Below are 57,671 nucleotides of genomic sequence, written 5' to 3'. Positions count from 1 at the left end.
CGAGGAATCATGAATACGCCCTCGCCATCACCCTTGCCATCGCGCGCCGGGCGCTGGCTGCCGCGCACGCTGGGCGCGCGGGTGCTGTTGATACTCGCCACCGGCCTGTTGCTGGCGCATGCGCTGTCCTTCGCCCTGCTGTTCTACGAGCGCGCCGCCGCGACGCGCTCGATGATGCTGACCAGCCTGGAGCAGGACATTCCGTTGAGCGTGGCGCTGCTGGAACGCCTGTCGCCGGCCGAACGCGCGCGCTGGGTGCCCCGGCTGGAGCGTCGCACCTACCGCTACCTGCTGCGCCCGGCGCAGCCCGGCACGCCGCTGGCCAACGATCGCGCGCGGCAGGTCACCGCCGCCATCGACGATGTGCTGATGCACCGCTATGCCCTGCGCCCGCGCGCGGTGTCGAGTTCGCCCGAGCGCTACGAGGTGGAACTGACCCTGGCGGACGGGCAGCCGCTGACCATCGAAGTCACCCCGTCGCTGATGCCGATCGCGCGCTGGTTGCCGTGGGTGCTGGCGGCGCAGGTGCTTCTGCTGCTGGGCTGCGCCTGGATCGCGGTGCGCCTGGCGACGCGTCCGCTGGCCCGCCTGGCCGCCGCCGCCGAGGGCATGGATCCCGCCGGACCGCCCGAACCGGTATCGCAGGAAGGTCCGGCGGAAGTGGCCAAGGCGGCTCGCGCGCTCAACGTCCTGCAATCGAGGGTCGCCGCGCACGTGTCCGAGCGCACCCAGATCCTGGCCGCCATCTCCCATGATCTGCAGACCCCGATCACGCGCATGCGGCTGCGCCTGGAAGCGATGGACGAAAGTCCGTCGCAGATCCGCCTGCTCGAGGACGTGGATCAGATCAGCCAGCTGGTGCGCGAAGGCGTCAACTACGCGCGCGGCGCCAATGTCGCCACCGGGCCCGCGGTGCGGCTGGACGTGGGCGCGTTCCTCGACAGCCTGGTGGGCGACTACCAGGACATGGGCAAGCCCGTGCAACGCCTGGAAGGCGACAGCGCGTCTTTGAAAACCCATCCGCAGGTGCTGCGCCGCGTGATGCAGAACCTGATCGACAACGCGCTGGCGTATGCCGGCGGCGCGGAAACGCGACTGCGGTTGGATGACGCGGGGCGCGTATGCATCGACGTGCTCGATCGCGGCCCCGGCATTCCGGAGGACAAGCTCGACCTCGTGCTGGAACCCTTCCAGCGACTCGAACCCTCACGCGGCCGCGCCACCGGCGGCACCGGCCTGGGCCTGGCCATCGCCCAGCAACTCGCGCGCGCGCTGGGCGGCCAGGTGCAACTCGGAAACCGGGAAGGGGGTGGTCTGCGGGCGACGGTGGTGCTGGGTGTGTCTCTATGACCTGATGAGTCGGCTGATCAGGTCGGAACGCGCCGACTCGACCCTCAGTGCCGTTCGATGGCGGCCAGAATGGCGACCTGCGAATCCGGTCGTAGCTGACCGCGGCGTGCTTCCAGCAGAGTCAGCAGCGTCTGGCGTGAATGGGAACCCAGTGGCACGTGGCGGTCGCTCGTCTTGACCCAATCCGAGATCGCTTCATCCCACCAGGATTGGCTCTTTTCGCTCGCGGTCGGGAATTGCAGGAGCAGCAACAGCCCTTGCCAATGGTTGAGTTCCTTCAGGAGCTCGCGCAGGTTTCCGGGTGCCATGGAAGAAACCGAGGACATACCCACAATGGTGAGGACACGACTGACGTCCATCGAAACAAGCCCGGCGCTCACGAGCCTGCGTAATGGGCGCAAGAGGCGGTTTCCACCCATCTCGAGAAGCATTGCGAGTTCCGCATCGTTGGGTTGGCCTCCCGCCTTTACGAGGCCACGCAAGGCGTGTGCGCGGGTCAAGCCGCCGGGTACCGAAAGCCAGCGCCGCATTCGTGCGTCGTCCTGTGGCTGCGCATGATCCGCCAAGGCGGCCAAGGCATTTGCCGCCATGGGCGCATCGGTATCCAGCGTCGCGCGCCAATGCTGTACCGGATCCTCGGCGAATCGATTTTGAAGAATGAAACCCGCGCGTGACCGCACGCCCGCCGAGCCATCCAGCAGCAAGGGAAGCAGGCTGTCCCGAGAAAGGCCACCCTCGAGTTCGGACAGCAATTGCAACGATTCCCGTCGGATGATCGGCGACGAGGCTGTCAGACCAGACGCAGCGCGGGCCCGGATGCCGGCATCATCGTCTCCTGCGGATTCCCTGACATAGCGAAGCGCGTGCAGGCCGATGCGGGGATCGACATCACGGATCGCCAGATCGACAAGGTCGAGGCCAAGCTCTATTTTCGCTTCCAGGCTGCACTTGATGGCCCAGGCGCGTATCGGCGCGTACCGGCTGCCGATCATCTTGCGCAGCGATGACCGAGACTGCTCGCGAAGCATCCAGCCTTCCACATGTTCCCGGAACCAGTGTGGCGAGACGCGTTCGCGGGACCGCAGCCTGAGCACCATCGGCCAGATGGCAACGACATCCTCGTCGTCGCAAAGCGGAAGCAACCGCTCGACGGTCTCCTGTGCCCCCCGCTGGACCTCGTCAACCCAGTCGGCGCAGCGGATCAGCGCGGCGGCCAAGGTCAGATAACCGGGAAAAGAGGGAAGAACGCGGAGGGCCGCCTCGCGTACCCGGCCGTCGGGATGTCCTGCCGACAAGAAGAGCAAGGATTGGCGGAGCAGCGGATCGACTCCGGAATTCAGAAGATGACGGACTCCGTCGCTTGGCCAATCTCCGTAGAGCGGAGATGTGTATCCACGCAAGCGCTCATCAACGTCGAAAAGCCTGTTCGGCGGCAGACTCGGCAGATAGCTTCGCACTTCATCCACCCTCAACCCGGCTCCAGGTTTCGCGGAAAGCCAGGCGACGCAGCTACGCAGGCTTGATTCCTGTGTTTCCGCAAAGCGCGAGGCCATCGGGTTCGCGCCAAGACCCGAGAACCAGGTGCGCAAGCGCTCCATGCTCATTCGACTATTCCTCCCGTTCAACGCGTTGAAGCCGACAGCAGACAATGGCCCCGGCGCATGGGGTGCGTTCCGATAGGCCCTGCATGCACCATAAGGCAGGCGAGCCGGCAGCGCACGCCTGCGGACACGGTGCCTGTCGTCCCCGGCTGTCAGGTAAATGCGGATCCCTTGTGTCCCGCGCCGCGTGGTGAGCCAGTCAACGAACCACTGCGCGATGCGGTAGGATCCTGTGCCCCGCAAGCAGGTTTTCGATGCCATGAGCCATTCCGACGACAAGCCCGGCAAGGTCAGCCAGGAGCAGGCCGAGGACGCGGTCCGCGTGCTGCTGGAGTGGGCCGGCGAGGATCCGGCGCGCGAGGGCCTGCTGGACACGCCCAAGCGGGTGGCCAAGGCGTATCGCGACTGGTTCAGCGGCTATCGGATGGATCCGCGCGAGTATCTGGCGCGCACCTTCGAGGAAGTGGCCGGTTACGACGAAATGATCGTGCTGCGCGACATCGAGTTCGAGAGCCATTGCGAACACCACATGGCGCCGATCATCGGCAAGGCGCACGTGGGTTACCTGCCCAACGGCAAGGTGGTCGGCATCAGCAAGCTGGCACGGGTGGTGGACGTGTACGCACGCCGTTTCCAGGTGCAGGAGAAGCTGACCGCGCAGATCGCGCAGTGCATCCAGGACGTGCTGCAACCGCGCGGCGTGGGCGTGGTGATCGACGGTGCGCACGAGTGCATGACCACGCGCGGCGTGCACAAGCGCGGTGTCAGCATGGTCACCTCCAAGATGCTGGGCGAGTTCCGCGAGGACGCGCGCACCCGCGCCGAATTCCTGCGTTTCATCGAGACCGGCGGCCGCCGCTGAGTTTCGCCGGCCAGTTGCGCGCGGCTGTTTCGCGGGCTGGCCCGGACAGGTTCGCGAGGCCGGCCTGCCGCGAGGCGCGCGGACATGATCCCCACGCAATGCCATCGGAGGGCTGTCGCATGATCCACCCCGTATCCATTCGTTTTCGCCTGCTGGCATGCCTGCTGCCGGTGTTGCTGGCGGCTTGCGCTTCTCCCACGTCATCAGGACCGGTGACTCCGGCGGGACCGCTGGACGTGACGGCGCTGTTCGCCGACGCGTTGCATTGCCGCACCGATTTCCCGGATGGGCGTGATCCGGCACTGGCCGAACGCTTGCGCGCGGCCGGTGTCGAAATCACCGACCGTGCGCCCGGCGAGATCATCGACCTGCTGTACCGGTTCCGCGAACCGTTGAAGATCGACGGCACCGAGATTCCCGCCATCGTCGTGCGCGGCGACAGCGGTGTGGCGGTGATCGCACAGGCGCGCGGCGACATGGAGGGTTTCGTCCGTCGTGTGCAGGCCACGCCGCACGCACCAGAGCGGGCGGCGATCGACGGTTTCGGCGAACTGGATGTGCAATACAGCCGTGCCATGCCGTTGCGTCCCGGCGTGGATGCGACCGCACCGCGCCTGGTGATCGGGCGCGGCATCGAAGCTGCCGCCTACGCGTTCCGCTGGGGTTGCCGTTCCTACGACGGTTGAGCGTATTCGTCCCTGCGGGTGTGATTTTCAGATGCGGCGCGTGACATTGAAGAGTCCATCGACTCGAACCGGGCGTGGCGCCCGCACAATGGCGCTTTGTTTTCAGGAAATGCCGATGCCATGGCGTCATGCCAAGCCGGCTCGCATCTTGCGCCTTCTGGCCTGCGGACTGGGTCTGCTGGGAGGGACAGGGGCCGCGATGGCCGCCGATGAGCCCTACCTGCAACTGGAAGCGCGGCTGGCCGATGAGCCCTACCAGTGGCAACTGCCCGATGGCACGGTGATCCGCAAGGGCCTCAGCGACACGGCCGCGCGGGTCACGGTGGCGCCGCGCGAGGGTCACGAGGACTACGTGCTGGAGATGATCTGGGGCCGCTTTCCGGTGAAGGTGCCGGCGCACTGCTGGCCGTTGCCGGCGGCCCGGTTCGAAGGTTGCGTGACCATCCGCCCGCGCGAGGATTCGGCGTGGCAGCGCGAGCAGGCCGAGACCTTCGAACGACAGGACGCCGCGCGCCGGCAGAACCGCGAGACACGCGTCGCCTGGGCGAGCGAGCGTGTCGGCCTCAAGCAGGTGCCGCGCATCCTGGAAAACTCGCTGGCCGCGCATCGGCGCTGGCTGGCGACGGACGCGGGGCGCGCCGGTCCGGATGCGTTTTCCTGTGGCCGGCTCAAGCCCGCCGTGGCCACCGCGCCCTCGCAGGACGCGTTGCCGCGCCAGGCGATGCTGGATGACGAGCCCGGTGCGGTCGCCGCATACGCGCAGGCCGCACGCGGCGGCAACTGGCGCGCCGCCGCGGGCCTGTTCGACGCGATGCTGGCGGACGAGGATTTCGAATCGGCCCAGGTGGTCGTGGCCTGGCTGCTGAAACAGGAGGTTCCCGCCGGCTACAACAAGCTCGCCACGCTGCTGGCGGCGACGTCCGGGTATGACGGCGGCTCCGGTGGCGCTAGTGCATTGGTCGAGGGCCTGCGCCGGCATGCGGCGTGGCTGGGGGATCCGGCCGCGCAGATGGATCTGGCGAATCTTCTCGACGACGCGGGCGACGAAGCCAATGCCGCCCGTCTGCGTGACTGCGCGGTTGCGCAGAACCCGACGCTGGCAAGGTAGGGCGCGCGACACCGGTGGCGCGTGCATGGATGCCGCGCCGCTGCGATGATGGCGCGGATGAAACCCGTTCCCGATGCCTGTCCCTGCGGCTCCGGCACCGCCCATGCCGCCTGCTGCGGCCGATACCACGCCGGTGAAGCCGCGCCTGACGCCGAAGCGTTGATGCGTTCGCGTTACAGCGCGTTCGTGCGCGGCGATGAAGCCTACCTGCGCGCGAGCTGGGATCCGGCGACGTGCCCGCCGGACCTGGGACTGGACGCGCCCGGCGGCGTGCGCACCCAATGGCTGGGCCTGACGGTGAAACAGCATCGCCTGACTGGCGAGAACGCCGCCGGGGAACGCACCGCCGAAGTCGAATTCGTCGCGCGCTATCGCGTGGGTGGCGGCGCGGCGGTGCGTCTGCATGAGCTCAGTCGTTTCGTGCAAAGGGATGGCCGCTGGTTCTACGTGGACGGCGATCACCGCTGAGCCGGGGCGTCGGGTGCGGCACAGCGCGCCGTTCAGGCATGTGGTCGCCAATCGACAACGGGCAGGGCAGAGTAGGGTTCCCCACTGGCCAGGGAGGCCCGCCGATGAAACCGCTGCTGCTGTGGGCGCTGCTGGCGCCGCAGGATCCGCCGCCGCTTCCACCCCCCGCGCCACCGGTGGGTCCGCCGGCGCAATCGACGTCCGCGCCTTCACCGCCCGCCGCGCCTCCCGTGCCGGTGCGGCGGGACCCGGTATTCGACGCTTGCCTGGCGAAGATCCGGCCGTTGGCCGCGGCACGCGGAATCACGGCGGACAGCTTTGATCGGCTGACCGCCGATCTGGCGCCGGATCTGTCCGTGCTGGATCTGCTGGATGCGCAGCCGGAGTTCACCACGCCACTATGGGACTATCTCGCCGGGCTGGTCGACGACCAGCGCGTGGCCGATGGCCGGGCCCAGCTCGATCTGCATCGCGATCTGCTCGCCACGGTGGGCACGCAGTCGGGCGTGGATCCGGCGACGGTGGTGGCGGTATGGGGCGTTGAGAGCGACTACGGCCGGGTGTCGGGCAAGCGCCCGCTGCTCGTTTCGCTGTCCACCCTGTCCTGCTTCGGCCGCCGGCAGTCGTTCTTCCGCGGCGAGTTGCTGTCGCTGCTCGGCCTGCTGCAATCCGGCGATCTGCGGGATCCGAACCTGACCGGTTCCTGGGCGGGGGCGTTCGGGCATACCCAGTTCATGCCCTCGACCTATGCGCGCATCGCGGTGGATCAGGATGGCGATGGCCGGCGCGATCTGGTCGACAGCATTCCCGACGCGCTGGGTTCCACCGCGGCCTATCTGCAACGCGCGGGCTGGCGCAGCGGCGAGCCGTGGGGCTACGAGGTGAAGCTGCCGCCGGGTTTCGATGCCTCGCTGGCGGGCCGCACGAAGCGGCGGCCGCTGTCGGACTGGCTGGCGCGAGGCGTCGCCCGCGCCGATGGTGGAGCGTTGATCACGGCGGATACGCCTGCGGCATTGCTGTTGCCGACCGGCGCGCAGGGTCCGGCCTTCCTGGTGTTCCGCAACTACGATGCGATCTACGCCTACAACGCCGCCGAAAGCTATGCGTTGGCGATTGCGCTGCTGTCCGATCGCTTGCGCGGCGGCGCCGGCCTGCTGACCCCGTGGCCCACCGACGATCCCGGCCTGTCGCGCGTGCAGCGCAAGCAGTTGCAGATGTTGCTGCTGGCACGCGGCCACGCGATCGGCGCGGCCGATGGCATGATCGGCACCAATACCCGCCGCGCCATCCAGGCCGAACAGCAGGCCCTCGGTCTGCTGCCCGCCGATGGCCGCGCCGGGCAGAAAATCCTGACCGCCCTCGAACGCGCCGGCCCGCCGGTCGCACCGCCCAAGAGTCCACCATGACCTCGACGCCCGCTTCCATCCACCTCGGCGACTTCAACGGCATTCCCGCCTGGCGGATCGACACGTCCGCCGTGCGCGCGACGGTCAGCGTCCAGGGTGGACAGTTGCTGGCCTGGCAGCCGGCGGGCTTCGACGAGGTGTTGTGGTGCTCGCCGACCACGCGCCGGCCACCGCAGGCGATCCGCGGCGGCGTACCGGTGTGCTGGCCGTACTTCGGTCGCGACGGGCAACCCGCCGACGCGCCGCAGCATGGCCATGCGCGCATCTCGGCCTGGCAGTTCGTCGACGCGGTGGAAGAGGACGACACGGTGGTGCTGGATCTGGCGTTGCCGCCGGATCCGCGCACGCCCTTGCGCCTGCGCCAGCGGCTGCGCATCGGCGCCGCGCTGGAGCAGACGCTCATCACCACCCATGACGGTGACGCGGATATCGCCTTCACCCAGGCGCTGCACAGCTACTTCGCCGTGGGCGATGTGCGGCAGGTGTCCGTTTCCGGCGTGGATGGCCTGCGGTACGCCGACAAGTTCGATGGCAACGAGCACGCTCAGGCCGGCGACTGGCGGCTGGACGAACCGCGTGATCCCGGGCGCAGCGACCGCATCTACGCCGATGCCGGCGCGCGCTTCACCCTGACCGATCCGGTTGGCCGGCGCCGCATCGCGCTGGAAACCCGGGGCAGCCGGTCGCTGGTGATCTGGAATCCCGGCGAGGCCGGGACCGCCGCCATCGCCGACCTGCCGGCGCAGGGCTGGCGGGAATTCCTGTGCGTGGAAACCGCCAACGCCGGCGCCGATGTCGTCCGTCTGGCGCCGGGTGCGGAACATCGACTGGGGCAGCGCCTGTCCGTCTCACCTTTGTAGACGAGAGATCCACTACACTGCGGCACCTTTTTTCCGCCGTGCGTATCCCGTGACCGATGCCCCGCCTGTCAGCGGCCGCCGCGCCGCGCTGATCTTCATTTTCGTCACCGTCCTGATCGACATCCTGTCGTTCGGCGTGATCATTCCCGTGCTGCCCGGCCTGGTGCGCGAGTTCGTCGGTGGCGACTTCGCCAAGGCGGCCTGGTGGGTCGGCATCTTCGGCACCCTGTTCGCGATCATCCAGTTCGTGTCCTCGCCGATCCAGGGCGCGCTGTCGGATCGTTTCGGCCGCCGGCCGGTGATCCTGCTGTCGTGCTTCGGCCTGGGCGTGGACTTCCTGCTGATGGCGCTGGCGCAGTCGCTGCCGTGGCTGCTGATCGCGCGCATCTTCTCGGGCGTGTTCTCGGCCAGCTTCACCACCGCCAACGCGTACATCGCCGACATCACCCCGCCGGACAAGCGCGCGCAGGCGTTTGGCATGATCGGCGCGGCATTCGGCGTGGGCTTCATCATCGGCCCGATCATCGGTGGCCAGCTGGGTGCGATCGATCTGCGCCTGCCGTTCTGGTTCTCGGCCGGGCTGGCGCTGCTGAACTTCCTGTACGGCTGGTTCGTGCTGCCGGAATCGCTGCCGAAGGAAAAGCGCACGCCGCGCTTCGACTGGTCACACGCCAATCCGATCGGTTCGCTGGTGCTGCTGAAGCGCTACCCGCAGGTGTTCGGCCTGGCAGCGGTGGTGCTGATCGCCAACCTCGCCCACTACGTGTACCCGAGCATCTTCGTGTTGTTCGCCGAGTACCAGTACAAGTGGAATGAAAGGCAGGTGGCGTGGGTGCTGGCGATCGTCGGCGTGTTCAGCGTGATCGTGCAGGCGGGGCTGGTCGGACGGATCGTGCCGAAGTTGGGCGAGCGCCGCACGCTGCTGTTCGGCCTGGCCTGCGGCGTGGCCGGATTCTTTATCTATGGGCTGGCCGAAGCGGGTTGGATGTTCCTGGTCGGCCTGCCGATCAGCGCGCTGTGGGGATTGGCGGGACCGGCGACCCAGGCGCTGATCACGCGCCAGGTCGGTCCGGAAGTGCAGGGCCGCATCCAGGGTGCGCTGATGAGCCTGGTCAGCCTGGCCGGCATCGCGGGCCCGATGATGTACGCCAGCACCTTCGCCCTGTTCATCGGCAAGAACGCGCCGGCGCACCTGCCGGGCGCACCGTGGATGCTGGCGTCGCTGCTGCTGTTCATCGGCCTGCTGGTGGGGTGGCGTTTCGCCCGGCCGGCGCCGGTATCGCACGCCTGATCATCCGGACCCGCCGAGGGACTCAACCTCCGGCACTGTTCGCCGTGCCCGCGATGGGAGATGCTCGCGCCGGAGACATACGACGAGGTGACCCCATGCGCGGAATGATGTTGCTTGCCCTTGCAGTGGTGCTGGCCGGTTGCGCCAGCCAGCCCGAGTACTACGACACCAACGCGGCGGTGGACATGAATCCGCTGTGCGCCGGCCGCCCGGACAATCCGAATGATCCGGTGTCGAAGGACTGCGAACGCACCAGTGGCGTGCGCTGGTCGCAGGATGAGAAGAGCAGCCAGCCGCTGGATCTGAGCGGGGCGAAGAAAAAGGACGACTGAGGCGCGTCGCCCGGCGAGCGCATTCCGCGCCGGGAGGCGGCCTGCCGGCGCGCAGGCCGGAGGCCACCTCCCTCCACCGCCGACCACGCCCCGGACGGGAGAGAGACTTCATTCGGGGCGTAGGCCGGCGATGCCGCGTCAGTCGTTTTCGACGTGGACGATCGCGCCGCTGGTGGCGTCCAGATGGATCTCAACGTCATTGCCGTCGGCGCGCTCGGCCTCGGCCTTCCACATGCCGTCGTCGAAATCGACGTCATGCACCTTGGAGTAGCCGGCGGCGGCCAGTTTCGCCTTGATGTCGTTCTCGCTGAAGTTGGACACCAGCGCCTCGGCCTTAATGTCGCCGTTGGCCGGATTCACGCGCACGTCGACGCGATTGCCGTCCGCACTGGTGGCGTCGGTCTCCCACATGCCGTCCTCGAAATCGAGGTCGTCCATGCGGGTATAGCCTTTCTCGGTCAGCAGCGCCCGTACCTGCGGTTCGGTCATCGCGGCCTTGGCGGGATCCTGCGCCTGCTGGGTTTGCGCCTGCGCCAGCAGCGGTGTGGCGGCCAGCGCCAACGACAACAACCAGAGCTTGCGGGAAGGGCGGATGAAGGAAAGCGTCTGCATGGTTCGCTCCTGTCGGGAGGGAACCCAATCCTGCCGCCGTCGACTTCACCGGCGGATGAACCCGCTGGAAAGACGGCGTGAACCGTTCGGCGAAATGAAAACCGCGTGAGCGCGGCGTTCTATCCGCGTCGCCAGATCAACAGCGTCACGACGCCGGCGATCAGACCCCAGAACGCCGATCCGATGCCCGCGATGGTCAGGCCCGAAGCCGTCACCAGGAAGGTGATCAACGCGGGTTCACGATGCGATTCCTCGCGCAGCGCCGCCGACAGGCTGTTGCCGATCGTGCCCAGCAGGGCGATGCCGGCGATCGCCATGATCAGTTCCTTCGGGAACGCGGCGAACAGCGCGGCCACGGTGGCGCCGAAGATGCCGACCAGCACGTAGAACACGCCCGCCGCGATCGCCGCGACGTAGCGCCGATCCGGATCCTCGTGGGCTTCGCGGCCCATGCAGATCGCGGCGGTGATCGCGGCCAGGTTCAGCGCGAACGCGCCGAACGGCGCCAGCAGCAGGTTCGCCACGCCGGTCCAGCCCACTGCCGGCGAGATCGGAATCGCATAGCCGGAGGCGCGGATCACCGCCACTCCGGGCACGTTCTGAGACGCCATCGTCACCACGAACAGCGGCAGCGCGATGCCGAACAGCGCGGGCAGCGAGAAGCTCGGGAAGATGAAGATCGGCTTCGCCAGTTCCCAGCTCAGCCCGTCGGTCTTCAGCTGGCCGAGCCCGGCGGCGAAGGCGATGCCGACCAGCAGGGTGAGGATCACCGCGTAGCGCGGCAGCAGCCGGCGCGCGAGCAGGTAGACCACGAACATGGTCAGCGCCATGCCCAGCTGGGTCTTCATGGCGACGAAGGCGTCCAGGCCGAAGCGCAGCAGCACGCCGGCCAGCATGCCCGAGGCCAGCGACACCGGGATGCGGCTGATGGTCTTCTCGAACAGGCCGGAGAAACCGGCGGCGGTGATCAGCCCCGCCGAGATCAGGAACGCGCCGATGGCATCGGACAGAGGCAATCCCGCCGCGCTGCTGATCAACATCGCCGCGCCCGGCGTGGACCAGGCGGTCACCACCGGCATGCGGTAGCGCAGCGACAGGCCGATGCAGGTCAGGCCCATGCCAAGGCCAAGCGCCCACATCCACGAACTGATTTCCGCCGGCGACGCGCCCAGCGACTGCGCGGCCTGGAACACGATGACCGCCGAACTGGCGAAGCCCACCAGCACGGTGACGAAACCGGCGGCGACGGCGGACAGGGAGAGATCGCGCAACAGGTGGCGCGGCGGGGAAGCGTTGGACATGGCGATGCCGCTCAACGGAACCGGAGCATTGTCGCTCAGGGATGCGGGGGGAAGAAGGTGTGGAGTGGTTGGGCAGGTGGAAATGGGGGGAATGCCGGGTTCCTGGTTCGTTTCACTTTGCGGGTGGGGAAGGTGGTAGTGCGGTTGTGTTGGGTTGCTGAGGGGTGGAATTTGTACGGCTGGCCCCCACCCCAGCCCTCCCCCGCGAGCGGGGGAGGGGGTTGTGTCCTGGTGGTGATATGGAGATGGAGCGCAGCCGCTTTGGCCCCTTCCCCCGCTTGCGGGGGAAGGCTGGGATGGGGGCGCTCGCAGGAAGCGTGGCCCGCAGCATCGGAGCAAGCTCCGCTCTACGCGATCAAACCGGGATGCGCGATCAGCGTTTCGTCGCGCGCAGTGCCACCGCCGCCAGCCAGCGCCTGGCCACCATCGGCGAGGTCATGCACACCGCTTCGTCGGTGACGGTGGTGACCGCGCGCTCCAGCAACTGGATGTCGGCTTCGTGCTGGCGCGCCACGTGCGGATCCTCGAAGAAAATCACCCGCTGGCAGCGATGCTCCAGCACGCGATCGGCAATTTGCGCGTCGCCGCCCATCGGGCCGCTCTGGTAGCGCTCGGCCCAGGGTTTGTCCTGCGGCCAGCCGCGGCTCCACGCCAGTTCGTTGAGGCGTTGGCCGGTGGTGCCGGTGGCGACGCGGTGGGCGAAGCGCGAGAGCTGATCGAAATGCTCGGCGGCGAAGGCCAGCATCTGCGGCTTCATCGCGTCGTGTGCGATCAGCGCCAGGGTCTGGTCCTCCAGTGCGTGGAAACGATCGGCACCGGGATCCGGCACGAAGCCGGCATGGATGCGTTCCATCTCCACCCAGTCGCGCGCCGAGGCGACGGTCGACAGGAACGGCTTGCCGTGGATCACGCATTGCCGCTTGAGCGCGATCGCTTCGGGAAAGATGGAAGAAGGATCCACCGGATCGATCAGGTAGATCGCGCCATCCAGATTGCGCTCGGCGCCTTCCAGCCCGACCACTTCCGCGACCAGCTTCATCAGCCCGCCTTCGCGGCCATAGGGATAGCGGCGCAGTTGTGGATAGTTCGCCAGCATGCCGGCGGCGGCGATCGCGTCGTAGGTGCGCCCGACCGCATGCAGGCCCAGCTTCAGTTCGCGGATGCCGGACTCGCTGGCGCGCAGCCAGCGGAACAATGCGGCGTCTTCGTTGTGGTGATGCAGGCGGTTGGCGGCAAGACCCAGGCGCATGGACGGGGCGTCGAAGGGAAAGCGCTAGTCTAGCGATCCCGCGTGTGCGGCACAGGTGGGCTCCGGCCCACCATTGCCATACCAATTCAACAACGCCCGCGAGTGAACGCGGTGGGTCGGTGTGAAGACCTATTCCGCCAGCATCTCCGCGATGCTTGCCGCCGCGTCGCGCCCTTCGGCGACCGCGGTCACCACCAGATCCGCGCCGCGCACCGCGTCGCCACCGGCGAACAGCTTCGGGTTCGTGGTCTGGAACGGCAGGCGATCGCCGCCACCGGCGACGATGCGTCCGTTCGGCGTGCCTTCCACGCCCTGCGTGGCCAGCCATTCGGGCACGGTCGGCGAGAAACCGAACGCGATGATCACCACGTCGGCCTCCAGCAGCGATTCGCTGCCCTCGATCGGCACCGCGCCCTGGCGGCCGCGCGCGTCCGGCTCGCCCAGGCGCGTTTCGACGACCTCCACGCCGACGACCTTGCCGTCGGCGTCGCCGCGGATCGCCAGCGGCTGGCGGTTGAACAGGAAGCGCACGCCTTCCTCGCGCGCGTTGGCGACTTCGCGCGCCGAGCCGGGCATGTTGGCCTCGTCGCGGCGGTAGGCGCAGGTGACCTTGGCCGCGCCCAGCCGGATCGCGCTGCGCACGCAGTCCATGCCGGTGTCGCCGCCGCCCAGCACCACCACGCGCTTGCCGGCCAGATCCGGCAGCGCCAGCTTGTCTTCCCAGCCGGCGATCGGTCGACCCCAGGGATCATTGCCGCCGACGATGCGGCCGTTCTGCACCAGGAACGGCAGCGCCGGCAGCACGCCGTCCAGATCCTGCCCTTCCAGCCCGCCATCGGTGTAGCGATAGGCGCCGGTGCCGAGGAACACCGCGTCGTAATCGGCCAGCAGTTCCTCCAGGCTCACGTCGCGGCCCACTTCCACGCCCAGGCGGAACTCCACGCCCATCCCTTCCAGCACCTCGCGGCGGCGGGCGATGACGCTCTTCTCCAGCTTGAAGGTGGGAATGCCGAATTGCAGCAGGCCGCCGATCTGCTCGTAGCGGTCGTACACCACCGCGTGGATGCCGGCGCGGGCCAGCCGATCCGCGCAGCCGATGCCCGCCGGACCGGCGCCGATCACCGCCACCCGCTTGCCGGTCGGCTTGACGTCGCTCAGGTCCGGACGCCAGCCGTTGGCCAGCGCGGTGTCGGTGATGAACTTCTCGACCGCGCCGATGGTGACCGCACCGAATTCCTCCAGCGTGCAGGCGCCTTCGCACAGGCGATCCTGCGGGCACACGCGGCCGCAGACTTCCGGCAGCGGGTTGGTCGAATGGCAGAGCGCGGCGGCTTCCTCGATGCGGTTTTCCTGCACCAGTTGCAGCCACTGCGGAATCGCGTTGTGCACCGGGCATTTCCAACTGCAATACGGATTGCCGCAATCCAGGCAGCGCCCCGCCTGGTACTGCGCCTCGGGCTTGTCGAATTTCCCGTACAGCTCGCCCCAGTCGCCGGACGTGCGCAGTTCCAGCGGAATGCGCTGCGGCATGGTGCGGGGCAGTTCGAGGAACTGGAAGACGCTTTTCTTGCTCATGGCTGGACTCTCTGCCCCTTCCCCCGCGTGTGGGGGAAGGTCGGGATGGGGGCGCTTTTGCTTTCAGCAGTACGGGAGCGGGGCGTGCACGATGGCCCCCACCCCAGCCCTCCCCCGCAGGCGGGGGAGGGAGCTGTATCCGTGCGCGGTCGGGTTCTTCCAAAAGAAGCGGAAGGTGCCGTGCTCATGCACCGCCCCTTCCCCCGCGTGTGGGGGAAGGTTGGGATGGGGGCGCTTTTGCTTTCAGCAGTACGGGAGCGGGGCGTGCACGATGGCCCCCACCCCAGCCCTCCCCCGCAGGCGGGGGAGGGAGCTGCATCCGTGCGCGGTCGGGTTCTTCCAAAAGAAGAGGAAAGTGCCGTGCTCATGCACCGCCCCTTCCCCCGCGAGCGGGGGAAGGTTGGGATGGGGGCAGGCTCGCGATGCATCAGGCCGCCCTGCGCAGCGAATCCGTCAACGACTCCAGGCTGGCCGCTTTCGGCTTCACCAACCAGAACTTGCCGACGTAGTCGCGGAACTCGTCCAGGATCTGCTGCGCCCAGATGCTGCCGGTGAGTTCGCGATGGCGCTGGATCAGCTTGTGCAGGTGCTGGCGGTGGCTCTCGAAGCCTTCCGGCGAGATCCGGTGGATGTCGATCAGCTCGTGGTTGTAGCGATCGACGAAATCGCGATCCAGATCCAGCACGTAGGCCAGGCCGCCGGTGAAGCCGGCGCCGAAGTTCAGGCCCACCCGGCCCAGCACCATCACGATGCCGTCGGTCATGTATTCGCAGCAGTGATCGCCTGCGCCCTCGATGACCGCCAGCGCGCCGGAGTTGCGCACCGCGAAGCGCTCGCCGGCTCGGCCCGCGGCGAACAGTTCGCCGCCGGTGGCACCGTACAGGCAGGTGTTGCCGATGATCGGCGTATTGCGGGCTTCGAAGCGCGCGCCGCGCGGCGGACGCACCACCAGCCGGCCGCCGGCCATGCCCTTGCCGACGTAGTCGTTGGCTTCGCCTTCCAATTCCATCTGCAAGCCACCGGCGTTGAAAGCGCCGAAGCTCTGCCCGGCGGTGCCGCGGAAGCGCAGGTTGAGCGGCGCGTCGGCCATGCCCTGGTTGCCGTGCATGCGGGCGATCGCGCCGGACAGGCGGGTGCCGATCGAACGGTCGGTGTTGTGGATCAGGAACCGGTGCTCGCCGCCGGCCTTGCGCCGGATCGGTTCGGCCAGCAGGCCGTCGAGCTGGGTGGCCAGGCTGTCGGGCGACTCGTACAGGCGCTGGGCCGCGCAGCTTTCGCTGCCGGTCTGCGCGCCCTGCAGCAGGCGGGCCAGATCGATGCGCACGCCGGCGCGCGGCGAGGCGTCGATCTGCTCCAGCAGATCGGTGCGGCCGACGATCTCGTCCAGCGAACGCGCGCCCAGGTAGGACAGCCACTGGCGCACTTCCTCGCTGAGCAGGCGGAAGAAGTTCTCCACGCGCTCAGGCAAGCCGGTGAAGTACTGCGAGCGCAGGCGTTCGTCCTGCGTGGCCACGCCGGTGGCGCAGTTGTTGAGGTGGCAGATGCGCAGGTACTTGCAGCCCAGCACGATCATCGGGCCGGTGCCGAAGCCGAAGCTGTCCGCGCCCAGCAACGCCGCCTTGACCACGTCCAGGCCGGTCTTCAGGCCGCCGTCGGTCTGCAGCACGGTGCGCTCGCGCAACTGGTTGGTGACCAGCGCCTGGTGCGCCTCGGCCACGCCCAGTTCCCACGGCACGCCGGCGTAGCGGATCGAACTGATCGGGCTGGCGCCGGTGCCACCGTCGTGGCCGGAGATGGTGATCAGATCCGCGCCGGCCTTGACCACGCCGGCGGCAATCGTGCCCACGCCCGCGTGCGAGACCAGCTTCACCGAGACCAGGGCCTGCGGATTGACCTGCTTGAGGTCGTAGATCAGCTGGGCCAGATCCTCGATGGAGTAGATGTCGTGGTGCGGCGGCGGCGAGATCAGGCCGATGCCCGGGCGCGCGTAGCGCAGGCGGGCGATCAGTTCGTTGACCTTGTGGCCGGGCAACTGGCCGCCTTCGCCGGGCTTGGCGCCCTGGGCGACCTTGATCTGCAGCACCTCGGCATTGACCAGGTACTCGGGGGTGACGCCGAAACGGCCGGAGGCGACCTGCTTGATCTTGCTGCGCTTCTCGGTCCCGTAGCGCGCCGGGTCCTCGCCGCCCTCGCCGGAGTTGCTGCGTCCGCCCAGGCGGTTCATCGCGATCGCCAGCGCTTCGTGCGCTTCCGGCGACAGCGCGCCCAGGCTGATCGCGGCGGTGTCGAAACGGCGCAGCAGATCGCCGGCTTCGGCCACTTCCGACAGCGGCGTCGGGGTGGCGGCGGGCTTGAGACGCAGCAGGTCGCGCAGCGCCGAGGGCGGACGCGAGTTCACCGCGTCGGCGTACTGCTGCCAGTCGGCGGCCTCGCCGGTGCGGGTGGCGCGTTGCAGCGTCGTCACCACGTCCGGGTTGTACATGTGGTACTCGCCACCGTGGACGTACTTGAGCAGGCCGCCGATTTCCGGTTGCGCGCGATCGTTCCAGCCGCGCGCTTCCAGTTCGCGCGCCTCGGTGTCCAGGCGTTCGAAACCGACGCCGCCGATGCGCGCGGGGGTGTCGGCGAAGCACAGCTCGACCACGTCCGGATCCAGGCCGACGATCTCGAACAGCTGCGCGCCGCGGTAGCTGCTGATGGTGCAGATGCCCATCTTGGAGATGATCTTGGACAGGCCCTTGTAGATGCCCTTGCGGTAGCTGCGGCCGATCTGGGCCTGTTCGCCGCCCTTCTTCAGTTGCAGGATGCCGCGCCGGCCCAGGTCGAACAGGGTCTGGTAGGCCAGGTACGGATACACCGCGGTGGCGCCGTAACCGATCAGGCAGGCGATGTGGTGGGCGTCGCGAGCGGTGCCGGTCTCGATGATCAGGTTGACGTCGCAGCGCAGGCCTTCGCGGCACAGGTGGTGATGGACCGCACCGGTCGCCATCAGCGCATGCACCATCGGCCGGCCCTGCTGTGGCCGGCGATCGCTCAGCACCACCATGACCATGCCTTCGCGCGCGGCCTGCTCGACCTCGGCGCAGATGCGCTCGATCGCCGCCTTCAGGCCTTCCTCGACGCTGTAGGACAGGTCGATGTAGCGGTGCTTCTGATCGTACGGATCCATCTTCAGCAGCTGGCGCAGCTTGCGCTGGCTGAGCACCGGCGAATTGAGGATGACGTGGCTGACCGTCTCCGGGCCGGCGTGGAAGATGTTGGTCTCCTTGCCGAGCTGGGTCGCCAGCGACATCACGCAGTCTTCGCGCAAGGGATCGATGGGCGGGTTGGTGACCTGGGCGAAGCCCTGGCGGAAGTAGTCGTACAGCGGCCGGGTCTGCCGGCTCAGCACCGCCATCGGGGTGTCGTCGCCCATCGAGCCGGTGGCTTCCTGCTCGGTCTCGGCGAGCGGGCGCAGTACCTGCTCCACTTCCTCGCTGGTGAGCTGGAACAGCTTGTGGAAGCCGCGCAGGGTCTTCTCGTCGAACGGCGCGTCGGTGAGCGACGGATCGATCAGTTCGGTCTGCAGGTAGGTGACGCCATGGTGCAGCCATTGCTTGTATGGCGCGCGACCGCGGTTGATGCGATCCACCGCCTCGCTGTCGAGCAGGTCTCCGCGCTTCAGGTCGATGGCCATCATCTCGCCGGGGCCGAGCTTGCCCTTGCGGGTGACGCGTTCGGCGGGCACTTCCCACACGCCGGCTTCGGAGGCGACCAGGAAATGGCGATCGCTGGTCAGCATCCAGCGCGCCGGGCGCAGGCCGTTGCGATCCAGCATGCAGGCGGCGTAGCGGCCGTCGCAGGCGACGATGCCGGCGGGACCGTCCCACGGCTCGGTGTTGAGGCCGTAGAACTCGTAGAACGCGGCCAGGTCGGCGTCCTTGAATTCCAGCGACTGGGTCGCCGGCGGCACCAGGATGCGCAGCGCCTGCAGCAGATCCATGCCACCGGCGATCAGCAGCTCCAGCATGTTGTCCAGGCTCTGCGAATCGGAGCCGTGCATGGAAATGACCGGATCGAATTCGGCGATGTCAAAGCGCGGGGTCTTCCACACCTTGCTGCGCGCCTGCGCCCAGCGGCGGTTGCCTTCGATGGTGTTGATTTCGCCGTTGTGCGCGAGCAGCCGGAACGGATGCGCCAGCGGCCAGCGCGGCAGGGTGTTGGTGGAGAAGCGCTGGTGGAACACCACCGCGCTGCTGCCCAGGTCGCTGCGTTGCAGGTCTGGATAGAAGACCGGCAGCTTGTCCGGCAGCACCATGCCCTTGTAGCCGATGGCGTGCGGGGACAGGGTGACCACGTAGAAGTCGGAGACGTCCTTGCGCAGCTGCTGTTCGCCGCGACGGCGGGCGAGGAACAGGGCCAGGCCGAAGGCATCGTCATCCTGCTGGTCGCCGGCGTCGACGAAGATCTGTTCGATGCGCGGCAGGGTTTCCTTGGCCAGCACGCCGCAGACGCTGTCGTCGGTCGGCGGCACGCGCCAGCCGCGCGGCGTCACGCCGACGCGGCGCAGTTCGGCTTCCAGGGTGGCGCGACATCGATCCGCCTGCGCGGCGTCGTGGGGCAGGAACACCAGCCCGGCGGCGAAGCGCGCGCCGATCGTGATGCCGGCTTCCTGGGCCAGCGCGCGCAGGAAGGCATCGGGTTTTCGGATCAGCAGGCCACAGCCATCGCCGGTAAGCCCGTCGGCGGCGACGCCGCCGCGATGGGTCATCCGCGAAAGCGCGGCAATGGCGGTGTCGACCAGCGCACGCGAAGGCTGGTCATCCAACTGCGCGATCATGCCGAAACCGCATGCGTCGCGTTCGTCGTTCGGGTCGTAGAGCCCGTGGCGACTGCGAGGGGCCATCTCTGCCTCAAACCTTGCTGACGGCGACACCGTGCCCTGCCCACGCAGCGGCACTTCGAAATGTCACCGGAGTCCCGACTAAAGCACAGATGTTGCGGTGCCGCAACAGCGTTCCGACGAGTACGACGATAGTTACAGAAGCAACTTTTCCAGTGGATTTTCTTTGGTCTGCTGCGCGCGGCACGCGCGCCTGTTCACCCGCAGCCGACGCGCGCGACGCGTCGCTGCGTGTCGAGATACAGGTTGAGGCGGCCAGCGCGGAAATCCTGCACGCCGACCTGATCCACGCGCACGGCGCGCGCCATGTCGGCGCCAGCGGCCGCGCGCGCTTTCTCGATCACGCCGGCATCGATCGGCAGGCCGATGACGAGCTGCGCGGCGGAAGGATCACAGCGTGGCGGCAATGGGGCCCGGGCTACGGCGGCGGGCGGCGCGGATTTCGGCGGAGGCGTGGAACCGCAGCCTGCGAGCGCGGCGGCGAACAGCCATGCGAGGGTGCGGAGCTTGCTGGCCATGCGGGATCCCTTCCCGGTGCGTGCCGACGCCGGTGGCGTCGATGCGAATGGCGAGGATCTTAAGTGTTTCCGGATGCGCGTGATCGCGCGGGAAGTCATGGGGGCACGTTTTGCCCCCACCCCAACCCTCCCCCGCAGGCGGGGGAGGGAGTCGTGTCCGTGTTCCGATTCTTTTCCCGCGAACCGCGGAATGCCCGAACGATGGGAGAGGAAGCCGCGTCCGGGCCCGCTCACCTTCCTCGTGCGGGATCCGCCCCTTCCCCCGCCCGCGGGGGAAGGCTGGGATGGGGGCACTTTTTCCCGGGTATCGAAGCCCGATCAGCCGCAACGAACCGCCGTCACCACACCCTTGTCATCCAGGTCGATGTTCAGGCGACTGGGATTGAAGTCCATGGTGGCGGCCTCGCCCGGCTTGAGCGTACGCACGGCGTTGGCCTTCGCGTCCTTGCCGGCCTGCTCGGTGTCGGCGGGCGTGGCGGCCTTGCCGATGATCCACTGCGCCTGGGTGTCGTCGCAGCTGCCGCCGGGCGCGGGTGCGGTGCCGGTGGGATCGCTGCCGGGTTCGGGCGGTTGCGCGGCGGCGGCGGCGGCGGCCTGCGACTGTTCCGTGGCGGCCGTCTGTTCGTCGGGCGCCGGCGCCGAACAGGCGGCGAGCGTCAGGGAAAGCAACAGGGCGGGAATCGCGTAACGGGACATGCAGGCTCCAGTGGCAAACGGATGATGGGCCAAGCATCGCCCAGCTCACATTCGCATGTCGTTAACCGCACTCGTCGGCAGGATTGGGCATGCCCGGATCTCCCGAAGTCTTGAATGCTCTCGCCGACGCGGCCGCGCAGGCGCGCGAAGCCGGCCTGATTCATGTCAGCGATGCTGAACCGGGGATCCGCCGCCGGCGTGCCGGCAAGGGTTTCGTTTATCTGGACCCGGCGGGCGCGCGTGTCCGCGATGCGGCGACGCTGGAACGCATCCGCGCGCTGGCCGTCCCGCCGGCCTATACCGAGGTGTGGATCTGCCCGCATGCGCGCGGCCATCTGCAGGCCACCGGACGCGATGCGCGGCGGCGCAAGCAGTACCGCTACCACCCGCAATGGAGCGAAGTGCGTGGCAATGGCAAGTTCACCCGAATCGTTGCCTTCGGCCGTGCTCTGCCGCGCCTGCGTCGCCGGGTTCGTGCGGATCTGGCGCGGCCAGGCCATCCGCGCGGGAAGGTGCTGGCGATCGTGGTGGCGTTGATGGGCGCGACGCTGGTGCGGATCGGCAACGCCGGCTACGTGCGCGACAACGGTTCCTTCGGCTTGACCACCCTGCGCAATCGCCATGTCGAGTTCGTGCGTGGGGGCCGGGTGCGGCTTCGCTTCGCCGGCAAGGGCGGACAGGTGCACGACATCGCGGTGGATGATCGACGGCTGGTCCGCCTGGTGCGTGGCTGCCGGCAACTGCCCGGGCAATTGCTGTTCCAGTACCGCGATGACGATGGCCAGCTGCATCCGGTGGATTCGGGCGCGGTCAACGACTACCTGCGCGAGGCGATGGGCGAGGCGTTCACCGCCAAGGATTTCCGCACCTGGGGCGGGACCCTGGCCGCGTTCCAGCAGCTGGCGGCGATTCCGTTGCCGGCGCGCGGCGGTGAGCGCGCGCTGGCGCGGGTGCGGCAGACGGTCACCGAGGCGGTGGCCGGAATGCTGGGCAACACGGTGGCGGTGTGCCGCAAGGCCTATATCGACCCGTGCGTGTTCGAGGGCTGGCGCGACGGCCGGGTGGCGCGCTGCGCGGGAGACGCGCGCGGGCCCCGGCAATGGGAAGGCGCCGCGCTACGTTTTCTCAGCCGGGCCCACCGCGACGCCGCGCGTGCGGCGTCGGGCGGGAAGCGGAAAACGGCGAACGGGAAATGATCAGCCGCAGGCGACCCGGGTGATCTTGTTGTCCTTGTCCAGGTGCACGTTCACCCGGTCCTCGCGGTAATCCATGGTCACCGCCTGGTTCGGTCCGATCGGGCGGAACAGGCCCGCGCCGCTCTCGCGCCAGACGCGGCCCATGTTGGCCTGGTTGCCTTCCTGGCCGACGGCCCACTGCACGGCGTCGGCGTTGCACTTGCCCGAGCCGGGTGCGGGCGTGGCGGCTCCGGTGTCAGCTGATGGCGGGGTCGAGCTGCAGCCAGCCAGGGCCAGCGCGGCGGTGATGGCGGCGGAACCCAGCAAGGGACGTAGGGACATGGCGGCTTCCTTATCGGCGGGTGGATGGCGCGCATGGTATGCCGAACGCGACCGGTATTTCCGGGTGGGCCGTCGCGGGTTGGGCGGGCCTTTAAAGCGAAGAGCCAGCGCTTCTCAACAGCCGAATGGCTGGTCAATCCCCCTCAATCCCCCTTCTTCGAAGGGGGAGGCGGGTCAGTCGCGATAGATCCGCGGTGCGCGCTTCAGTCCGCACAGCAGCGAGTAGGCGCTGCCGTTGGCGTGGCGGGCCAGTTCGGTGACCGGCACCTGCGCGCCCCACAGTTCGACCGTGCTGCCCAAGCCCGCCTGCGGCACATCGGTCAGATCGACGGTGAGCATGTCCATCGACACGCGGCCGATCAGCCGGCTGCGCTGGCCGTCGATGGCGACCGGGGTGCCGGTGGGGGCGAAGTGCGGATAGCCGTCGGCGTAGCCGAAGGCGACCACGCCGACCCGGGTCGGGCGTTCGGTGACGAAGCCGCCGCCGTAGCCGATCGATTCGCCGGCGGCGAGGTCGCGCACGCTGATGATCTTCGATTCGGCGGTCATCACCGGACGCAGGCGATCGGCCTGTGGGTGGGAGGACGGGAACGGATTGGCGCCGTAAAGCATCAGGCCGGCACGACCCCAGTCGCCGCCGACCGTCGGCCAGCCGAGCAGGCCGGGCGAGTTGCACAGGCTGCGTTCGCCGGGCAGATCGTCCAGGGTCGCGGCGAAGGCTTCCACCTGTTGCGGCGTGCATTCGCTGTCCAGTTCGTCGGCGCGGGCGAAGTGGGTCATCGCCACCACCGAGGCCACCTGCGGCAGCGCGGCCAGTCGCTGCCAGGCGGCGCGATAGTCCTCCGGTGCCAGGCCGACCCGGTGCATGCCCGAATCCAGCTTCAGCCAGATCCGCAGCGGCTGTTCCAGCGCGGTGCTGGCGAGTGCCTCGATCTGCCAGTGGGCGTGAATCACGCACCACAGATCATGCGCGGCGATCACCGCCAGTTCGTCGGCCTCGAAGAAACCTTCCAGCAACAGGATCGGCGAGCGGATGCCGGCGCCGCGCAGGGCCAGCGCCTCTTCCAGACAGGCGACCGCGAAACCGTCGGCGGCTTCGGCCTCCAGCGCCTGGGCGCAGCGGACCGCGCCGTGCCCGTAGGCGTCGGCCTTGACCACGGCGAGGGAACGACCGCCGGCGAGTTCGCGGGCGATGCGGTAGTTGTGGCGCAGCGACTGCAGGTCGATCAGCGCGCGGGCTGGGCGCATGGTTCAGGCTGGGGGTCGTGGCCGCCGCGGCGCGCGCCGTAGCGGGAAATGTCGAGGCCTTCGCCGCTGATTTGCGGCATGCGCGAGGCCATCAGGTCGGCCAGGTAACGGCCCGAGCCGCACGCCATGGTCCAGCCCAGTGTGCCATGTCCGGTGTTGAGGAACAGGTTCGGGTATTGGGTCGCACCCACCACCGGCGTGCCGTCCGGCGTGGCCGGGCGCAGGCCGGTCCAGAAGCTGGCGCGGGACAGATCGCCGCCGCGCGGATACAGGTCGCCGACCACCATTTCCAGGGTCGCACGACGCTTCGGCGACAGCGACAGATCGAAGCCGGCCACCTCGGCCATGCCGCCGACGCGGATGCGATCGTCGAAGCGGGTGATCGCGATCTTGTAGGTCTCGTCGAGGATGGTCGACGTCGGCGCCATCGCCGCGTCGACGATCGGCAAGGTCAGCGAATAGCCCTTGAGCGGATACACCGGCAGGCGGATGCCCAGCGGCGCCAGCAGTCGCGGCGAATAGCTGCCGAGTGCCAGCACGTAGCGGTCGGCGGTTTCCCGCTTGCCGTCGATGCGCACGCCGCGGATGCGGCCGCCTTCGGTTTCCAGCGCCTCGATGGTCTGGCCGTAGCGGAACTCCACGCCGGCCGCCGCGGCCATCGCCGCCAGCCGCTGGGTGAACAGGTGGCAGTCGCCGGTCTGGTCGTTGGGCAGGCGCAGCGCGCCGACCAGCTTGTCGGACACGTTCGCCAGCGCCGGTTCGACCCGGGCGATGCCGTCGCGATCCAGCAGTTCGTAGGGCACGCCGTATTCGTCCAGCACCGCGATGTCCTTGGCCGCGCCATCGAGCTGGGCCTGGGTGCGGAACAACTGGGTGGTGCCGAGCTGGCGGCCCTCGTAGCCGATGCCGGTTTCCGCGCGCAGCTCGTCCAGGCAGTCGCGGCTGTATTCGGACAGGCGCACCATGCGCGCCTTGTTGATGGCGTAGCGCTCCCGGGTGCAGTTGCGCAGCATCTGCGCGAGCCACAGGTACTGGTTGGGGTCCAGGCCCGGGCGGATCGCCAGCGGCGCATGCTTGGAGAACAGCCACTTGAGCGCCTTGAGCGGCACGCCCGGCGCGGCCCACGGCGAGGCGTAGCCCGGCGAGATCTGGCCGGCGTTGGCGAAACTGGTTTCGCCGGCCGGGCCGGCCTGCCGATCGATGACGGTCACCTCGAAACCCGCGCGCGCCAGATACCACGCGCTGCTGATGCCGATGACGCCGCTGCCCAGAACCAGAACCCGCATGCCGATGCTCCCGCCAGTGATTCCGGACATTTCCCTGGCCTGGAGGCCGGGTTTCCGGAGTTCGGCGAGTATAGGGACGCGTGTATAGGGTTATTTTCCGTATTTGGTGGCAACATTGGGGAATTCCACCGAAAAGCCCGGTTTCCTTGGAGCCCCCATGACCCAGCGCCGCCGCGAACTGGACAAGATCGACCGCAACATCCTGCGCGTGCTGCAGGAGGAGGGGCGGATCTCCTTCACCGAACTGGGCGAACGGGTCGGCCTGTCCACCACGCCCTGCACCGAGCGGGTCCGCCGGCTGGAGCGCGACGGGGTGATCACCGGCTACTACGCCCGGCTGGATCCGCAGTACCTCAAGGCCAACCTGCTGGTGTTCGTGGAGATCAGCCTGGCCTACAAGTCCGGCGACATCTTCGAGGAGTTCCGCCGCGCCGCCCTGCGCCTGCCCAACGTGCTGGAATGCCACCTGGTCTCGGGCGATTTCGACTATCTGATCAAGGCGCGCATCTCGGAGATGGCGTCCTACCGCAAGCTGCTCGGCAGCACCCTGCTGACCCTGCCGCACGTGCGCGAGTCCAAGAGCTACATCGTGATGGAAGAGGTCAAGGAGACCCTCAGCCTGCCGGTGCCCGACTGAGTGTCGGGCGGCGCCGGGCTGAACGGTCCGGGATGACCATGGGCACATGACGCCCGCGCGGCGGACGGGAGTATCGTGGCCGCCTTTGTCCCGTTCCGAGGTTCGCCATGCACGCCCACCGCTGGATCCTGCTGACCGCCGCGCTGTGCGGCGCCAGCGCCTGCAACCGCACCCCCGAACCGGCCGCCGAGGCGCCCAAGGCCGAAGCACCCACCGCTGCGCCGGTCGTCGGCATCGATCTGGCCGGCCTGGACAAGGCGGTCGCGCCGGGTGACGACTTCGACGAATACGCCAACGGCGGCTGGCGCAAGAACGCGCAGATTCCGGACGACCGTTCCAGCACCGGCGTGTTCCTGGAGGTCTTCCAGAAAGCCGAGAAGCGCAACGCCGACCTGGTGCAGGGACTGGCCAAGGCCAACCCGGCCGCGGGCACGCCCGAGCGCAAGATCGCCGACTACTACGCCGCCTACATGGACGAAGCCGGCATCGAGCAGCGTGGCTTGGCCCCACTGCAGCCGTGGCTGGACAAGATCGACGCGATCGCCACGCCAGCCGAACTGTCGCGCTACATCGGCAGCACCGTGCGCGCCGACACCGATCCGCTCAACGCGACCAACTTCGCCACCGACAACCTGTTCGGCCTGTTCGTCGCCCAGGGCCTGGAAGATCCGTCGCAGAACGTGGGCTACCTGATGCAGGGCGGCCTGGGCATGCCGGATCGCGAGTACTACCTGGCCGCCGACAAGGACATGGCTGCCAACCGCGGGAAGTACCAGGCCTACATCGGCCAGATGCTGAAGCTGGCGGGTGCGAGCGACGCCGACGCGGCCGCCAAGGCCAAGGCGATCTTTGATCTGGAAATGAAGATTGCCCAAGCGCACGCCAACATCGTCGACAGCCAGGACGTGCACAAGGCGAACAATCCGTGGGAGACCGCGGCGTTCGCGAGCAAGGCGCCGGGCATCGACTGGCCGGCCTTCTTCGAAGGCGCCGGCCTGGGTGGACAGAAGACGCTGGTGGCCTGGCAGCCCAAGGCGATCACCCAGCTGTCCGCGCTGGTCGCCAGCCAGCCGCTGCAGACCTGGAAGGACTACCTGCGCTTCCACGCCATCGACCACAGTGCCGGCATGTTGCCCAAGGCCTATGCCGACGCCAGCTTCGAATTCCATGGCAAGACCCTGCAGGGCACGCCCAAGCAGCGGGATCGCTGGAAGCGCGCGATTGGCGCCACCAACGGTGCGCTGGGCGACGCCATCGGCCAGATCTACGTGAAGCAGTATTTCCCGGCCTCGTCGAAGGCGCAGGTCGAGGAGATGGTCAACAACATCCTGGCCGCGTTCCGCGAAGGCGTGGACAAGCTGGAATGGATGACCCCGGCGACCAAGGAAAAAGCCAAGGCCAAGGCCGCGACCATGCGCGTGGGCGTGGGCTATCCGGAAACCTGGCGCGACTACGCCTCGCTGGAAGTGAAGGCCGACGATCCACTCGGCAACGCGCGCCGCGCCGAGGAATTCGAGTACCGCCACCAGACCGCCAAGCTGGGCAAGCCGGCCGATCGCGCCGAGTGGTGGATGACGCCGCAGACGGTCAACGCCGTGCAGCTGCCGCTGCAGAACGCGATGAACTTCCCGGCCGCGATCCTGGAAGCGCCGTTCTTCGATCCCAAGGCCGATCCGGCCGCCAACTACGGCGCCATCGGCGCGGTGATCGGCCACGAGATCAGCCACGGCTTCGACAACACCGGCGCCGACTTCGACGACCAGGGCCGCCTGCGCAACTGGTGGACGCCGGAGGACGCCGCACACTTCAAGGCCGCCGGTGATCGCCTGATCGCGCAGTACAACGCCTATGAACCGCTGCCGGGCCTGCACATCAACGGCGAGCAGACCCTGGGCGAGAACATCGCCGACGTGTCCGGCCTGGCCATCGCCTACACCGCCTACAGGAAGTCGCTGGGCGGCAAGGAAGCGCCGGTGATCGACGGCCTGACCGGCGACCAGCGCTTCTTCATCGCCTACGCGCAGGCGTGGCGCACCAAGACCCGCGACGCGGCGCTGCGCGCGCAGGTGATCGGCGACGGCCACGCGCCGGGCCGCTACCGCGCCCAGACTGTGCGCAACGTCGATGCCTGGTATGCCGCATTCCCGTCCAAGCCGGGCGAGAAGCTGTTCCTGGAACCGAAGGACCGGGTCAAGATCTGGTAACCCGGCGGCAGCACCGCATCGCCTCGCTGGAAATCCCCGCAAGCGCAAACCGCTCCCTCCCCCGCCAGCGGGGGAGGGTTGGGGTGGGGGCCAGCCGGAAAATCCGCGCCCTGGCATCAGCCGCCAAGCCCATACACCGCTATCGTCGATCAGACAGCGATCGTTGGAAGCACCCCCATCCCGGCCTTCCCCCGCCAGCGGGGGAAGGGGCAACCGCCGAATCGCTGCAATTGGTCCGCACGTTGAGAGAGCGGAGAGGCAGACCGCTCCCTCCCCCGCTTGCGGGGGAGGGTTGGGGAGGGGGCCAGCCGGAAAAAAACTGCGCCCCGGCATCAACCGTCAAGCCCATACACCGCCATCGTCGATCAGACAGCGATTGCTGGAAGTGCCCCCATCCCAGCCTTCCCCCGCCAGCGGGGGAAGGGGCAACCGTCGAATCACTGCAATTGGTCTGCACGTTGAGAGAGCAGAGAGGCGGACCGCTCCCTCCCCCGCTGGCGGGGGAGGGTTGGGGAGGGGGCCAGCCGGAAAAAACCGTGCCCTGGCATCAGCCGCCAAGCCTGCACGCCGCCATCGTCGATCAGACACCGATTGCTGAAAGCGCCCCCATCCCAGCCTTCCCCCGCCTGCGGGGGAAGGGGCACAGCCGAATCGCTGCAATTGTTCTGCACGTTGAGAGAGCATGGCGACATTCGCCCTTTTCATGTCTCCCTTTCACCGCGCGCCGCCGGGTCCGATTGCGATGGCGTGCGCGGACAGGCATAGTCCGCCGGGCATGCGAAGCGACGCAGGAGCGCCATGAAGAACCGACCGGTCTCCCGTCCGGAACCCGATGACGAACAGCGCCGGCTGGCGGTACTGATCGATGCCGACAACGCCCAGCCCGCCGTCATCGAAGGACTGCTGGGCGAGATCGCCAAATACGGCGTGGCCAGCGTCAAGCGCATCTACGGTGATTTCACCAGCACCCGCATGACCCAGTGGAAGCAGGCGCTGCTGAAGCATTCGATCGCGCCGGTGCAGCAGTTCGCCTACACCAGCGGCAAGAACGCCACCGACAGCTCGCTGATCATCGATGCGATGGATCTGCTCTACACCCAGCGCTTCGATGGCTTCTGCCTGGTCTCCAGCGACAGCGATTTCACCCGCCTGGCCCAGCGCCTGCGCGAGGAAGGCCTGATGGTGTACGGCTTCGGCGAACGCAAGACGCCCGACGCCTTCGTCCAGGCCTGCGACAAGTTCGTCTACACCGAGGTATTGCGCAGCGAAACACCGGCCGCGCCACCGCCGCCCGCCAAACCGGCGAAGAAGGCGGCGAAGAAAGCCGGCGTGCCGAAGAACGGACCGACCCAGGCCGAGCCGACCGCCGCGCCGCCGCCGGAACCGGCGCGCGGCGAAGCGCTGCCGCTGCGGCTGATCCGCCAGGCCATCGAGGAAGCCTCCGACGATCAGGGCTGGGCGTTCCTGGGCACGGTTGGCAGCTATCTGATCAAGATCCGCCCGGACTTCGATCCGCGCCTGTACGGGCAGAAGAAACTCAGCGACCTGCTGAAGCAGCATCCCCGCCACTTCGAAGTGGAAGAGCGCGGCGGGGATGGCGGCGCCAGCCGGCGCTTCTACGTGCGCTGGCGCGACTGACCCCGGGAGCGGCGCGATGATGGAAGACAAGCCCCATGCGCCTTCCTGCGATCGCAACCGCGATCCGATCCTGGCGGTGCTGCGCCATCACTTCGCCGAAGTCCGCCGGGTCCTGGAAATCGGCAGTGGCACCGGCCAGCACGCGGTGTACTTCGCGATGAAACTGCCGCGCCTGGTCTGGCAGTGCTCGGACGTCGCCGACAACCTGCCCGGCATCCGCCAGTGGCTGGACGAAACGGATCTGCCGAACACGCCGCCGCCGCTGGAACTGGACGTGGATGGCCAGTGGCCGGCGCAACGTTTCGACGCGGCTTTCAGCGCCAACACCCTGCACATCATGGGCTGGGCCTCGGTGCAGGCGTTCTTCGCCGGCCTGGGCGGCGTGCTGGGGGCGCGCGCCTCGTTGATCGTCTACGGTCCGTTCAACTACGAAGGCCGCTACACCAGCGAGAGCAACCGCGAGTTCGACGCCTGGCTGAAAGCGCGCGATCCGGCTTCGGGCATCCGCGACTTCGAGTCCGTCGATGCGTTGGCTCAGGCCCAGGGGTTCCTGCTGATCGACGATGTCGCCATGCCGGCGAACAACCGCTGCCTGGTCTGGCGCAAGGTCTGACGAGGACCGGACGCGTCACGGCGGGTCGCCGCGTTCATGGCGAACGGCTAGGATGAATGCAACGTCACAGGGGAACGCGCGCGGAATGTCCAGGTTGCCATTGGGGTTGTTGTGTTCGTTCGGTCTTTTCCTGGGCGGTCCGCTTGCCGCGCAGCCGGCCTCGATACCGGCACCCGCTTCGATGTCCCTCTCCACGCAGGACTATCCCGGCACGTTGCGACTCGACGTCGACGCCAGCGATATCGACCGGCGCATCCAGCGCGTGCGCGAACGCATTCCGGTCGCCGCGGGGCCGCTGACCCTGTGGTATCCGAAGTGGATTCCCGGCAACCATGCGCCGACCGGACCGATCAACCAGATCGCCGGGCTCGTCATCACCGGCAACGGCCAGCGCATCGCCTGGCGCCGCGATCCTGGCGACATGTATGCGTTCCAGCTGGACGTGCCGGCGGGCGTGGCGGAGATCGAGGTCGCCTTCCAGTATCTGTCGCCGACCTCCTCGTCGCAGGGCCGCGTGGCGATGACGCCACGGATGCTGTCGCTGCAATGGCATCGCGTGTTGCTGTATCCGGCGGGCCATGATGCGCGCCGCATCCGCGTCACCCCGACCCTGCGCGTGCCGGCGGGTTGGGAGTCGGCGACCGCGCTCGCGGTGGAGGCACGTGATGGCGCCGAACAGCGTTACGCCACCACCGATCTGTTGACCCTGATCGATTCGCCGGTCTACGCCGGCCAGCACTTCCGCCGCTTCGATCTGGACACTGGCGCCACGCCGGTGCGCCTCAACGCGATGGCCGACACCGCCGCGCAGCTGGACGCCTCGCCGGCGATGCTGCAGGCGCACCGCGCGCTGGTGACGCAGGCTGATCGGGTATTCGGCCCGCGTCCGTTCGCGCACTACGACTTCCTGCTGGCGCTGTCCGACAGCTTCAGTGGCATCGGCCTGGAGCACCGCCAGTCCAGCGAGAACGGCACTTACGCCGACTACCTGCGCGGCGATGCGGCCTTCATCGACAACGATCTGCTGCCGCACGAATACGTGCATGCCTGGAGTGGCAAGTTCCGTCGTCCGGACACCACTTGGGCGCCGCACTACAACAGCGCCATCGACAACTCGCTGCTGTGGGTTTACGAGGGACAGACCCAGTATTGGGCGGTGGTGCTGGCCGCGCGTGCCGGATTGTGGACGCCCGAGCAGGCGCGCGCGGTGCTGGCAAACACGCTGGCGACCGCGGCCACCCAGCCGGGCCGCGACTGGCGCGACCTGCAGGACACCGTGCACCAGGGCATCGTCGACTACAACGATGCACCGCAAGCCTGGTCGAGTTGGCAACGCGGCTACGACTTCTATTCGGAAGGCTCGCTGCTGTGGCTGGCGGTGGACGCGCGCCTGCGCGAACAGTCGCGCGGCCGCCGCAGCCTGGACGACTTCGCCCACCGCTTCCACGCCGGCGCCAGCGCCGACGCGGCGATTTCGTTGTACGGCTTCGACGACGTGGTGCGGGTGCTCGACGAAGTGCAGCCCGGCGACTGGCGCGGCTTCCTGCGCGAGCGGCTGGATGGGCAGGGTGCCGCCTCGCCGCTCGATGGACTGGAGCGTGCCGGCTGGCGGCTGGCCTATACCGATGAACCGAATCCGGCCATCACCGACGCGGAGGGCGCGGGCGGCAATGATGACCTGCGTTTCTCGATCGGTTTGAAGGTCGCCTCCGACGGCGAAATCCAGGAGGCGATCTGGAACTCGCCCGCCTTCACCGCCGGACTCGCGAAGGACATGACGGTGATCGCGGTGGACGGCCTGGCCTACACCGGCGAGCGCCTCAAGCGCGCCATCATCGCCGCCAAGGCATCGCCGCAACCGATCGAACTGCTGGTGCGCCAGGGCGAGCAGTACCGCAGCGTCCGCATCGACTACCGCGACGGTCTGCGCTACCCGCACCTGCAACGCATCCCCGGTACCGAGGACCGGCTGTCGAAAATCCTGGCGCCGCGCTGATACCCGCTTTCCTGTAGGAGCGACGTCAGTCGCGACCGTAGACTTGCCTCGTCCGTACGTACGTGGTCGCGACTGACGTCGCTCCTACAAAGTGCCGCAAAGCGGACAGGGTCACGGGATGAATGTCTGCTCCGGGTCGTCGAAGGACTTGAACTCCAGCGCGTTGCCGGAGGGGTCGAACAGGAACATGGTGACGTGCTGGCCGGGCTTGCCCTTCAGGCGCAGGTGCGGTTCTTCGTGGAAGTCGACCTGCGCGTCCTTCAGCCGCCGCGCCAGCGTTTCCCAGGCCGGCCGATCCAGGTTCATGCCGAAATGCGGCACCGGCACCGCCTCGCCGTCGAAGCGGCCGTTGTGCAACGGCTGGCCGTCGCCGCCGATGTGCGCGACCAGGTGATGGCCGAAGAAATCGAAGTCCTGGTAGGAGATGTCGCTGCGGCCCTGCGGGCAGCCGATGATGTCGCCGTAGAAATGGCGCGCCTCGTCCAGGTCGCGGACCGGGAAGGCGAGATGGAACTGGGTGATGTTGCTCATGACGCGGCTTCCAGTTGTGGCGTGTACGCGTCGAGGATGTTCTGCCAGAACAGGTTCCAGGCGGAAATGCTGCGCTCGTAGCCGCGCGCCAGTTCGGGCAGCACGCCGGGATCGTGGCGCAGGTATTCGTCGATGGCCGCGCGAGTCAATTCGCCATGGATGATGTCCTCTTCGCCGGTATGGATGGTCCAGAACTCCCAGTCGACGCGGTCGGCGTTGGCGACCAGATACGGATTGCGGCGCATGTGCTCGAACATCACCGACAGGTAGGTCTGGCACAGGCATTCGCCGCCCATGCCGCGCAGGCCGACGCCGAAGGCGATCGGGTTGTTGGCCATGTCGCGGGTCAGCCCCTTGAGGATGCGCTCGTTGGCCATCAGCGGTCGTTCCAGTTCCTCGGGCGCGACGCCGATGGTGGCGAGGAAGCGGTCGTACACGGCCGGATGGGCGCGCTCGGGATCGCCTTCGCCCAGTTCCTCGGCGAGGATCTGTCCGAGCAGGCTGCGCAGTCCGCCGAACGGCAGGCGCGCCACCAGCAGGGCGAGATCGCTGATGTAGTCGATGGTGAAGAACCGGTACTGGATGCACACCTGGCGCAGCGCGTCCGGGGAGAGATCGGCGAGTACCTGCATCCGTTGCGCGGCGAGGGATTCGGTCGCCTCCTTGGCCTTGTCGGCGAACTGCCAGAACTGATCGCGGGTCATCGATTGGGCTTGCATGAATCGTTCCTGGGGGAAGGAAAATGGCCGGGGCGCGGCAATCTCTGCCGTCGACCCCGGTGGACGATGATGGGTAGCGAAGACGTGAGCAGAACGTGCACGCATCGCAAAGATCCGCGTGCCTTCACATGCTGGCGACATGCCCGTGCCGATCGCGCGACGAACGTTCAACGGATGCGTATTCATCGATGTGGACCGAATTGCCACGAGGCGTGACAAACATGAGGCGCGCATGAAGACTCGCGTCGCCATCGCCTGTTCAGCCGGCGGAGTGAAGAGAATTGCACCTTGCGCGTGCGCGGCCACGCTAGCATCGGCGCGCGCTGCACCGGGAGTCCATTGCTTGCGGTCGTGGATGCGTTGCCCAACCCGCCGAGGCGATCGGCATGGAGTTCCCGCGCACATGCAAGAACCGATATTCCGCAATGATTCGACCACCGCCACCACGCAGGACACCGTCAGGAGTGTTCCGCTGCTGTGGACCAGCGGCTGGGATTCGACCTTCCAGCTGCTGCGGCTGCTGCTCCTGCATCGCCTGCCGGTGACGCCGTACTACCTGGAGGATCCCTCGCGCGCGTCGACGGCCACCGAACGCCGCAGCATCCAGCGCATCACCGCGGCGCTGCACGAATCGCATCCGGAAACCCGCGCGTTGCTGCGGCCACTGCGGGTGTTCCAGGTGGCGGAACTGGCGCGGGACCCGGTGATCACCGAGGCGCTGCGCGAGGTCCGATCGCGGGTCTACATCGGCAGCCAGTACGAATGGCTGGCGCTGTTCTGCCGCCAGCACGCGCCAGCGGGCATCGAGCTGAGCGTGCACGTGGACGACAAGGTGCAGGCGCTGCTGGCGGACTTCGTGCAGCCGTTCGAGACCGCCGGCGGCTATCGCAGCCACCGCGTCGAATCGCGCCACGCGGGCACCGCCGAACACACCCTGTTCCATCATTTCGGCTTCCCGCTATTCCAGATCGACAAGCGAGCGATGGAGCGCGAAGCCGAAGCCGCCGGCTGGCACCGGCTCATGGACATGACCTGGTTCTGCCATCGGCCGGTGAACGGCAAGCCCTGCGGTGCCTGCGCGCCTTGCGTATACACGATCGAGGAAGGCCTGGCATGGCGGGTGCCGCGTTCGCGCCGGATGCTGTCGTTCTTCTATCGCAAGCTGGCGTTGCCGCTGAAGCCACCGTTGCGCGCCGCGCTGGCCTCGGTGCGGCGGCGGTAACCGCGCGCATCGGTTCGGAAAAGAAAAAACCCCGCCGAGGCGGGGTTTTTGGTCAGGCGACCTGGACGACGTGCAGCGCCCTGGGGTTGTTCCATTGTGCGAGCAGTTCGGCCTCGCGCGCCTTGGCCTCGTGCAGGTGGCGTTCCTTGACGTGGCCATAGCCGCGGATGTGCTCGGGAATACTGGCGATATCCACTGCCAGGCCCAGGCGATCGGCATCCAGCGAACCGAGCAGCTGATCCAGGGTGCGTTCGTAATCGCTGATCAGCTGGCGCTCGCCGCGGCGCTCGGCGGTGCGGCCGAACACGTCGAAGGCACCGCCGCGCAGGAAGCGCAGCTTCGCCAGCAGTCCGAAGGCCTTGAACACCCACGGGCCGTATTCCTTCTTCATCAGGCGGCCCTGCGCGTCCTTCTTGGCGAACAGCGGCGGCGCCAGATGGAAGTGTACTTCATAGTCGCCCTCGAACTGCTGCTGCAGGCGGCGCTGGAACTCGCCGCTGGTGTACAGCCGCGCCACTTCGTACTCGTCCTTGTACGCCATCAGCTTGAAGAAGTAGCGGGCGACCGCCTCGGTCAGCGCGGTGGAACCCGGCGCCTTCACGTTCTCGGCGGCGCGCACGCGGGTGACCAGATCGCGGTAGCGGCTGGCGTAGGCGGCGTCCTGGTATTCGGTCAGGAAGGCCACGCGGCGCGCGATCAGTTCGTCCAGCGAGCGCGACAGGCGCAGGTCGTCCAGCGGCAGGAACGCGACTTCGCCACCGATGGCGCCGCCTTCCGGCAGGCCACGCAGTTCGCTCTCGTTGTCCGGGTTGCGCGGCGCGGCGTTGGCGCCCCACTCGGTGCTTTCCCATTCGCCCGGCGGCAGGATCCGCAGGTTGCGCGGGGTGCGTTCGGACTCGGTCTGGGCATTGCGGATCAGGCCGGCGGCTTCTTGTACCGCCTGCGGATCGACCACGGCCAGGCGGCCCCAGGCGAAGGCGCGCCGGTTCATTTCGATCGCCGCGCCGTTGAGTTCGACCGCGCGCATGATCGCGTCGAACGAAATCGGCACCAGACCCTGCTGCCAGGCGTAGCCGAGCATGAACAGGTTGGCGGCGATCGCGTCGCCCATCAGCGCGGTGGCCAGCTGGGTGGCGTCGACCAGCATCGGATCGCGGCCGCCCAGCGCCACCTTCACGCCGGTGATGATGTCGGTGGCCGGGAACTGCATGTCCGGACGGGTGGTGAAGGTGCCGGGCATCGCCTCGTAGGTATTGAGCACCACCTGCGAGCGCTCGCCGCGCACCTTCGACAGCACCCAGTAGTCGTTCACCACCACCATGTCGCAACCCAGCACCAGATCGGCTTCGCCGGCGGCGATACGCACGGCGTGGATGTCCTCCGGGCTGCGCGCGATGCGGATGTGGGTGGTCACCGCGCCGCCCTTCTGGGCCAGGCCGGTCTGATCCAGCACGCTCGCACCCTTGCCTTCCAGGTGCCCGGCCATGCCCAGCAGCGCGCCGATGGTCACCACGCCGGTGCCGCCGACGCCGGTGATCAGGATGTTCCAGGGCTGGGCCAGATCCGACTTGAAGGCCGGTGCGGGCAGGTTCTCCAGCTTCTCGGCCGCGCTGACTTTCTTGCCCTTGCGCGGGTTGCCGCCGTGGACGGTGACGAAGCTGGGGCAGAACCCGTTGACGCAGGAAAAATCCTTGTTGCAGTTGGACTGATCGATTTCACGCTTGCGCCCGAATTCGGTTTCCTTCGGCAACACCGACACGCAGAAGCTCTTCACGCCGCAGTCGCCGCAGCCTTCGCAGACCAGCGTGTTGACCATCGTGCGCTTGGCCGGATCCGGCATCTTGCCGCGCTTGCGGCGGCGGCGCTTCTCGGTGGCGCAGACCTGGTCGTAGATGAGGATGGAAACACCCTTCACCTTGCGCAGCTGCTTCTGCACCACTTCCAGCTGGCCGCGATCATGGAACTCGACACCGGTGGGGAACAGCTCGCGGCGGCTCCACTTGCGCACGTCGTCGCTGACCACGACGATGGTATCCACGCCTTCGGCGCGCATCATGTGGGCGATCTGCGGCACGCTCAGGGTGCCGTCGACCGGCTGGCCGCCGGTCATCGCGACCGCGTCGTTGTAGAGGATCTTGTAGGTGATGTTGACGCCGGTGGCGACCGACTGCCGCACCGCCAGCGAACCGGAATGGAAGAACGTGCCGTCGCCGAGGTTCTGGAACACGTGCTCGGTTTCGGTGAATGGCGCCTGCCCCGACCAGGTGACGCCTTCGCCGCCCATGTGGGTGAAGGTGTCGGTGTCGCGATCCATCCACGTCACCATGTAGTGGCAGCCGATGCCGCCGAGCGCGCGCGAGCCTTCCGGCACCACCGTGGAGGTGTTGTGCGGACAGCCGCTGCAGTAGTGCGGCACGCGCGGGAAGCTGGCGCGCGGCAACGCGAGCTCGGCTTCCTTGTCCTCCATCCAGCGCAGGCGCTGCTCGATGGATTCATTGGTGAAGAAACGCTGGATGCGCCGGCCGATCACGCCGGCGATGGTGGCCGGGGTGAGTTCGCCGGTGGACGGCAGGATCCACTCGCCGGCCTCGTCGTACTTGCCGACGATGGACGGACGCTGGCCCGCGCTGGCCGGCCAGTTGTAGAAGTACTCCTTCATCTGCCGCTCGATGAAGGCGCGCTTCTCTTCCACGACCACGATGTCTTCGAGTCCGCGCGCGAACTCGGCGATGCCGATCGGCTCCAGCGGCCAGGTCATGCCGACCTTGTACACGCGGATGCCGATGTCGGCGCAGGCGCGTTCGTCCAGGCCCAGGTACTCCAGCGCCTGCAGCACGTCCAGGTAGCTCTTGCCGGTGGTGACGATGCCCAATCGCGCGCGCGGCGAATCCAGCACGATCCGATCGATGCCGTTGGCGCGGGCAAACGCCTGCGCGGCCTTGACCGCGTAGCGGTGCAGGCGCATTTCCTGATCCAGCGGCGGGTCCGGCCAGCGGATGTTGAGACCACCGGCGGGCATGTCGAAATCCTCCGGCAGCAGGATGGTGCGCGCGAACGGATTCACTTCCACCGACGCCGAGGATTCCACCGTCTCGGCAATCGTCTTGAAGCCGACCCAGCGGCCGGTGTAGCGGCTCATCGCCCAGCCGACCAGGCCCATGTCGAGGATGTCCTGCACGCCGGCCGGGTTGAGCACCGGCATCATCGCGCTGACGAACTCGTCTTCCGACCCATGCGGCAGGGTCGAGCTGCGGCAGGCGTGATCATCGGCGGCCAGCGCCAGCACGCCACCGTGCCGGGAGGTGCCGGCGGCATTGCCGTGCTTGAACACGTCGCCGCAGCGATCCACGCCCGGTCCCTTGCCGTACCACATCGAGTACACGCCATCGACCTTGGCGCCGGGGAACAGGTTGGTCTGCTGGGTGCCCCAGACCATGGTCGCGCCGAGATCCTCGTTGAGGCCGGGGGTGAACTTCACCGCCGCCGCTTCCAGATGCTTGCGCGCGCGCCACAGCTCCAGGTCGAAACCGCCCAGCGGCGAACCGCGGTAGCCGCTGATGAAGCCGGCGGTGTTCAATCCGGCGGCCTGATCGCGCAGGCGCTGCATCAGCGGCAGCCGGACCAGCGCCTGCACGCCGCTCAGGTAGATGCGGCCGTCGGTGCGGGTGTACTTGTGTTCGAGGGTGTAGTCGTTGTCCAGCACGCCGATCTGCGGGGTGTTGGCGGACGACGGCGAGGTCAGTTCGGCGGTGCTGGTCATGGGCTGGCCCCTGGAGCGGCTGGCGTGATCCGGCCAAGGCGGCCGGACGCGAAAGGCGCGAATTGTAGCAGCGGGGTCCTGCGGGCCTGGTTCAGGAGCAAATCCCCCTCAATCCCCCTTTTTCAAAGGGGGAGGTAAAAGCCGGAGAGTTCAGGCATCGCGCGCCGTTTTGCCCCCTTGACCAGCCATGCGGCTGTTGAAAGCGCAAAAGGGGGCGGGCGCCGAAGGCGACGGGGGATTGACCAGCTATGAGGCTGTTGAAAAGCGCTTGCTGTTGGCGGGGAGAACAAGACCCCCTTGTTCTTCCTTTTACCTTTGAAGAACACCCACCATCTCATTGCTCAGAGATCAAACCCCAGCAGCAGCGGATCATGATCCGAACTGCGCCAGGGCTGGCCGGCATCGCCGTGGAGGTAGCCGGCGCTGTCCGCCGAATCGGCGTTGAGATGCCACTCGGCCGCGCCGCGCAGGCGCGCCGACAGCGCGGGCGTGAGCAGGGCGTGATCCAGGCGGCCGCTCAGGCCGTTGTAGACGTAGCTGTAGGGCCGTTCCACCCTGGCTACGGCGAAGGCGTCGCGCCAGCCGGCCTCGCGCAGCCAGCGCACCGGGTCCTCCATCGCATAGGCGTTGAAGTCGCCGAGGATGACCGTCATCGCATCGCCCTGGCCGGTCGGATCCTGCTTCAGCCAGGCGTCGAGGCGTTGTGCCGAATCCAGCCGCAGCGCGTTCCAGCAACCCTGGGTGTCGCCCTGGTCCTGATCGGCGCCGGTGGCTTCCGAGCAGCCCTTGGACTTGAAGTGATTGGCCACGACCACGAACGCCGGCCCTTGCCCACGCCGGAACGCCTGTGCCAGCGGCACCCGGCTGCGGTCACCAAAGGGACCGCCCGCCAGCGTGGCGGGCTGGCCGACCGGCGTGAGCCGGGAGGCGCGATAGATCAGGCCGACCCGGATGGTGTCCGGCCCCGGTCCCTGGCCCGCGTCGATGAAGCGCCAGTCGTCGCCCTTCGCGTTCAGGGCCGTGACGAACTGGGCCAGGCTGGAATCGGGCCCGTAGCCATCGTTCTCCAGTTCCATCAGCGCCGCCACGTCGGCGTCGAGCGCGCGCACGGTGGCGACCAGCTTGGCCAGCTGCGCCTGCAATTGCTCGGGGGTCTTGGCGCCGCGCGGGGTCGGGAAGCCGCCGCCGTGGCCGTCGCCGTTGAACAGGTTTTCCAGGTTGAACGCGGCGATCTTGAGCGTGCCCGGCACGCGGGGCGCGAGCGGGTAGGCGGGGGCGGGCAGTGCCGGGCGACCGGTCAGTTGCAGGCGATGGCTGCCATGGCGCTCGTCGACGATGCCTTCGACGCCCTCCAGGACGGTGCCCACGCGCGGGATCGGTTGTCCGCCGAGCCAGGCGATGGCCTTGGGATCCCGGTCGCCGCTGCCGTCGTCCAGGGTCAGGCGGCGGCGGGCGTTGTCCTTCAGCACCTGCTTGAACGCCTCGCTGCCGGGCGCCGCCACCTCGCTGGGCTGCCACAGCCGGCCTTCGAACGCGGCGGTGAGCTCGCCGAAACGCTCGACCTGATCGGTGCCGCTGACGGTGAGCGGCGCGACGACGCGCACGCGCATGCCTTCCAGGGCTTCCCAGTCCGCGGGCGCGGCCGTCAGCGCGACCGGGGCGATCGCAGGCACCGGGGTTCCGAGGCGCTCGATGTCACCCGGGGTGATCGCGGTCAGGCGGCTGCCCTGCCGACCCGGTTCCAGCTCGGTGACCTCGCCCCGCACCCGGTAGCGCTGGCCGACCTTCGGCGTCTCGCCCTCATCCGCGTTGGCGTCGAAGGCCAGCGGAACGAACACGGCGTCCGAGGTCGCCGGATCGCCGTCGCCGGCATCCTGCAGGAAGAAGCCGCCCAGCCCCTGGCGGAAATCGGCGGTGACCACACCTTCGACCGTGACCGCCTGGCCCGCCAGCGGGCTGGCCGTGCCGGCGCCCTGGACCTGGCCGATGGCGATGACATCGGCATCCCCGGCCCGGGCCATCGCGGCGCAGGTCAGCAGGGCGGTGGCGAGCAGGGCGCGGCGAAAGGACATGGCGATGTCTGGTGGATTGTCGAGCCGGACATGATAGCCAGCGGGGATGACGGGTGATGGGGAAGCGCCAACGCTCCTCGACCGCCAAATGGCGGGGCATCCCCCTTTGACCAGCCACTCGGCGGTCGTGAAGCGCAACAAAGGGGGAGGCAAGACATCGGGGCGATCGGGAGCGGTGTTGTCAGCTCCCTTTTGAAAAGGGGGCGGGCGCCGGAGGCGAGCGGGAATTGGCTCTTGGCGCGGAGTTCGGATCACCAACGAAAAACGCCGCCCGAAGGCGGCGTTTTCAGCGACGCGTGCAAGCCGGAGGCTTACTTCACGTTCGCCAGCATCCAGTCGACCGTGGCGTGGATCTGCTCTTCGGTCAGGGCCGGGTTGCCGCCCTTCGGGGGCATGATGCCGCCGTCCGGACCGGTGAAGCCTTCGATGGCGTGCTTGTACAGGGTGTCCTTGCCCTTGGCGGCGCGCGCGCCCATGCCGGCGGCGGTCAGCATCGGGGCGTTGCCGGTGCCGTTCTTGTGGCAGGCGCCGCACAGGTTGTCGAAGATGACCTGGCCGTCGGTGGTGCCGCCGTAGGCGACCTGCGAAGCCGCGGCGGCGGCGGCGGCGGCCTGCGCGGCGGCCTGGGCCGCGGCACCGGTGGCGCCGGCGTACACCGCGCCTGACGGGGCGATGCGGCCCTCGGTGCGCTTGGCGGCCTGCGGGTTCACTTCCGCCGGGATCGAGGAGTGCAGGAAATGCGCACCGATGATCAGGCCCAGGGTGACGACGACCAGGAAGCCGATCACCATCGAGAAATGCTTGAGGAATTCGAGGTCGTAATTACGCACGTTCCACCTTTGGCAGCACGGCGGCGGGCCGTGCTTGGCTACGAAAAACGGGGTCGGAAACCGCCACCAGGGCGGGTTTCGCGGCAAGTGCCGGGCGCGGACGCCACGGACAGGGGGCCTATTATAAGCAGGGTGGCGGTTTCCGGCATATTCCAGGAGACCCGGTCCGCCGTCCCGGCTATTCCAGGGTGAACCACTGGACCTCGACGCGACGGTTCAGGTCACTGTCGGTGCCCGCCGGCTCCTCCCAGCCACGGCCGACCAGTTCGATCCGGTTGGCGTCCAGTTTGGGATGGCGTTCCAGCAGGGCATCGCGGACCGCCTGCGCGCGCTGGCGCGACAACTCCATCGCCTTCAGCGACATGCTCCGGACCAGTTCCTGTCCGCCCTGTTTCTGGAACTCGTTGCGGCGGCCGTCATCGACGTGGCCGCGCAGCAGCACCACCGAGCCGGGGCTGACCTGGAGGAAGTTCTTGATCGTGTCCAGGTAGCCGGCATTGGCCGGCGCGGACTTGTCGAGCACCGCCGAATTGGATTGGAAGAAGAACCGGATGTCCTTGCTCAGCAGGGCATCGCCCTCCAGCGAAACCTGCGCGTTGCCGCTGCGGATCGGCGCGATGGCGATGCTCTGGTTGGCGTACAGGCCTTTCTTCTTCAGTGCCTGCAGGGCGGAGGTGTCCACGAAGCGGGCCGGGTCGGCGGGGTTCTTGATCAGGTTGCCGTACACCAGCACCGAGGACTGGAAGATGCCCTGGAAAGAGCCGGCCGAATCGATGGTGCCTTCGAAGAAGGCCAGGTTCTCCGGCAGGTTGGACAGATGCACCTTGGACAGCTCGGCGCGGGTGTCGGCCTCGTTCCACTTGAAGGCCTTGGCGATCACCGGGATCTGCGTGGCCGCCTCGTCGCGGACCAGCCGGTTGCCTTCCAGCAGGCCGTGCACCAGTCCGCGCGCCCAGTCGGGATGGGCGGCGGCGAAGCCGCGATTGAGCAGCAGCAGGTCGGCGATGATCAGCAGGTTGCGGTTGCTGACCAGGGTCTTGGCGCGGCCGCCGGAGGCGGCGACGACCTCGTCGGTGCGCGGCGACCAGCCGACGCAGCCGTTCAGGCGCGGCGACCCGCCCTGGAGTTCGTGCTCGTAGGCGTCGCAGGCGACGAAGGCGTCCTCGTAGAACACCAGGCCCAGTTCGCCCGGTCCCGGGCGCCCGTCGAGGTCGCGCAGCACCTTGACCGGCACGCCGGCCTCGGAGGCCAGATAGCGGATGAAGAACTCGCTTTCGTTGAACTGCGAGGCCGCCAGCACCTTGCCCTTGAGCTGGTTGATGCTGGCGATGCCGGTATCGACCACCACCTGGTCGGCGCCGCGCGAGAAGCCGATCTGCGCCGGCACCACCACGTCGAACTGGCGGCCGAGCACGGCCAGGGTGTCGGCGGTGGTCACCGAGGCGGCGACCCGCCCGTTGTTGAGTTTGGACCAGCCTTCCTCCTCGTTGAGGCTCAGCCGGACCTGGAAGCCGTACTCGCGCGCGAAGAACGAATCCGGATTGGGCTCCAGTCCGCCGTTGGCCGCGATCAGGCCGGCATAGCCGGCGTACTCGCTGATGTCGACGTCGACCACGTTGCCCTTGGGCTGGTAGGTCGCCGCCGCATCCAGGTTGGGCAGTCCGGCCTGCGGTTCGACCGGCACCGGCGCCTTGCCGTCGGTGTTGCCGGCAGCCGCCTGCGAGGTCGTCACGCCCGCCGGCTCGTCCTTGCCCATGTCGCGCATCACCAGCCATGCGCCGAACGCGAGCAGCGCCAGCACCAGCACCGCGGTGATCAGCTTGCCGCTGGCATTGCCGGCCTGGCGGCGCGGCGGGGAAACGGATCGGCTCACGACGACTCTCCTTCTTCGATCACGGTACGGGGAACGGGCGGGCGCAGCACGGCCGACGGCAACCGGGGCTGCGCGTTCAGGTCGAGGACGCCCAACAGGTCGCGCTGGCCTTCCAGCCAGCGATTGGCTTCGGCGAAGGAGGCGCTGAGCGCATCCAGCGAGCTGCCGATGCTGCCTTCGTCGATGGCCAGCAGCGCCTGTTCGCGCAACAGCGCCACCTGCTGGCCGATGCGCTGCAACTCGGAGTCGACATGCTCGAGCCGGCGACCGGCATCGGCATGCGCGGCCTGGCGCTGGTCGATCACGGTCTTCTGCTGCTGCAGGCTGCGCCGCAATTCCTCGCTCAGGTCGTCGCGGCCCAGCCGCGCCTCGATGGTCGCTTCCTGCTTGTCCAGTACCGCGCTTTCCTCGCGCGCGGTGTGCACCACGCCGGCAATCGCGGTGCGCGCGGCCAGCAGGCGCAGATGCAGCCACACCAACTGTTCCAGGCTGTCCGCATGCGCCGCCATCACCGGCGACTTGTCGAGCATCTGGATGATCACGCGCGCCTTGTGCTCCAGCGCGTCCTGCTGGCGGCGTTGCGGGATGGGCAGCGGATCCCGCAGTTCGCGGTAGCGCCGATCCGCTTCCGACTCCTGCGGCAACGCCTGCGCATCCACCGTGGCGCGGAAGCGGTGATGGTTCGACAGCCAGTACAGATAGGCGATTTCCGCGCCCGCGCCGAGCACGAAGAAACCCGGCGTCAGGAAGATGCCGGCCAGCGCGAAGGCCGCCAGGCCAATCCAGTTGGGCGGAACCGGCATGCCCAGCGGACGCGCATTGAAGGCGGCCCAGGCGTAGCGGAACGCATTCATGGCGTTGTGCTCCCGGCCGCGAGCGGACGCAGCGAGGGCGGCACGAAACGCAGATCGGTGGCCTCGGCGACGGCGATGCGCATCTGGAACTCCAGCACCTCCAGCGGTACCGGCGGCTGGTAGCCGGCCAGCAGCGCGGCGATCGCCTCCAGCGGGGCGACGCCGGTGGTCTGGGCCTGCCGGTACGCCTTCACCGCGAAGGCTTCGGCGGCGCCGGGAGTCAGCAACAGCGGCAACGGGGACGGCAGCGCCAGCAATGCCTCAGCGCCCGGCGCCATGCCGAAGCGTTTCAGCAGGGCATCGAGCAGGGCCGCGCTTTCGGCGACGGTGGTGGTGGGCAGCAGCGGGATCTTGACGTCGATGCGGCCCGGCCGCTTCAGGTCGACTTCGATCAGGTCCGGGCGCGAGGAAGCCAGCACCCACATCACCCGGCCACGGTTGTCGGTGTCGGACATCTCCTGGGCGATCATCGAATACAGCCGGCCGGACAGGCCGCTGTCGCCGTTGCCCGAGTCGCGCTTGCCCAGCGTCTGGTCGGCTTCATCGATGAACACGATGCAGCGGCCAAGCGCGCGGATCAGGCGGAAGACCTTTTCAAGGTTGCCTTCGCTGGAGCCGACCCAGCGATCACGGAAGTTCTTCAGCTTCAGCACCGGCACGCCGGCTTCGCCGGCCAGGCATTCGACCAGGAAGGTCTTGCCGGTGCCGACCGGACCGCAGAACAGGTAGCCCATCGGCAGGGCGCGCAGGTTGGCCGCGCGCCACAGCGCGATGTCCTGGCGCAACCATTCCTTCAGCGCCGGCGGCGCCTCGTAGTCATCGAGCGTGCGACGGGAGTCGATGAACTCGACCAGGCCGCTGGCATCGCCCTCGACCAGCTGCTTCTTGACCCGCAGCCAGTCGGCCGGTCCCAGCGCGCGGCCCTGGTGGGCGCAGGTCCTCACCAGGCTTTGCAGGGCGCTGATGCTGACGCCGGTCAGGGCGCCGGTGATCATGCCGTCGTCGGCCCCGGCGAAGGCGCCCGGGTGATCCAGCCGCAGTTGCGCCAGCGCCTGGCCCAGCATGGCCTCGTCGGGCAGCGGCACGCGGATGCGCGCGACGCGTGGATGGAAAGCGATCTGCGGGTGCAGGTCGTTGAGGTTGTCGGCGATCAGGAAACTGGCGAAGGCCTGGTCGGTGAACGGAGATTCGCTGGCCCAGTCGCGCACCAGGCTGGCCAGGCTGGCGATCTCGAAGTCGCCGGCGCGCCCGCCCGGCAGCACCTGATCGATGCCGCGCATGATCACCGCCACGTGCTCGCCGTCGCCTTGTCCCAGCGCCTTCAGGTTGGCGAGGTAGCGCAGGTAGTGGGAAACGCGTTCGACCGCCGCCCGCGGTTCGCGCGGCCAGGCGGCGTCATCGCGACCGGCCAGCCACTGGCGCAGGCGATCGCTGCCGCGCAGCACGGTGAGCCCGTTGCCGGGGTCGTACTGGAACACCACGTCGAAACCGGTGAGCAACTGCGATTCCAGCCAGCGGGTCAGGCTGACCAGTCGCCCCGACAGCGGCAGGCGATCGCCGACGTTGCCGTACAGCACGAACTGTCCGTGCGCGCCGCTTTCATAGGCCAGCGCCAGTTCGTGCGCCCAGGCCGGGGCGTTGCTATCGAGCGGCATCAGTGCGCCTTCGCCTGCATGGCGGCCATCCTCCGGGCAAGGGCGGGGCGATCAGCCCGCGTCGTTTTCCGACACCGGTTTGGCAGCCTCGGCGGCGCCCATGCTGCGGGGCGCGGCTGGCGTCGCCGCCGGTTCGGCCTGCAGCGAAATGCCCTCGGCCGCGGCGAAATCCGCGAGTGCCTGGTCGGCCAGCGCCTTCTGCTCGGCTTCCTTGACCTCGATCTGGTTCATGTCGAGCGCATCGCGCGCGACCCGAGCGCGGCCGGCGGCCTTGTTGCGCTCTTCCTCGACCATCTCGTGCAGGCGATCGAGGGTGTCGCCGGAACCGCCGATCGTGGTGACCATGCCGGCGGCCATCTCGTTCATCTCCGCCAGCGCGTGCTTCATGCGCATGTCGTTGATGGCGCCCTTCAGGCTCTCGATCTTGGCGCGCGCGGCGGCCACGGCGACGTCGCGCGCCTTCACCAGGTTCTTGTAGGTGGCTTCGGCCTGCTCCATCTGGTCGCGGTTTTCCTGCAACTCGCGGCTGACCGTCTGCAGGCGCAGGGCGTGCTGGGCGGCGGCATCGCGGTTGCCCGCGCGCAGGTGGGCGGTGGTGCGCGCGCGCAGCTCGCGTTCTTCGTTCTCCAGCTTGCGCACCTGGCCGATCAGGCGCTCGGCCAGGCCGGCGTGGGTCGCCAGGCTCTGGTTGTAGCTGCCGATCTGCTTGCGCAGGTTTTCCTGTTCCAGTTCCAGCAGGGCTTCCGGATTGCGCTTTTCCATCCCCTTGACGAACTGCGCAAAGAAACCACGGAACACGTTCACTAACCGAGCCAGCATGGCGCCCCCGAAATCCTCTCGATGCGGGCTACTGTACGCGGCGCGTGCGGGCATTCCAACCGCGCCGCGACGGCGGGTCAGGGCGTCAGGTAAGTCACCACGGGCGTGGCGGCCTGCGCCAGCACGATGCGGATCGGCAGTTGGCCGTCGGCGCCGACGCCCGCGAGGGCGCGATCCAGCACGGCGCGCTTTTCCGCGCCTTCGATATGCAGGTACAGGTGGCGCGCGGCCAGCAGCACCGGCAGGGTCAGGGTGATGCGGGCTTCGCCGGCGCCGGGCGCACGCATCGGCAGCAGGCGTGCCGGCGAGGCCGGATCCAGCGCCGCGGCGAGGTGATCGCCGCCGGGGAAGAACGAGGCGGTATGGCCGTCGCTGCCCATGCCCAGCACGATCGCGTCGAACGATGGCGGCAGGCTGGCAAAGCGCCGTTCCAGTTCGGCCAGTGCGTCCTCCGGCTCCGGGGTGTCGCGGAACAGCGGCAGGAAATGCGCCGCCGCTGCCTCGCCCCGCAACAGGTGCTCGCGCAGCAGGCGGGCGTTGGAGCGTTCGTTGTCCGGCGCCACCCAGCGCTCATCGACCAGGGTGACGGTGACCTTGTCCCAGTCCAGCGATTGTTCCGACAGTCGCTGCATGAACCGCTTGGGTGTGGTGCCGCCGGACAGCGCCAGCAGCGCGCCGCCGCGGGCATCGATTCCCGCGCGCAGATCGGCGGCGACGGCCGCGGCCAGGGCGCCGGCCAGCGCCTCGCTGTCGGCGAAGGTGACCAGTTCGGTCGGGACGGGGGGGAGGAGGGACTGGGTCACGCGCTTACACCGTATCCTCGTGCCAGGTCCGGCCGTCGCGCTCGACCAGCGCGACCGCCGCGCTGGGTCCCCACGAACCGGCGGTGTAGGGCTTGGGCGTCTCGCGCTGGTTTTCCCACGCGCCCAGGATCGGGTCGATCCATTTCCATGCCGCCTCGACCTCGTCGCGGCGCATGAACAGGGTCGGGTTGCCGCGCACCACGTCCATCAGCAGGCGCTCGTAGGCCTCCGGCTGGTGCACGCCGAACGCCTCGGCGAAGCTCATGTCCAGCGGCACATGCTGCAGGCGCAGGCCGCCCGGACCGGGATCCTTGATCATCAGCCACAGCTTCACGCCCTCGTCCGGCTGCAGGCGCAGGACCAGCTTGTTGCCCATCACCGGGCCGGCGCCGTGCTCGAAGATCGAATGCGGAATCTGCTTGAACGCAATCACGATCTCCGACACGCGCTCGGGCAGGCGCTTGCCGGTGCGCAGGTAGAAAGGCACGCCGGCCCAGCGCCAGTTGTCCACTTCCGCCTTCAGCGCCACGAAGGTCTCGGTGCGCGAGTCCTCGCGGCCCAGTTCGTCCAGGTAGCCCGGCACCGCCATGCCGTTGACCGCGCCGGCGCGGTACTGGCCACGCACGGTCATGTGGCTGATCTCGTCGGCGGTGATCGGGCGCAGCGAGCGCAGCACCTTCAGCTTCTCGTCGCGCACCGCGTCGGCTTCCAGCGCCGCCGGCGGTTCCATCGCCACCATGCACAGCAGCTGCAGCAGGTGGTTCTGGACCATGTCGCGCAGCGCGCCGGAGGTGTCGTAGTAGGTCGCGCGCTTCTCCAGGCCGACCGTCTCGGCCACGGTGATCTGCACGTGATCGATGTGGTTGGCGTTCCACAACGGTTCGAACAGGATATTGGCGAAGCGCAGCGCCAGCAGGTTCTGCACCGTTTCCTTGCCCAGGTAGTGATCGATGCGGAAGATCTGGCTTTCCGCGAACGCGCTGCCGACCGCATCGTTGATCACCGTCGCGCTGGCCAGGTCATGGCCGATCGGTTTCTCGATGACCACCCGCGACTGGCCGCCATTGAGGCCGTGCGCGCGCAGGCGGTCGCACAGGTTCACGAACAGGCTGGGACTGGTCGACAGGTAGAACACCCGGATGCGGTCGCCATGGGCCTTGAGCGCGCTGGCGAACTCCTCCCAGCCCTCGTCCTTGGTCGCGTCCAGCGCGTGGTAGCCGAGCTTCTCCAGGAAGGCGGGCAGCTTGGCCTTGAGCGCCTCGTCGTTGCCGGCCGCGCGCTGCAGGGCGTCGCCCACCTTGGCGCGGTAGTCGGCGTCGGACTGCTTGTCGCGGGCCACGCCGATGATCCGGCTGTCCTCGCGGATCTGGCCGTCGGCATAGCGGCGCAGCAGGCCGGGCAGCAGCTTGCGCAGGGCCAGGTCGCCGGTGCCTCCGAAGATCACCAGATCGAAAGGGTCGACGGGCAGGGTCTTGGCGGTCACGTCGTCATCTCGTTCGCTTGTCAGGTGGGGAGGAACAATACCACCGGGCTACCACGCTGACCAATGAATCAGGCCAATGTAACCATTTGTCGGCTGATATTGCCTTTATTGGTACGTGAGTGGTATGTTCAGGGCCATGCAAAAAGCCCTGTTCGATGAATACCAGCGCCTGCAGACTGGCGAGTCCACCCGCGCCGTGGCTTACCTGCGCCTGCGCCGCGCCCTGCAGAACCTGATGGACGCCGGCGTGCTGCGCTCGGGCCAGGCCCTGCCCAGCGAACGCGATCTTGCCAACCTGCTGGGTCTGTCCCGCGTGACGATCCGCAAGGCGCTGGCCGGACTCATCGAAGCCGGCCTGCTGGTGCAGCGGCAGGGCGCGGGCACTTTCGTGGCCGAGCGCATCCTGCGCCAGTTCTCGCGCCTGACCAGCTTCACCGACGACTTGCGCGAGCGCGGCCTCAATCCGCAGGTGAAATTCCTCGAACGCAGCGTCGGCGAAGTGACACCGGAAGAATCGATGGCGCTGAACCTGTCGCCGGGTAGCGGCGTGGTCCGCATGTACCGCCTGCGCCACGTCGACGGCGCGCCGATCGCGATCGAACGCACCCTGGTGCCGCTGTCGCTGCTGCCGGATCCGGAAACCGTCACCACCTCGCTGTACGAGGCGCTCGATGCGCACGGCAACCGACCGCGCCGCGCCTTGCAGCGCCTGCGCGCGGTCGCGCTGGACGACGAGGCCGCCCGCCACCTGGAACTGCCGGTCGGCGCCCCGGGACTGCTGGTCGAACGCCGCGCCTTCCTGGAAGACGGCCGCGTGGTCGAATCCACCCGTTCCTACTACCGCGGCGACGCCTACGACTTCGTCGCCGAACTGCAGAGCGAATAGCGCCTGGCCGGCGCTGCCGGGAACCCATCGATTGCCATCGCGGCAACTCACGGCGCAAATGCTCATCACCCACCAGGTAGGAGCGGCCTCCGGCCGCGAGCTCTCCCGCGCGATGCCCGGTTGCGATGCACGCGACGGCGATGGCGGGGGACCACGCAAAGGCTCGCGGCGGGACGCCGCTCCTACCTCGTTCCGATTTCGCGCGTCCGCGTGGACGGGGCTTTCGTCGCCGGATCCGGGCTTTCGTCGGACCATGACCTCTGGACGCTTGACGCCGCCTGCAAGCCAACTGTACTGTTCGTACTAGTACAGTTGATTGAGGTGTTCCATGGCCCGTACCCAGGCCCTGATGATCCAGATCGCCACCGGCGACGCGCGTCCGATCAGCAAGCAGATCGTCGATGGCGTGCGGATGAAGATCGCCACCGCCGAACTCAAGCCGGGTGCGCAGTTGCCCAGCGTGCGCGGACTGGCCCAGCAGCTGATGATCAATCCCAACACCGTCGCCAAGGCCTACGCCGAACTGACCAGTGAAGGCTGGCTGGAATCGCGCCAGGGCCTGGGCCTGTTCGTGGCCACGCCGCGCCAGCGCCTGAGCGACGCCGAACGCGAGCGGCGCATGGACGACGCCGTGCAGGCGTTCGTGCATGAAGTGATCGCGCTCGACTACCCGCCCGATCGCGCGCTGGCGCGGCTGGACGAGGAACTGCGCGTGATCGCGCCGAAAAAGAAATCCGCCTGACGCGCATCCGCGCGTCCCCCTTCCGCGTTCCGTCACCCGACCCTGGGACGACCATGAGCACTCCCGCTTCCGACTACGTGATCGAAACCGTCGCGCTGAGCAAGCGCTACGGGCGCAAGCTGGCGCTGGACCACCTCGACCTGCGCATTCCGCGCGGGCGCATCCACGCCATCGTCGGCGCCAACGGCGCCGGCAAATCCACCCTGTTCCGCGTCCTGCTCGGCTTCCTGCCGCCGACGGTGGGGCAGGCGCGCATCCTCGGCCGCGACAGCCAGCGGCTGCGTCCGGAGGACCGTGCACGCATCGGCTTCGTCAACGAGGAACACACCCTGCCCGGCTGGATGAAGGTCGCCGCGGTGACCGCGATGCAGCGGCACCAGTACCCGCGCTGGAACCAGCACGCCTACGACGAGGTGCTGGGCCATTACCACGTGCTGCCGGAGCAAAAAGTCGCCCAGCTCTCGCGCGGCGAGCGCGCCGGACTGAACCTGGCGCTGGCGCTGGCGCAGGGACCGGAACTGCTGGTGCTGGACGAACCCACGCTGGGCCTGGACGTGGTCGCCAAGCGCGCGTTCCTGGAATCGCTGATGTACTCCAACGCGGCCGAGCAATGCACGGTGATCTACTGCTCCCACCAGATGGAGGAAATCGAGCGCATCGCCGACAACCTCATCATCCTGGAACGCGGCCAGCTGAAGAACATGTCCGCGCCGGAGGAATTCTGCGCGCGGGTCACCCATTGGGTGGCGGACATCCCGTTCAAGGGACCGGATCCGGCGACCGTTCCCGGCCTGCTTCAACTGCAGCGGCTGGACGGCCTGCACCACTACCTGGTGCTGGACCAGGACGAGGACTTCGCCGAGTTCCTGCGCGCCAGCGGCGCGCGCTCGATCCAGAGCATGCCGGTCAGCCTGGATCGCGCGGTCAACGGCTTCCTGACCAAGAACCACGCCGCGCCGGCGCAACCGCAACGGCAGCACTGAGCGCGCGGAGAGGACACGATCATGTGGGACATGTTCAAGGCTGAAATGCAGCGCTTCCGCATCTGGGCGATCGCCTACGCGGTGCTGCAACTGGTGATCCTCGGGTTCATGACCCGGGTGGTCGATCTGGCCCAGCAACCACGGCTGGTCTACGAAGTGCTGGCCGGCGTCTACGCCGTCACCGGCCTGCTGCTGGGGCTCTATCAGATGGGCGGCTACCGCAAGCCGAACACCTGGATGAACCTGCTGCACCGGCCGATTCCGCATGGAAAGCTGGCGGCCGTGCTGGTAGGCGCGGGCGCGCTGCAACTGGCGGTGGCGGTCGTGCTGCCACTGTGGCTGCTGGCCGGCTGGCAGGAGTTCATGACCGCGCGGGTGGTCGATCATCGCCATCTGCTGCTCGGCGTATCGGCGTGGCTGATTGCGGTCTGCGCCTACCTCGCCGGCGCCTACGCGATGCTGGCCAACCGCCGCTATGGATACAGCGGAATCGCGCTGTTGTCCTGGCTGGTGTTCAGCCAGGCCACCGGCCTGGGCGCGATCGCGGTGCAGCTGATCACCCTGGCGATGCTGGCGGGAATGGTGTGGGTCGCATTCAAACCGGATCTCGGCGCGGCGCCCCACACCCTGCCACGCACCTTCTTCACCGCGGTTCCGTTGCAACTGGCGATGTGGCTGGCGCTGGTGATGGTGGGCTTTGGTATCGAATTCCTGTGGATCGCGCAGGGCTCCCATCCGAACAACGCGCCGGTGCCGGCCGCTGGCGGCGAGAAGGAGTCCGAGAACGCCGAGGGCAAGGATCTGATGGTGATGGGCCTGCGCGGCAGCCGCGACCCGCAGGCGCCGTTGTGGCGGGAACAGGCGCAGATTTCGGAGGTCTTCTCGTTTGGTCCGGGCCTGCGCGCGACGCCGGTGCGCAACGAGCTGGTCAATATCGTGCCGATGGAATTCGACGACGAGCAGCACCGCATCCGCTGGGTGTTCAGCCACGATCGCATGCGCCTGGAAGGCTACAGCCTGGTGGACTACCGCAGCGTCGGCGAACTCGGCGTGGAGGGCGACGCGCCGTTCCCGGAGCCGGTAATGCCCGGGCCGGAGAACAGCCTGATCGGCACCACCCGCGTTTACCAGTACGACAGCGACCAGAAGCGGGTGGTGCCGCGCCTGCGGCTGCCGGCGGGGGAGCGGATCACCGGCTATGACCGGGTGGGTGACGATCTGGCCCTGCTCAGCGACCGCGCCGTGTACTTCTACGACGGGCGCGACCTCGCGGCCAGCGACGGCATGCTCACGCCGCGCCAGCGCCTGGCCATTCCGGGCAAGGTCGGCGACCTGTATCGTGCCGACGCGATCGAACTGCTGGACGGCTATCTGGTGTCGTTCCTGTTCAGTCGCAGTGCCCATAACGCAGAGGGTGCGCTGCCCTACCAGCAGATGACGCGAATCGACGATCAGGGCAGGGCCATGCCGATCATGCGAAGGGATCTCAAGAGCGGCTTCCCCGCGCTGTGGCGCTACCAGAACTGGTTCCCCGCGCCGGTGATCTATGAATTGCAGCGCGCCGCACGCCGGCTGTTCGCGGGTTACCAGATCACCGACGACACCGCGCGCCCGCCGGTGCCTCGCCAGGTGGCCGTCATCGCTGGCGTGCTCATGCTGCTGTCGCTGCTGGGCGCGGTGTGGTGGACGCGGAAGACCGATCTGTCCATGCCCGCACGGATTGCCTGGATCGTCGCCTGCGGCGTGCTCAGCCTGCCGGCGTTGATGAGCCTGCGGCTGATCCACCCGCGCCGCGAAGTGCTGCAACCGCAACTGGTGGCGCAACCCGCGCTGGCCTGAACCGTATCGTTCTCCGGCCGTCTCGACGGCCGGATACAGGAGAATGCTGATGAGCTTGTCATCGCTGCCGCTGGCGGCGCCGGTCGCGCGCGCGTCCGACTCGCCGTTCCGCCCACGTTGCCGGTTCGCATGGTTGATGATTCTCGCGACCCTGTGCGCGCCCGCCCGTGCCGACGAGGACGCCGCGCTGCGCGCCGCCGTCGCCGCCGAACGCGCTCGGCCCGTCGCGCCGATGTTCGCGCGGATCGATTTCATCGCCCGTCCCATCCTGATCGGCGCCTGGCTTTCGCCGGATGGAAAACAGGTCGCCTTCCTCAAGGATGAGGGCGCCAACCGGGGCGTGTGGCTGCTGCCAACCGCGGGCGGTATGCCGAAGCGGGTGCTCGCACACACCGACGCGGACGAACTGTCGTGGTCGCGCGACAGCCGCTGGCTGTTCCTGGCGTCCTCCCGCCAGCTGTTCGCGCTGGCGGTGGCGGGGCAGTCCGGCTCCGGGGCGATCGATCGCCTGGGCGGGACCTTCGAGCGCCGCTTTGTCGCCGTGGATCCCGCGTCGCCCGCCGCGGCCTTCGTGATGGAGAGTCCCCCCGCGATCACGCGCCAGCCCAGGCGCTGGCGGATCCAGCGCGTGGACGTGCAGGGCAAGCAGACGCTGGTGCACGAGGACGCGCGGGAAATCATCGATTTCGAAGTGGATCCGCTGGGAAGGCTGGCCTGGATGGCCCGGGTGGAAGGCGAGGCGCACGTCATCCTGCGCGTGGAGCAGGGGCGCGCGCGGCCGGTGCTGCGCTGCGAGCGATTGCAGCGCTGCTCCATGCTGGGCACGCTGGAGCAGGGACGCGATCTCCTGCTCAACACGGATGCCGACGGTGATCTCGGCCGACTGGCGCGCCTGGATGCGCAGGGAAAACTGCGCACACTGCATGCCGACCCGCGCAATGAAGCCGATCTGGCGCAGGTGACCCTGGATCCGGTGACCCGCGAACCCCTGTTCGCGTCCTATCGCAGCACCGACGCCATGGCCTATGGCCTGCAGGCGGAGGCGGCGCGATCCCTCGCCTTGCTCCAGCAACGCCTTCCGCACCGCGACCTGCGCATCGAGGTCGGGCGCGGTCCCGCCGCGCACTGGCTGGTGCACGAGCGCGCCGCCTCCCTGAAGGGAGAACGCCTGTACCTGTTCGACCCGCGCGACGGCCTGCTGCGCGAAGTGCTGGGGGATCTGGGTTTCCGCCACGACCGCACGCCGGTCCGGCGGCTTCCCGAGTCGGCGATGGCGCGCAAGATCGCCTTCAGCTGGCGCGCGTCCGACGGCATGCGCGTGCATGGCTTCGTGCTGGTGCCGCCCGGCGTGGATCCCGCGCGCGCGCCGCTGGTGGCCAACGTCCACGGCGGTCCGTTCAACCTGTTCCGGCCTGAGTTCGGCGGGCAATCGCAGATGCTCGCCAATCGTGGCTACGTGGTGTTCGAACCGAACTTCCGCGGATCCACCGGACACGGTCGCCGTTACCTGTTCGCCGGCAATGGCGACTTCGGCAACGGCCGGGTCCAGCAGGACATCGTGGAAGGCGTGCGCCACCTGCTTGCCCAGGGCATAGGCGACGGCCAGCGCGTCGGCATCCTCGGCGCCTCCTTTGGCGGCTACTCGGCGCTGCAGGGCGTGACCTTCCAGCCGGATCTGTTCAAGGTCGGCATCGCCGCGGTGCCGCCGGCGGACTTCGGCTGGGTGCTGCGCTGGTACGCGCGCGGGCGCGACCAGATGACCCGCGGCGTGCCGATGGCCGCGACCATGCGGATGCTGTCGCTGGATCCGGCCGATGCCGGCGTGATGGAACGCCTGCGCGCGCAGTCGCCGATCGCCAATGCCGCCTCGCTGCGCAGGCCCGTGCTGTTGCTGGCCGGCGCGGACGACGAACGCGTGCCGATCCGCAGCGTGCTGCATTACGCCGCGCAACTGCAATCGATGGGCAAGGACGTCACCTTGTTCGTCGATGCCGAGGGACGCCACCAGCTGGTCAATCCGGTCACCCGCGAAGCCTATCTCTATCTCGTCGAGACCATGCTGCACCGGCACCTGGGCGGACGCGCGCCGTTGCCGCCGGATGCGGCCTTGCGCGAATCGTTGCGCAAGAACCTGCGCCTGGATGACGAGCGACTGCGGCCACGCTGACGCGGCTATACTCGCGCCCCTCGAACGAGGGGACGGGGATGCCATGGAAGGGAACGGGAAACGCCGTGCATCGGTGCTGACGGCCGGGGCCTGGTTGCTGACGGCGTGCGCCGCCGCCATCGCCACGCCGGATTCGCCCGAGCAAACCACGGCGACGCGCGAGCTGCCGCCGCGGGTGCGGGAGGATGTCGACGCGATCACCCGGCAACTCCTGCAGGTGCGGGACGCCGACAATGAGCTGTCCTGCACCAGGGCGGTGGAGAACGCGCGCTCGGGCGTGGAAACCATGCTGGAAGTCGGCCAGCGCAATCTCGATGGTGGCTACCTGGCCCGCGCGGATTTCGATCGCATGGCGGCGCCGTTGAGGACGCAGCTGGAGGGCTTGACGCTCGCCGACTGTGAAGGCGCGACCGGCGAGCGCCGGGAGTTCTATCGCTGCATGTCCAGCGACTACAACCACGTGTTGGCCTGCGCCAAGGCCCACCGGTAGCGAACGAGCCTTCCGGGCACCTCGCGCATCCGGCCGCGGCGCGGCGGGTGCCGCTTTCATCGCGAGTGGGTTTGTACCGATCTAAACCGGCCTGCCTCACCACCAAAGAAATACCAATCACCGGATTGGTGCATCGCACGATGCAAACACGATCCCGTTGCGTAAGCTGACAGCGCTGTCATCAGCGGCGGGAAACCTTGTGCTTGCCGGCGTGTGATGCCGCGATTCCGCCTGTCGTCCGCCGGGTGGATCCCATGGAGCCGCGACTGGCCGCGCATCGTGCGACAGCGCGCGTGTTTCCACGGATCCCGATGCGCGACGATGCGCCATCCATTACCACGGGAGCCCGTAGTGGAACTGTCCGCACTCGATATCGGCATCGTCCTGGTCTATCTGGCCGGCATCTTCATCCTGGCCCAGTGGGTGTCCCGCGAGAAGGGCGGCCACCAGAAGGACGCCAAGGACTACTTCCTGGCCAGCAAGTCGCTGCCATGGTGGGCGATTGGCGCGTCGCTGATCGCCGCGAACATTTCCGCCGAGCAGATCATCGGCATGTCCGGTTCCGGCTACGCCATCGGCCTGGCCATCGCCTCCTACGAATGGATGGCGGCACTGACCCTGCTGATCGTCGGCAAGTTCTTCCTGCCGGTGTTCCTGCGCAACGGCATCTACACCATGCCGCAGTTCCTGGAGCAGCGTTACGGCACCCGCATCCGCACCCTGATGGCAGTGTTCTGGCTGCTGCTGTACGTGTTCGTCAACCTGACCTCGATCATGTGGCTGGGTTCGATCGCGGTCAGCCAGGTGACCGGCATGGATCAGATGCTGGCGCTGACCCTGCTGGGCGTGTTCGCGCTGGTGTACCAGCTATACGGCGGGCTGAAGGCGGTAGCGCTGACCGACATCGTGCAGGTGTCGCTGCTGGTGCTGGGTGGCCTGCTGGTCGCCGGCCTGACCCTGAGCCATATCGGCGAAGGCGCGGGCGTCGTCGCCGGCTTCCAGAAGCTGTGGTCGCAGCATCCCGAGCACTTCGAGATGATCCTCGGCAAGGACAACCCCTTCTACAAGGATCTGCCCGGCATCAGCGTGCTGATCGGCGGCATGTGGATCATGAACGTCAGCTACTGGGGCTTCAACCAGTACATCATCCAGCGCGCGCTGGCCGCCAAGGACATCGCCGAGGCGCAGAAGGGCGTGCTGTTCGCCGCCTTCCTCAAGCTGCTGATGCCGGTGATCGTGGTGCTGCCGGGCATCGCCGCGGTGGTGCTGGCGCCGGGACTGGAGAAACCTGATCAGGCCTACCCGACGATGATGCGCCTGCTGCCCACCGGCATCCTCGGCCTGGTGTTCGCCGCGCTGGTGGCGGCGATCGTCGCGTCGCTGGCGTCCAAGATCAATTCGGTGGCGACCATCTTCACCCTCGACTTCTACGCCAAGTCCAAGAGCAAGCCGAGCGAGGCACGCCAGGTGAAGGTCGGCCGCATCGCCGCCGCCGTCGCCGTGCTGCTGGGCATCCTGGCGGCCAAGCCGCTGCTGGGCAGCTTCGACCAGGGTTTCCAGTTCATCCAGGAATTCACCGGTTTCTTCACTCCGGGCATCGTGGTGATCTTCGTGCTCGGCCTGTTCTGGAAGCGCGCCAACGAGGCCGGCGCGCTGGCCGCGGCGCTGGGTTCGGTGCTGCTGTCGGCGGCTTTCTTCTGGGCGCAGAAGACCGGCGTCTACCTGTTGCCGTTCATGGACCGGGTCGGCATCGTGTTCCTGGCCGCGCTGGTGCTGGCGGTGGTGGTGTCGCTGGCCACCGCGCGCGCCGAAGGCAAGGATTTCATCCGCACCGACGATGTGGACTACCGCACCCCGGGCGTGTTCAACATCGGCGCGGTGGGCGTGATCATCATCCTGTTCGCCCTGTACACGATCTTCTGGTGATTCGCGGGCGCGCGCTTGCCTGGCTCGGAACGGCGCGAGAAGCAGCGGAGCGAGCTCCGCTCTACGTAGAGCCGAGCTTGC

The 57,671-nt window shown here is 68.1% G+C and carries 46 protein-coding genes (1 of these 46 running past the window's edge); 24 read left to right on the top strand and 22 right to left on the bottom strand.

What is annotated here, in order from left to right:
- Window positions 1-13 carry the end of a response regulator gene (locus ACTJI2_RS16320; protein WP_141454854.1) on the top strand. The gene continues 731 nt to the left of window position 1, outside the view, so the window shows 13 of its 744 coding nt (coding positions 732-744); its start codon lies off the left edge, out of view; it ends in the stop codon at window positions 11-13.
- Window positions 10-1,350 (top strand): sensor histidine kinase, encoded by a 1,341-nt coding sequence (locus ACTJI2_RS16315; protein WP_440842737.1) that lies wholly within the window; start codon window positions 10-12, stop codon window positions 1,348-1,350. The genes ACTJI2_RS16320 and ACTJI2_RS16315 overlap by 4 nt, the downstream gene beginning before the upstream one ends.
- Before the next feature lie 44 nt (window positions 1,351-1,394).
- On the opposite strand, the gene ACTJI2_RS16310 is transcribed toward ACTJI2_RS16315, so the two are convergent.
- Window positions 1,395-2,954, bottom strand: coding sequence for a hypothetical protein (locus ACTJI2_RS16310; RefSeq protein WP_318288165.1), 1,560 nt, complete (start codon window positions 2,952-2,954; stop codon window positions 1,395-1,397).
- A 256-nt stretch (window positions 2,955-3,210) separates the two neighbouring features.
- On the opposite strand from ACTJI2_RS16310, the gene folE reads away from it, so the two are divergent.
- From folE to ACTJI2_RS16270, 8 genes are all read left to right on the top strand, one after another.
- Window positions 3,211-3,813, top strand: coding sequence for a GTP cyclohydrolase I FolE (gene folE, locus ACTJI2_RS16305; RefSeq protein ID WP_141454851.1), 603 nt, complete (start codon window positions 3,211-3,213; stop codon window positions 3,811-3,813).
- Window positions 3,814-3,932: 119 nt separating this feature from the next.
- Window positions 3,933-4,499: a hypothetical protein gene (locus ACTJI2_RS16300; protein ID WP_318288166.1), complete on the top strand. Its 567-nt coding sequence runs from the start codon at window positions 3,933-3,935 to the stop codon at window positions 4,497-4,499.
- 115 nt (window positions 4,500-4,614) lie between these two features.
- Window positions 4,615-5,607: a hypothetical protein gene (locus tag ACTJI2_RS16295; protein ID WP_318288167.1), complete on the top strand. Its 993-nt coding sequence runs from the start codon at window positions 4,615-4,617 to the stop codon at window positions 5,605-5,607.
- 57 nt (window positions 5,608-5,664) lie between these two features.
- A complete protein-coding gene (locus tag ACTJI2_RS16290) occupies window positions 5,665-6,075 on the top strand; it encodes a YchJ family protein (RefSeq protein WP_440842736.1) in 411 nt (136 codons plus the stop codon).
- A gap of 104 nt (window positions 6,076-6,179) precedes the next feature.
- Window positions 6,180-7,481, top strand: a complete 1,302-nt coding sequence (locus tag ACTJI2_RS16285; RefSeq protein ID WP_318288168.1) for a lytic murein transglycosylase — start codon at window positions 6,180-6,182, stop codon at window positions 7,479-7,481.
- Window positions 7,478-8,341: a D-hexose-6-phosphate mutarotase gene (locus ACTJI2_RS16280; RefSeq protein WP_440842735.1), complete on the top strand. Its 864-nt coding sequence runs from the start codon at window positions 7,478-7,480 to the stop codon at window positions 8,339-8,341. The genes ACTJI2_RS16285 and ACTJI2_RS16280 overlap by 4 nt, the downstream gene beginning before the upstream one ends.
- A gap of 49 nt (window positions 8,342-8,390) precedes the next feature.
- Window positions 8,391-9,632 carry a TCR/Tet family MFS transporter gene (locus ACTJI2_RS16275; RefSeq protein ID WP_440842734.1) on the top strand — a complete coding sequence of 414 codons (1,242 nt, stop codon included), beginning with the start codon at window positions 8,391-8,393 and terminating at the stop codon, window positions 9,630-9,632.
- Between the two features lie 110 nt (window positions 9,633-9,742).
- Window positions 9,743-9,964 (top strand): hypothetical protein, encoded by a 222-nt coding sequence (locus ACTJI2_RS16270; RefSeq protein WP_440842733.1) that lies wholly within the window; start codon window positions 9,743-9,745, stop codon window positions 9,962-9,964.
- A 138-nt stretch (window positions 9,965-10,102) separates the two neighbouring features.
- On the opposite strand, the gene ACTJI2_RS16265 is transcribed toward ACTJI2_RS16270, so the two are convergent.
- From ACTJI2_RS16265 to ACTJI2_RS16235, 7 genes are all read right to left on the bottom strand, one after another.
- Entirely contained in the window at window positions 10,103-10,576 is a 474-nt protein-coding gene (locus ACTJI2_RS16265; RefSeq protein ID WP_183640032.1) for a PepSY domain-containing protein, read from the bottom strand.
- A 119-nt stretch (window positions 10,577-10,695) separates the two neighbouring features.
- Window positions 10,696-11,877 (bottom strand): benzoate/H(+) symporter BenE family transporter, encoded by a 1,182-nt coding sequence (locus ACTJI2_RS16260; protein WP_440842732.1) that lies wholly within the window; start codon window positions 11,875-11,877, stop codon window positions 10,696-10,698.
- A gap of 373 nt (window positions 11,878-12,250) precedes the next feature.
- Window positions 12,251-13,126: a methylglyoxal synthase gene (locus tag ACTJI2_RS16255; RefSeq protein WP_440842731.1), complete on the bottom strand. Its 876-nt coding sequence runs from the start codon at window positions 13,124-13,126 to the stop codon at window positions 12,251-12,253.
- 129 nt (window positions 13,127-13,255) lie between these two features.
- Window positions 13,256-14,701: an FAD-dependent oxidoreductase gene (locus ACTJI2_RS16250; protein ID WP_440842730.1), complete on the bottom strand. Its 1,446-nt coding sequence runs from the start codon at window positions 14,699-14,701 to the stop codon at window positions 13,256-13,258.
- 427 nt (window positions 14,702-15,128) lie between these two features.
- Window positions 15,129-19,586, bottom strand: a complete 4,458-nt coding sequence (gene gltB / locus ACTJI2_RS16245; RefSeq protein WP_192198203.1) for a glutamate synthase large subunit — start codon at window positions 19,584-19,586, stop codon at window positions 15,129-15,131.
- Between the two features lie 194 nt (window positions 19,587-19,780).
- Window positions 19,781-20,101, bottom strand: coding sequence for an I78 family peptidase inhibitor (locus ACTJI2_RS16240; RefSeq protein ID WP_440842729.1), 321 nt, complete (start codon window positions 20,099-20,101; stop codon window positions 19,781-19,783).
- A 318-nt stretch (window positions 20,102-20,419) separates the two neighbouring features.
- Window positions 20,420-20,797, bottom strand: a complete 378-nt coding sequence (locus ACTJI2_RS16235) for an I78 family peptidase inhibitor (protein ID WP_183640044.1) — start codon at window positions 20,795-20,797, stop codon at window positions 20,420-20,422.
- An 89-nt stretch (window positions 20,798-20,886) separates the two neighbouring features.
- Here ACTJI2_RS16235 and ACTJI2_RS16230 point away from each other — a divergent pair, with 89 nt between their 5' ends.
- On the top strand, window positions 20,887-21,993 hold the full coding sequence (locus tag ACTJI2_RS16230; RefSeq protein WP_440842728.1) for a DNA topoisomerase IB: 1,107 nt from the start codon (window positions 20,887-20,889) through the stop codon (window positions 21,991-21,993).
- On the opposite strand, the gene ACTJI2_RS16225 is transcribed toward ACTJI2_RS16230, so the two are convergent.
- The 3 genes from ACTJI2_RS16225 to ACTJI2_RS16215 form a co-directional block, all read right to left on the bottom strand.
- Window positions 21,994-22,314, bottom strand: coding sequence for an I78 family peptidase inhibitor (locus ACTJI2_RS16225; RefSeq protein WP_440842727.1), 321 nt, complete (start codon window positions 22,312-22,314; stop codon window positions 21,994-21,996).
- A gap of 174 nt (window positions 22,315-22,488) precedes the next feature.
- A complete protein-coding gene (alr, locus tag ACTJI2_RS16220) occupies window positions 22,489-23,562 on the bottom strand; it encodes an alanine racemase (protein WP_440842726.1) in 1,074 nt (357 codons plus the stop codon).
- Entirely contained in the window at window positions 23,541-24,848 is a 1,308-nt protein-coding gene (locus tag ACTJI2_RS16215) for a D-amino acid dehydrogenase (protein WP_440842725.1), read from the bottom strand. The genes alr and ACTJI2_RS16215 overlap by 22 nt, the downstream gene beginning before the upstream one ends.
- A gap of 157 nt (window positions 24,849-25,005) precedes the next feature.
- Between ACTJI2_RS16215 and ACTJI2_RS16210 the strand changes: the two genes are divergently transcribed.
- The 5 genes from ACTJI2_RS16210 to ACTJI2_RS16190 all read left to right on the top strand — a co-directional run bounded on the left by ACTJI2_RS16210 (window position 25,006) and on the right by ACTJI2_RS16190 (window position 31,936).
- Complete coding sequence (locus tag ACTJI2_RS16210) at window positions 25,006-25,485, top strand: winged helix-turn-helix transcriptional regulator (protein ID WP_141454834.1); 480 nt, start codon at window positions 25,006-25,008, stop codon at window positions 25,483-25,485.
- A 107-nt stretch (window positions 25,486-25,592) separates the two neighbouring features.
- The gene (locus ACTJI2_RS16205) at window positions 25,593-27,689 is read left to right on the top strand and encodes a M13 family metallopeptidase (protein WP_440842724.1); all 2,097 of its coding nucleotides are present in this window, start codon (window positions 25,593-25,595) and stop codon (window positions 27,687-27,689) included.
- Between the two features lie 798 nt (window positions 27,690-28,487).
- The gene (locus tag ACTJI2_RS16200; protein WP_203321982.1) at window positions 28,488-29,327 is read left to right on the top strand and encodes an NYN domain-containing protein; all 840 of its coding nucleotides are present in this window, start codon (window positions 28,488-28,490) and stop codon (window positions 29,325-29,327) included.
- Between the two features lie 19 nt (window positions 29,328-29,346).
- Window positions 29,347-29,940: a DUF938 domain-containing protein gene (locus tag ACTJI2_RS16195; RefSeq protein ID WP_203321981.1), complete on the top strand. Its 594-nt coding sequence runs from the start codon at window positions 29,347-29,349 to the stop codon at window positions 29,938-29,940.
- A 181-nt stretch (window positions 29,941-30,121) separates the two neighbouring features.
- Window positions 30,122-31,936, top strand: coding sequence for a M61 family metallopeptidase (locus ACTJI2_RS16190; RefSeq protein WP_440842723.1), 1,815 nt, complete (start codon window positions 30,122-30,124; stop codon window positions 31,934-31,936).
- 111 nt (window positions 31,937-32,047) lie between these two features.
- On the opposite strand, the gene ACTJI2_RS16185 is transcribed toward ACTJI2_RS16190, so the two are convergent.
- Together ACTJI2_RS16185 and ACTJI2_RS16180 are read right to left on the bottom strand one after the other, a co-directional pair.
- On the bottom strand, window positions 32,048-32,467 hold the full coding sequence (locus ACTJI2_RS16185; RefSeq protein ID WP_183640062.1) for a VOC family protein: 420 nt from the start codon (window positions 32,465-32,467) through the stop codon (window positions 32,048-32,050).
- Window positions 32,464-33,186 (bottom strand): iron-containing redox enzyme family protein, encoded by a 723-nt coding sequence (locus ACTJI2_RS16180; protein WP_183640064.1) that lies wholly within the window; start codon window positions 33,184-33,186, stop codon window positions 32,464-32,466. The genes ACTJI2_RS16185 and ACTJI2_RS16180 overlap by 4 nt, the downstream gene beginning before the upstream one ends.
- A gap of 403 nt (window positions 33,187-33,589) precedes the next feature.
- Between ACTJI2_RS16180 and ACTJI2_RS16175 the strand changes: the two genes are divergently transcribed.
- Window positions 33,590-34,408 carry a hypothetical protein gene (locus tag ACTJI2_RS16175; protein WP_440842722.1) on the top strand — a complete coding sequence of 273 codons (819 nt, stop codon included), beginning with the start codon at window positions 33,590-33,592 and terminating at the stop codon, window positions 34,406-34,408.
- 52 nt (window positions 34,409-34,460) lie between these two features.
- Here the strand turns inward: ACTJI2_RS16175 and ACTJI2_RS16170 are convergent, their stop codons facing one another.
- The 9 genes from ACTJI2_RS16170 to zwf all read right to left on the bottom strand — a co-directional run bounded on the left by ACTJI2_RS16170 (window position 34,461) and on the right by zwf (window position 48,557).
- A complete protein-coding gene (locus tag ACTJI2_RS16170; protein WP_440842721.1) occupies window positions 34,461-38,168 on the bottom strand; it encodes an indolepyruvate ferredoxin oxidoreductase family protein in 3,708 nt (1,235 codons plus the stop codon).
- Window positions 38,169-38,509: 341 nt separating this feature from the next.
- Complete coding sequence (locus ACTJI2_RS16165; protein ID WP_440842720.1) at window positions 38,510-40,240, bottom strand: ExeM/NucH family extracellular endonuclease; 1,731 nt, start codon at window positions 40,238-40,240, stop codon at window positions 38,510-38,512.
- Between the two features lie 311 nt (window positions 40,241-40,551).
- A complete protein-coding gene (locus ACTJI2_RS16160) occupies window positions 40,552-41,070 on the bottom strand; it encodes a c-type cytochrome (protein ID WP_183640072.1) in 519 nt (172 codons plus the stop codon).
- Window positions 41,071-41,248: 178 nt separating this feature from the next.
- On the bottom strand, window positions 41,249-42,943 hold the full coding sequence (locus ACTJI2_RS16155; protein ID WP_440842719.1) for an OmpA family protein: 1,695 nt from the start codon (window positions 42,941-42,943) through the stop codon (window positions 41,249-41,251).
- Entirely contained in the window at window positions 42,940-43,797 is an 858-nt protein-coding gene (locus tag ACTJI2_RS16150) for a hypothetical protein (protein ID WP_440842718.1), read from the bottom strand. The genes ACTJI2_RS16155 and ACTJI2_RS16150 overlap by 4 nt, the downstream gene beginning before the upstream one ends.
- The gene (locus tag ACTJI2_RS16145) at window positions 43,794-45,452 is read right to left on the bottom strand and encodes an AAA family ATPase (RefSeq protein WP_440842717.1); all 1,659 of its coding nucleotides are present in this window, start codon (window positions 45,450-45,452) and stop codon (window positions 43,794-43,796) included. Before ACTJI2_RS16145 ends, ACTJI2_RS16150 begins: the two co-directional genes overlap by 4 nt.
- Window positions 45,453-45,503: 51 nt before the next feature.
- Window positions 45,504-46,271: a PspA/IM30 family protein gene (locus tag ACTJI2_RS16140; protein WP_183640080.1), complete on the bottom strand. Its 768-nt coding sequence runs from the start codon at window positions 46,269-46,271 to the stop codon at window positions 45,504-45,506.
- A gap of 77 nt (window positions 46,272-46,348) precedes the next feature.
- Window positions 46,349-47,074: a 6-phosphogluconolactonase gene (pgl, locus tag ACTJI2_RS16135; protein ID WP_328805074.1), complete on the bottom strand. Its 726-nt coding sequence runs from the start codon at window positions 47,072-47,074 to the stop codon at window positions 46,349-46,351.
- A gap of 4 nt (window positions 47,075-47,078) precedes the next feature.
- The gene (zwf, locus tag ACTJI2_RS16130; protein WP_183640082.1) at window positions 47,079-48,557 is read right to left on the bottom strand and encodes a glucose-6-phosphate dehydrogenase; all 1,479 of its coding nucleotides are present in this window, start codon (window positions 48,555-48,557) and stop codon (window positions 47,079-47,081) included.
- 136 nt (window positions 48,558-48,693) lie between these two features.
- Between zwf and ACTJI2_RS16125 the strand changes: the two genes are divergently transcribed.
- From ACTJI2_RS16125 to ACTJI2_RS16095, 7 genes are all read left to right on the top strand, one after another.
- Window positions 48,694-49,443: a GntR family transcriptional regulator gene (locus tag ACTJI2_RS16125; protein ID WP_183640084.1), complete on the top strand. Its 750-nt coding sequence runs from the start codon at window positions 48,694-48,696 to the stop codon at window positions 49,441-49,443.
- Between the two features lie 328 nt (window positions 49,444-49,771).
- Complete coding sequence (locus tag ACTJI2_RS16120) at window positions 49,772-50,185, top strand: GntR family transcriptional regulator (RefSeq protein ID WP_183640086.1); 414 nt, start codon at window positions 49,772-49,774, stop codon at window positions 50,183-50,185.
- Window positions 50,186-50,238: 53 nt separating this feature from the next.
- Window positions 50,239-51,168, top strand: a complete 930-nt coding sequence (locus tag ACTJI2_RS16115) for an ABC transporter ATP-binding protein (RefSeq protein ID WP_192198192.1) — start codon at window positions 50,239-50,241, stop codon at window positions 51,166-51,168.
- Window positions 51,169-51,189: 21 nt separating this feature from the next.
- Window positions 51,190-53,007 (top strand): hypothetical protein, encoded by a 1,818-nt coding sequence (locus ACTJI2_RS16110; RefSeq protein WP_440842716.1) that lies wholly within the window; start codon window positions 51,190-51,192, stop codon window positions 53,005-53,007.
- 49 nt (window positions 53,008-53,056) lie between these two features.
- Window positions 53,057-55,174 carry a prolyl oligopeptidase family serine peptidase gene (locus tag ACTJI2_RS16105; protein ID WP_440842715.1) on the top strand — a complete coding sequence of 706 codons (2,118 nt, stop codon included), beginning with the start codon at window positions 53,057-53,059 and terminating at the stop codon, window positions 55,172-55,174.
- Between the two features lie 43 nt (window positions 55,175-55,217).
- Window positions 55,218-55,664, top strand: coding sequence for a hypothetical protein (locus ACTJI2_RS16100; RefSeq protein WP_183640094.1), 447 nt, complete (start codon window positions 55,218-55,220; stop codon window positions 55,662-55,664).
- A 351-nt stretch (window positions 55,665-56,015) separates the two neighbouring features.
- Window positions 56,016-57,590, top strand: coding sequence for a sodium/sugar symporter (locus ACTJI2_RS16095; protein WP_183640096.1), 1,575 nt, complete (start codon window positions 56,016-56,018; stop codon window positions 57,588-57,590).
- The last annotated feature ends 81 nt before the right edge of the window (window positions 57,591-57,671 follow it).

This window comes from Pseudoxanthomonas sp. 22568 (assembly GCF_052044485.1).
GTDB classification, from domain to species: Bacteria; Pseudomonadota; Gammaproteobacteria; order Xanthomonadales; family Xanthomonadaceae; genus Pseudoxanthomonas_A; species Pseudoxanthomonas_A beigongshangi.
The sequence above is the reverse complement of the archived record's forward strand: the minus strand, read 5'-3'. Positions and strand labels throughout refer to the sequence as shown.

What these genes read in the sequence shown, in the direction of transcription:
- ACTJI2_RS16280 (WP_440842735.1), top strand. Translation starts at nt 7,478, where the DNA reads ATGACCTCGACGCCCGCTTCCATCCACCTCGGCGACTTCAACGGCATT.
- ACTJI2_RS16250 (WP_440842730.1), bottom strand. Translation starts at nt 14,701, where the DNA reads ATGAGCAAGAAAAGCGTCTTCCAGTTCCTCGAACTGCCCCGCACCATG.
- ACTJI2_RS16145 (WP_440842717.1), bottom strand. Translation starts at nt 45,452, where the DNA reads ATGCCGCTCGATAGCAACGCCCCGGCCTGGGCGCACGAACTGGCGCTG.
- ACTJI2_RS16215 (WP_440842725.1), bottom strand. Translation starts at nt 24,848, where the DNA reads ATGCGGGTTCTGGTTCTGGGCAGCGGCGTCATCGGCATCAGCAGCGCG.
- ACTJI2_RS16150 (WP_440842718.1), bottom strand. Translation starts at nt 43,797, where the DNA reads ATGAATGCGTTCCGCTACGCCTGGGCCGCCTTCAATGCGCGTCCGCTG.
- ACTJI2_RS16165 (WP_440842720.1), bottom strand. Translation starts at nt 40,240, where the DNA reads ATGTCCTTTCGCCGCGCCCTGCTCGCCACCGCCCTGCTGACCTGCGCC.
- ACTJI2_RS16240 (WP_440842729.1), bottom strand. Translation starts at nt 20,101, where the DNA reads ATGGCCAGCAAGCTCCGCACCCTCGCATGGCTGTTCGCCGCCGCGCTC.
- ACTJI2_RS16170 (WP_440842721.1), bottom strand. Translation starts at nt 38,168, where the DNA reads ATGACCAGCACCGCCGAACTGACCTCGCCGTCGTCCGCCAACACCCCG.
- ACTJI2_RS16200 (WP_203321982.1), top strand. Translation starts at nt 28,488, where the DNA reads ATGAAGAACCGACCGGTCTCCCGTCCGGAACCCGATGACGAACAGCGC.
- ACTJI2_RS16110 (WP_440842716.1), top strand. Translation starts at nt 51,190, where the DNA reads ATGTGGGACATGTTCAAGGCTGAAATGCAGCGCTTCCGCATCTGGGCG.
- folE (WP_141454851.1), top strand. Translation starts at nt 3,211, where the DNA reads ATGAGCCATTCCGACGACAAGCCCGGCAAGGTCAGCCAGGAGCAGGCC.
- ACTJI2_RS16230 (WP_440842728.1), top strand. Translation starts at nt 20,887, where the DNA reads ATGCCCGGATCTCCCGAAGTCTTGAATGCTCTCGCCGACGCGGCCGCG.
- ACTJI2_RS16285 (WP_318288168.1), top strand. Translation starts at nt 6,180, where the DNA reads ATGAAACCGCTGCTGCTGTGGGCGCTGCTGGCGCCGCAGGATCCGCCG.
- ACTJI2_RS16180 (WP_183640064.1), bottom strand. Translation starts at nt 33,186, where the DNA reads ATGCAAGCCCAATCGATGACCCGCGATCAGTTCTGGCAGTTCGCCGAC.
- ACTJI2_RS16260 (WP_440842732.1), bottom strand. Translation starts at nt 11,877, where the DNA reads ATGTCCAACGCTTCCCCGCCGCGCCACCTGTTGCGCGATCTCTCCCTG.
- ACTJI2_RS16115 (WP_192198192.1), top strand. Translation starts at nt 50,239, where the DNA reads ATGAGCACTCCCGCTTCCGACTACGTGATCGAAACCGTCGCGCTGAGC.
- ACTJI2_RS16140 (WP_183640080.1), bottom strand. Translation starts at nt 46,271, where the DNA reads ATGCTGGCTCGGTTAGTGAACGTGTTCCGTGGTTTCTTTGCGCAGTTC.
- ACTJI2_RS16295 (WP_318288167.1), top strand. Translation starts at nt 4,615, where the DNA reads ATGCCATGGCGTCATGCCAAGCCGGCTCGCATCTTGCGCCTTCTGGCC.
- ACTJI2_RS16235 (WP_183640044.1), bottom strand. Translation starts at nt 20,797, where the DNA reads ATGTCCCGTTACGCGATTCCCGCCCTGTTGCTTTCCCTGACGCTCGCC.
- ACTJI2_RS16210 (WP_141454834.1), top strand. Translation starts at nt 25,006, where the DNA reads ATGACCCAGCGCCGCCGCGAACTGGACAAGATCGACCGCAACATCCTG.
- ACTJI2_RS16310 (WP_318288165.1), bottom strand. Translation starts at nt 2,954, where the DNA reads ATGAGCATGGAGCGCTTGCGCACCTGGTTCTCGGGTCTTGGCGCGAAC.
- alr (WP_440842726.1), bottom strand. Translation starts at nt 23,562, where the DNA reads ATGCGCCCAGCCCGCGCGCTGATCGACCTGCAGTCGCTGCGCCACAAC.
- ACTJI2_RS16100 (WP_183640094.1), top strand. Translation starts at nt 55,218, where the DNA reads ATGGAAGGGAACGGGAAACGCCGTGCATCGGTGCTGACGGCCGGGGCC.
- ACTJI2_RS16265 (WP_183640032.1), bottom strand. Translation starts at nt 10,576, where the DNA reads ATGCAGACGCTTTCCTTCATCCGCCCTTCCCGCAAGCTCTGGTTGTTG.
- ACTJI2_RS16290 (WP_440842736.1), top strand. Translation starts at nt 5,665, where the DNA reads ATGAAACCCGTTCCCGATGCCTGTCCCTGCGGCTCCGGCACCGCCCAT.
- ACTJI2_RS16125 (WP_183640084.1), top strand. Translation starts at nt 48,694, where the DNA reads ATGCAAAAAGCCCTGTTCGATGAATACCAGCGCCTGCAGACTGGCGAG.
- ACTJI2_RS16195 (WP_203321981.1), top strand. Translation starts at nt 29,347, where the DNA reads ATGGAAGACAAGCCCCATGCGCCTTCCTGCGATCGCAACCGCGATCCG.
- ACTJI2_RS16300 (WP_318288166.1), top strand. Translation starts at nt 3,933, where the DNA reads ATGATCCACCCCGTATCCATTCGTTTTCGCCTGCTGGCATGCCTGCTG.
- gltB (WP_192198203.1), bottom strand. Translation starts at nt 19,586, where the DNA reads ATGGCCCCTCGCAGTCGCCACGGGCTCTACGACCCGAACGACGAACGC.
- ACTJI2_RS16175 (WP_440842722.1), top strand. Translation starts at nt 33,590, where the DNA reads ATGCAAGAACCGATATTCCGCAATGATTCGACCACCGCCACCACGCAG.
- ACTJI2_RS16315 (WP_440842737.1), top strand. Translation starts at nt 10, where the DNA reads ATGAATACGCCCTCGCCATCACCCTTGCCATCGCGCGCCGGGCGCTGG.
- ACTJI2_RS16120 (WP_183640086.1), top strand. Translation starts at nt 49,772, where the DNA reads ATGGCCCGTACCCAGGCCCTGATGATCCAGATCGCCACCGGCGACGCG.
- ACTJI2_RS16205 (WP_440842724.1), top strand. Translation starts at nt 25,593, where the DNA reads ATGCACGCCCACCGCTGGATCCTGCTGACCGCCGCGCTGTGCGGCGCC.
- ACTJI2_RS16190 (WP_440842723.1), top strand. Translation starts at nt 30,122, where the DNA reads ATGTCCCTCTCCACGCAGGACTATCCCGGCACGTTGCGACTCGACGTC.
- ACTJI2_RS16225 (WP_440842727.1), bottom strand. Translation starts at nt 22,314, where the DNA reads ATGTCCCTACGTCCCTTGCTGGGTTCCGCCGCCATCACCGCCGCGCTG.
- ACTJI2_RS16105 (WP_440842715.1), top strand. Translation starts at nt 53,057, where the DNA reads ATGAGCTTGTCATCGCTGCCGCTGGCGGCGCCGGTCGCGCGCGCGTCC.
- ACTJI2_RS16255 (WP_440842731.1), bottom strand. Translation starts at nt 13,126, where the DNA reads ATGCGCCTGGGTCTTGCCGCCAACCGCCTGCATCACCACAACGAAGAC.
- ACTJI2_RS16185 (WP_183640062.1), bottom strand. Translation starts at nt 32,467, where the DNA reads ATGAGCAACATCACCCAGTTCCATCTCGCCTTCCCGGTCCGCGACCTG.